General features: G+C 58.1%; 51 protein-coding genes and 3 pseudogenes (1 of these 54 only partly in view). 25 read left to right on the plus strand and 29 right to left on the minus strand.

Translation table 11 applies throughout. The features are described from left to right. Positions 1-491, minus strand: a 491-nt coding sequence (locus ACIPL2_RS00005) for an IS110 family transposase (RefSeq protein ID WP_401351653.1), incomplete at its 3' end; no start/stop codon positions are given. 178 nt (positions 492-669) lie between these two features. Between ACIPL2_RS00005 and ACIPL2_RS00010 the strand changes: the two genes are divergently transcribed. Then, the gene (locus tag ACIPL2_RS00010; protein WP_401351655.1) at positions 670-1,257 is read left to right on the plus strand and encodes a LysE family translocator; all 588 of its coding nucleotides are present in this window, start codon (positions 670-672) and stop codon (positions 1,255-1,257) included. On the opposite strand, the gene ACIPL2_RS00015 is transcribed toward ACIPL2_RS00010, so the two are convergent. Continuing rightward, on the minus strand, positions 1,254-2,087 hold the full coding sequence (locus ACIPL2_RS00015; protein WP_401351657.1) for a helix-turn-helix domain-containing protein: 834 nt from the start codon (positions 2,085-2,087) through the stop codon (positions 1,254-1,256). The genes ACIPL2_RS00010 and ACIPL2_RS00015 overlap by 4 nt on opposite strands. 33 nt (positions 2,088-2,120) lie before the next feature. Beyond that, positions 2,121-2,624, minus strand: coding sequence for a VOC family protein (locus ACIPL2_RS00020; protein WP_401351659.1), 504 nt, complete (start codon positions 2,622-2,624; stop codon positions 2,121-2,123). 255 nt (positions 2,625-2,879) lie between these two features. On the opposite strand from ACIPL2_RS00020, the gene ACIPL2_RS00025 reads away from it, so the two are divergent. Continuing rightward, the gene (locus ACIPL2_RS00025) at positions 2,880-3,128 is read left to right on the plus strand and encodes a transmembrane sensor/regulator PpyR (RefSeq protein ID WP_401351660.1); all 249 of its coding nucleotides are present in this window, start codon (positions 2,880-2,882) and stop codon (positions 3,126-3,128) included. 190 nt (positions 3,129-3,318) lie between these two features. On the opposite strand, the gene ACIPL2_RS00030 is transcribed toward ACIPL2_RS00025, so the two are convergent. Further along, positions 3,319-4,233 carry a LysR family transcriptional regulator gene (locus ACIPL2_RS00030; RefSeq protein WP_401351663.1) on the minus strand — a complete coding sequence of 305 codons (915 nt, stop codon included), beginning with the start codon at positions 4,231-4,233 and terminating at the stop codon, positions 3,319-3,321. A gap of 114 nt (positions 4,234-4,347) precedes the next feature. Between ACIPL2_RS00030 and ACIPL2_RS00035 the strand changes: the two genes are divergently transcribed. The 5 genes from ACIPL2_RS00035 to ACIPL2_RS00055 all read left to right on the plus strand — a co-directional run bounded on the left by ACIPL2_RS00035 (position 4,348) and on the right by ACIPL2_RS00055 (position 9,495). Next, positions 4,348-5,193 (plus strand): oxidoreductase, encoded by an 846-nt coding sequence (locus ACIPL2_RS00035; protein WP_401351666.1) that lies wholly within the window; start codon positions 4,348-4,350, stop codon positions 5,191-5,193. 395 nt (positions 5,194-5,588) lie between these two features. Further along, positions 5,589-6,044: a (2Fe-2S)-binding protein gene (locus tag ACIPL2_RS00040; protein WP_401351669.1), complete on the plus strand. Its 456-nt coding sequence runs from the start codon at positions 5,589-5,591 to the stop codon at positions 6,042-6,044. A gap of 13 nt (positions 6,045-6,057) precedes the next feature. Beyond that, positions 6,058-8,226: a molybdopterin cofactor-binding domain-containing protein gene (locus ACIPL2_RS00045; RefSeq protein WP_401351672.1), complete on the plus strand. Its 2,169-nt coding sequence runs from the start codon at positions 6,058-6,060 to the stop codon at positions 8,224-8,226. Position 8,227: 1 nt separating this feature from the next. Next, positions 8,228-8,806 (plus strand): hypothetical protein, encoded by a 579-nt coding sequence (locus tag ACIPL2_RS00050; protein ID WP_401351673.1) that lies wholly within the window; start codon positions 8,228-8,230, stop codon positions 8,804-8,806. A gap of 74 nt (positions 8,807-8,880) precedes the next feature. Further along, positions 8,881-9,495, plus strand: a complete 615-nt coding sequence (locus tag ACIPL2_RS00055; protein ID WP_401351676.1) for a GGDEF domain-containing protein — start codon at positions 8,881-8,883, stop codon at positions 9,493-9,495. Between the two features lie 18 nt (positions 9,496-9,513). Here the strand turns inward: ACIPL2_RS00055 and ACIPL2_RS00060 are convergent, their stop codons facing one another. Further along, on the minus strand, positions 9,514-9,939 hold the full coding sequence (locus ACIPL2_RS00060; protein WP_401351679.1) for a VOC family protein: 426 nt from the start codon (positions 9,937-9,939) through the stop codon (positions 9,514-9,516). 112 nt (positions 9,940-10,051) lie between these two features. Between ACIPL2_RS00060 and ACIPL2_RS00065 the strand changes: the two genes are divergently transcribed. Continuing rightward, positions 10,052-10,912, plus strand: coding sequence for a LysR family transcriptional regulator (locus ACIPL2_RS00065; RefSeq protein ID WP_401351682.1), 861 nt, complete (start codon positions 10,052-10,054; stop codon positions 10,910-10,912). Between the two features lie 171 nt (positions 10,913-11,083). On the opposite strand, the gene fabI is transcribed toward ACIPL2_RS00065, so the two are convergent. From fabI to gloB, 8 genes are all read right to left on the minus strand, one after another. Then, entirely contained in the window at positions 11,084-11,878 is a 795-nt protein-coding gene (gene fabI, locus ACIPL2_RS00070; protein WP_008152082.1) for an enoyl-ACP reductase FabI, read from the minus strand. Positions 11,879-11,899: 21 nt separating this feature from the next. Further along, positions 11,900-13,510: an ABC transporter ATP-binding protein gene (locus tag ACIPL2_RS00075; protein ID WP_401351685.1), complete on the minus strand. Its 1,611-nt coding sequence runs from the start codon at positions 13,508-13,510 to the stop codon at positions 11,900-11,902. Between the two features lies 1 nt (position 13,511). Beyond that, positions 13,512-14,531 (minus strand): ABC transporter permease, encoded by a 1,020-nt coding sequence (locus ACIPL2_RS00080; protein ID WP_059405043.1) that lies wholly within the window; start codon positions 14,529-14,531, stop codon positions 13,512-13,514. Position 14,532: 1 nt separating this feature from the next. Next, positions 14,533-15,606, minus strand: coding sequence for a microcin C ABC transporter permease YejB (locus ACIPL2_RS00085; RefSeq protein WP_401351688.1), 1,074 nt, complete (start codon positions 15,604-15,606; stop codon positions 14,533-14,535). 4 nt (positions 15,607-15,610) lie between these two features. Then, positions 15,611-17,452 carry an extracellular solute-binding protein gene (locus ACIPL2_RS00090; protein ID WP_401351690.1) on the minus strand — a complete coding sequence of 614 codons (1,842 nt, stop codon included), beginning with the start codon at positions 17,450-17,452 and terminating at the stop codon, positions 15,611-15,613. After that, on the minus strand, positions 17,449-19,263 hold the full coding sequence (locus tag ACIPL2_RS00095; RefSeq protein WP_401353304.1) for an extracellular solute-binding protein: 1,815 nt from the start codon (positions 19,261-19,263) through the stop codon (positions 17,449-17,451). The genes ACIPL2_RS00090 and ACIPL2_RS00095 overlap by 4 nt, the downstream gene beginning before the upstream one ends. Positions 19,264-19,648: 385 nt before the next feature. Further along, positions 19,649-21,091 carry a transglycosylase SLT domain-containing protein gene (locus ACIPL2_RS00100; protein WP_401351692.1) on the minus strand — a complete coding sequence of 481 codons (1,443 nt, stop codon included), beginning with the start codon at positions 21,089-21,091 and terminating at the stop codon, positions 19,649-19,651. A 99-nt stretch (positions 21,092-21,190) separates the two neighbouring features. Further along, positions 21,191-21,958, minus strand: a complete 768-nt coding sequence (gloB, locus tag ACIPL2_RS00105; protein ID WP_401351695.1) for a hydroxyacylglutathione hydrolase — start codon at positions 21,956-21,958, stop codon at positions 21,191-21,193. Positions 21,959-22,023: 65 nt separating this feature from the next. Here gloB and ACIPL2_RS00110 point away from each other — a divergent pair, with 65 nt between their 5' ends. The 4 genes from ACIPL2_RS00110 (at position 22,024) to ACIPL2_RS00125 (ending at position 27,312) form a co-directional block, all read left to right on the plus strand. Next, positions 22,024-22,782, plus strand: coding sequence for a class I SAM-dependent methyltransferase (locus ACIPL2_RS00110; RefSeq protein WP_401351698.1), 759 nt, complete (start codon positions 22,024-22,026; stop codon positions 22,780-22,782). A gap of 92 nt (positions 22,783-22,874) precedes the next feature. After that, positions 22,875-23,327 carry a ribonuclease HI gene (rnhA, locus tag ACIPL2_RS00115; RefSeq protein WP_008028618.1) on the plus strand — a complete coding sequence of 151 codons (453 nt, stop codon included), beginning with the start codon at positions 22,875-22,877 and terminating at the stop codon, positions 23,325-23,327. A 1,677-nt stretch (positions 23,328-25,004) separates the two neighbouring features. After that, positions 25,005-25,433, plus strand: coding sequence for a hypothetical protein (locus ACIPL2_RS00120; protein WP_401351701.1), 429 nt, complete (start codon positions 25,005-25,007; stop codon positions 25,431-25,433). Positions 25,434-25,605: 172 nt separating this feature from the next. Further along, positions 25,606-27,312, plus strand: a complete 1,707-nt coding sequence (locus ACIPL2_RS00125; protein ID WP_401351704.1) for a hypothetical protein — start codon at positions 25,606-25,608, stop codon at positions 27,310-27,312. A gap of 61 nt (positions 27,313-27,373) precedes the next feature. Here ACIPL2_RS00125 and ACIPL2_RS00130 read toward each other — a convergent pair whose 3' ends face one another. From ACIPL2_RS00130 to ACIPL2_RS00140, 3 genes are all read right to left on the minus strand, one after another. Further along, on the minus strand, positions 27,374-29,086 hold the full coding sequence (locus tag ACIPL2_RS00130; RefSeq protein ID WP_401351707.1) for a hypothetical protein: 1,713 nt from the start codon (positions 29,084-29,086) through the stop codon (positions 27,374-27,376). 29 nt (positions 29,087-29,115) lie between these two features. Beyond that, positions 29,116-30,066: a DUF7014 domain-containing protein gene (locus ACIPL2_RS00135; RefSeq protein WP_401351709.1), complete on the minus strand. Its 951-nt coding sequence runs from the start codon at positions 30,064-30,066 to the stop codon at positions 29,116-29,118. A 288-nt stretch (positions 30,067-30,354) separates the two neighbouring features. Next, entirely contained in the window at positions 30,355-31,491 is a 1,137-nt protein-coding gene (locus ACIPL2_RS00140) for an AraC family transcriptional regulator (RefSeq protein WP_401351711.1), read from the minus strand. A 20-nt stretch (positions 31,492-31,511) separates the two neighbouring features. Between ACIPL2_RS00140 and ACIPL2_RS00145 the strand changes: the two genes are divergently transcribed. Further along, complete coding sequence (locus tag ACIPL2_RS00145; protein ID WP_401351713.1) at positions 31,512-31,913, plus strand: carboxymuconolactone decarboxylase family protein; 402 nt, start codon at positions 31,512-31,514, stop codon at positions 31,911-31,913. 61 nt (positions 31,914-31,974) lie between these two features. Here ACIPL2_RS00145 and ACIPL2_RS00150 read toward each other — a convergent pair. The 5 genes and pseudogenes from ACIPL2_RS00150 to ACIPL2_RS00170 form a co-directional block, all read right to left on the minus strand. Next, a pseudogene (locus ACIPL2_RS00150) lies at positions 31,975-32,983 on the minus strand (YeiH family protein). A 236-nt stretch (positions 32,984-33,219) separates the two neighbouring features. Next, positions 33,220-34,917: an AMP-binding protein gene (locus tag ACIPL2_RS00155; RefSeq protein WP_401351715.1), complete on the minus strand. Its 1,698-nt coding sequence runs from the start codon at positions 34,915-34,917 to the stop codon at positions 33,220-33,222. Positions 34,918-34,936: 19 nt separating this feature from the next. Then, positions 34,937-35,263, minus strand: coding sequence for a Rieske (2Fe-2S) protein (locus tag ACIPL2_RS00160; RefSeq protein ID WP_401351717.1), 327 nt, complete (start codon positions 35,261-35,263; stop codon positions 34,937-34,939). Between the two features lie 63 nt (positions 35,264-35,326). Beyond that, positions 35,327-36,595, minus strand: a complete 1,269-nt coding sequence (locus ACIPL2_RS00165; protein ID WP_401353306.1) for an MFS transporter — start codon at positions 36,593-36,595, stop codon at positions 35,327-35,329. A gap of 130 nt (positions 36,596-36,725) precedes the next feature. Then, positions 36,726-37,781 carry a 3-keto-5-aminohexanoate cleavage protein gene (locus ACIPL2_RS00170; protein WP_401351719.1) on the minus strand — a complete coding sequence of 352 codons (1,056 nt, stop codon included), beginning with the start codon at positions 37,779-37,781 and terminating at the stop codon, positions 36,726-36,728. 211 nt (positions 37,782-37,992) lie between these two features. On the opposite strand from ACIPL2_RS00170, the gene ACIPL2_RS00175 reads away from it, so the two are divergent. The 9 genes and pseudogenes from ACIPL2_RS00175 to ACIPL2_RS00215 all read left to right on the plus strand — a co-directional run bounded on the left by ACIPL2_RS00175 (position 37,993) and on the right by ACIPL2_RS00215 (position 49,683). After that, complete coding sequence (locus ACIPL2_RS00175) at positions 37,993-39,015, plus strand: AraC family transcriptional regulator (RefSeq protein WP_401351721.1); 1,023 nt, start codon at positions 37,993-37,995, stop codon at positions 39,013-39,015. Between the two features lie 81 nt (positions 39,016-39,096). Continuing rightward, positions 39,097-39,921: an SDR family NAD(P)-dependent oxidoreductase gene (locus tag ACIPL2_RS00180; RefSeq protein WP_401351723.1), complete on the plus strand. Its 825-nt coding sequence runs from the start codon at positions 39,097-39,099 to the stop codon at positions 39,919-39,921. 197 nt (positions 39,922-40,118) lie between these two features. Next, positions 40,119-42,020: a DUF1302 domain-containing protein gene (locus tag ACIPL2_RS00185; RefSeq protein ID WP_401351725.1), complete on the plus strand. Its 1,902-nt coding sequence runs from the start codon at positions 40,119-40,121 to the stop codon at positions 42,018-42,020. Positions 42,021-42,055: 35 nt separating this feature from the next. Then, positions 42,056-43,414, plus strand: a complete 1,359-nt coding sequence (locus tag ACIPL2_RS00190) for a DUF1329 domain-containing protein (RefSeq protein WP_401351727.1) — start codon at positions 42,056-42,058, stop codon at positions 43,412-43,414. Between the two features lie 95 nt (positions 43,415-43,509). Continuing rightward, the gene (locus tag ACIPL2_RS00195; protein ID WP_401351730.1) at positions 43,510-44,586 is read left to right on the plus strand and encodes a WD40/YVTN/BNR-like repeat-containing protein; all 1,077 of its coding nucleotides are present in this window, start codon (positions 43,510-43,512) and stop codon (positions 44,584-44,586) included. Between the two features lie 28 nt (positions 44,587-44,614). Next, positions 44,615-47,065, plus strand: a complete 2,451-nt coding sequence (locus ACIPL2_RS00200) for an RND family transporter (protein ID WP_401351732.1) — start codon at positions 44,615-44,617, stop codon at positions 47,063-47,065. Continuing rightward, positions 47,052-47,207 (plus strand): annotated as a pseudogene (locus ACIPL2_RS00205) (hypothetical protein); the annotation flags it as partial. The gene ACIPL2_RS00200 and the pseudogene ACIPL2_RS00205, both read left to right, overlap by 14 nt. Before the next feature lie 61 nt (positions 47,208-47,268). After that, positions 47,269-48,006: an NAD(P)H-dependent oxidoreductase gene (locus ACIPL2_RS00210; RefSeq protein ID WP_401351734.1), complete on the plus strand. Its 738-nt coding sequence runs from the start codon at positions 47,269-47,271 to the stop codon at positions 48,004-48,006. A 114-nt stretch (positions 48,007-48,120) separates the two neighbouring features. After that, the gene (locus ACIPL2_RS00215; protein WP_401351736.1) at positions 48,121-49,683 is read left to right on the plus strand and encodes a transglycosylase SLT domain-containing protein; all 1,563 of its coding nucleotides are present in this window, start codon (positions 48,121-48,123) and stop codon (positions 49,681-49,683) included. A 337-nt stretch (positions 49,684-50,020) separates the two neighbouring features. Here ACIPL2_RS00215 and ACIPL2_RS00220 read toward each other — a convergent pair whose 3' ends face one another. Together ACIPL2_RS00220 and ACIPL2_RS00225 are read right to left on the minus strand one after the other, a co-directional pair. After that, positions 50,021-50,629, minus strand: coding sequence for a sensor histidine kinase (locus ACIPL2_RS00220; protein ID WP_401351739.1), 609 nt, complete (start codon positions 50,627-50,629; stop codon positions 50,021-50,023). Then, the gene (locus ACIPL2_RS00225) at positions 50,554-51,315 is read right to left on the minus strand and encodes a GNAT family N-acetyltransferase (RefSeq protein WP_401351742.1); all 762 of its coding nucleotides are present in this window, start codon (positions 51,313-51,315) and stop codon (positions 50,554-50,556) included. The genes ACIPL2_RS00220 and ACIPL2_RS00225 overlap by 76 nt, the downstream gene beginning before the upstream one ends. Before the next feature lie 295 nt (positions 51,316-51,610). Between ACIPL2_RS00225 and ACIPL2_RS00230 the strand changes: the two genes are divergently transcribed. Both ACIPL2_RS00230 and ACIPL2_RS00235 read left to right on the plus strand, forming a co-directional pair. Next, a complete protein-coding gene (locus ACIPL2_RS00230; RefSeq protein ID WP_401351745.1) occupies positions 51,611-52,678 on the plus strand; it encodes an ATP-binding protein in 1,068 nt (355 codons plus the stop codon). Between the two features lie 138 nt (positions 52,679-52,816). Continuing rightward, positions 52,817-53,476 carry a carbonic anhydrase gene (locus ACIPL2_RS00235; protein WP_401351748.1) on the plus strand — a complete coding sequence of 220 codons (660 nt, stop codon included), beginning with the start codon at positions 52,817-52,819 and terminating at the stop codon, positions 53,474-53,476. A 26-nt stretch (positions 53,477-53,502) separates the two neighbouring features. Here the strand turns inward: ACIPL2_RS00235 and ACIPL2_RS00240 are convergent, their stop codons facing one another. The 5 genes and pseudogenes from ACIPL2_RS00240 to ACIPL2_RS00260 all read right to left on the minus strand — a co-directional run bounded on the left by ACIPL2_RS00240 (position 53,503) and on the right by ACIPL2_RS00260 (position 55,318). After that, entirely contained in the window at positions 53,503-53,880 is a 378-nt protein-coding gene (locus ACIPL2_RS00240) for a response regulator transcription factor (protein WP_401351750.1), read from the minus strand. A gap of 4 nt (positions 53,881-53,884) precedes the next feature. Continuing rightward, the gene (locus ACIPL2_RS00245) at positions 53,885-54,106 is read right to left on the minus strand and encodes a hypothetical protein (RefSeq protein WP_401351752.1); all 222 of its coding nucleotides are present in this window, start codon (positions 54,104-54,106) and stop codon (positions 53,885-53,887) included. 140 nt (positions 54,107-54,246) lie between these two features. Then, positions 54,247-54,453, minus strand: a complete 207-nt coding sequence (locus ACIPL2_RS00250) for a hypothetical protein (RefSeq protein WP_401353308.1) — start codon at positions 54,451-54,453, stop codon at positions 54,247-54,249. 218 nt (positions 54,454-54,671) lie between these two features. Further along, positions 54,672-55,006 (minus strand): annotated as a pseudogene (locus ACIPL2_RS00255) (hypothetical protein); the annotation flags it as partial. A gap of 141 nt (positions 55,007-55,147) precedes the next feature. Beyond that, the gene (locus ACIPL2_RS00260) at positions 55,148-55,318 is read right to left on the minus strand and encodes a hypothetical protein (protein WP_401351755.1); all 171 of its coding nucleotides are present in this window, start codon (positions 55,316-55,318) and stop codon (positions 55,148-55,150) included. 376 nt (positions 55,319-55,694) lie between these two features. Here ACIPL2_RS00260 and ACIPL2_RS00265 point away from each other — a divergent pair, with 376 nt between their 5' ends. After that, positions 55,695-56,027: a hypothetical protein gene (locus tag ACIPL2_RS00265; RefSeq protein ID WP_401351758.1), complete on the plus strand. Its 333-nt coding sequence runs from the start codon at positions 55,695-55,697 to the stop codon at positions 56,025-56,027. A 368-nt stretch (positions 56,028-56,395) separates the two neighbouring features. On the opposite strand, the gene ACIPL2_RS00270 is transcribed toward ACIPL2_RS00265, so the two are convergent. After that, positions 56,396-56,634, minus strand: the 3' portion of a protein-coding gene (locus tag ACIPL2_RS00270) for a hypothetical protein (RefSeq protein WP_401351761.1). The gene runs 127 nt beyond the window's last position; only the last 239 of its 366 coding nucleotides appear in the window; the start codon falls outside the window, past its right edge; it ends in the stop codon at positions 56,396-56,398.

Consider the following 56,634-nt stretch of genomic DNA (forward strand, 5'->3'; position numbering starts at 1 on the left):
AACGCTGGAAGCTCTTTGATGGCTTTGAAGCCGGCTGCCAAACTGACACCCACCTCCAGAAGGGCTGCGTGAATCCGATTGACGGTCGCAGTGCGGTCTTTAATGAACGACTCACGTATCGAGTTGGACATGGCCAGCGCCTGCTGGGCTTGGGTTTTGGGCGGAACAAAACGCATCGTGGGCCGGGTCGCCGCCTCGCAGATCGCCTCGGCGTCAGCGAAGTCGTTCTTGTTGCTTTTGACGTATGGACGTACGAGATGAGGTGCGATGAGCTTGGGCGTATGCCCCAGCTTGGCGGCCTCCTGCGCCATGAAGTGGGCGCCTCCGCAGGCCTCCATCACGACGGTGCAGGATTCCAGGTTGGCCAGATACTGAATGAGCGTCACCCGATTGAATTTTTTGCGGCAAAGCTCATGACCGCGATCATCTTGCGCATGCAGGTGAAAAGAATGTTTTCCCAAGTCGATGGCGGCAATAGCTACTTTGTTCATGGCAACAATCTCCGATGAGCCCCCGGTGAAAGCTTAGTGGGCGATCACAGGGGGCGGCGGGGGTAGCCATTTCATTAGGGGTCGTGTCTAAAATCGGGTTGGGCAGTTTTCTTCAATACGTGGGCCAGGGTGCTCTTTACCTTGAGCACTGTTTCCACTGACTTGAAGAAGGTATGCGATGAGTCTGATTATCTCCATGGCGGCGTTTGCCCTGGTGGCCTCGATTACACCGGGGCCGGTGAACATTGTGGCGTTGAGTTCCGGCGCGCAGTTCGGTTTCCGCGCTAGTCAACGGCATGTAGCGGGGGCGACGCTGGGGTTCGTGTTGTTGCTGGTGTTGATGGGCCTGGGCTTGCACGAGGTGTTGCGGCTGTGGCCGGCGCTGACGCAGGGGGTGCAGTGGGCCGGCGTGGCATTTCTGTTGTTCATGGCCTACAAGTTGGCCGCCGACAACGGTCAGCTCGATGCCAAGGAATCCGGCCGTGCACCGTCGATGCTGTACGGCGCGGTCATGCAATGGCTCAACCCGAAAGCCTGGCTGGCCTGCGTCGCCGGCATGGGTGCGTTTGTCGCCGACGGCGAAGCGCGGTTGGTTTGGCAATTTGCCGCGGTGTATCTGGTGATCTGTTACGTGTCTGTCGGCTGCTGGGCCTATGCCGGGACCTTTTTGCGCGGCTATCTGAACAACCCGGCGGGGATGCGCCTGTTCAACCGGATCATGGCGGTGTTGCTGGCCATGAGCGCGGTGTATCTGCTGCTGCCTTAGCCGCGATATTGCCCCGGCGTCGCGGCCAGGTGCTGTTTGAACACACGTTGAAAATGCGCCTGGTCGGCAAACCCCGCTTCCAGTGCGACATCGGCGATCAGCTTGCCGCTGCGCAATTGATCCTGGGCGAACTGGATGCGCCGGTTAAGCAGAAACGCGTGGGGCGTCATGCCGTAATGCTGCTTGAACGCGCGGATCAGGTAGGACGGCGACAGCTGCGCCGCCGCGCAAATGTCTTCGAGCTTGAGCAGGCGCGTGCAGTGATCGCGGATGTAATCAGCGGCACGCTCCAGTTTGAAATTGGGCTCGCGCAACGGCTGATCGACCGGATTCAGCCGTAGCTGCACGTCGGTGAAAAACTCCACCGCCGCGCTGTGTTTAGCCAGCACGTCTTGCTGCTGATCGACCAACACCTCATACAATGCCTTCAGGCCTTCAAACAGGCTGGCGTCGTGAGTGTGGGTGATGGAAAAACGGCGAAACGCCAGTTCCTGGCTGAACCCGAGTTGGTGCTGCAAATCAGTGAGCCACGGCGTATCGACGTACAGCATCAGGTATGACCACGGCTGATCGTCGATCGGGTTGCAGGCGTGGACATCGCCAGGGTTCATCAGCACCACGGTGCCGGCGCTGACTTGAAACTCCGCGTGCTCGTGAACATATGTGCTGCGCCCGGCCGTGATCGCACCGATGGAAAAGTGCTCGTGGGAATGCCGGGTGTAGCAGACCTCGCGACCATCGGCGATGGAACGGGCTTCGATGAAGGGCAGGGCGTCGTCACGCCAGAAGCGCGGGGCCTTGTCAGCGTTTTTGGCAACGGTGTGCTTCATGGGCAGTCCTCGGCAGGTCAGCCTCGGAGTGTATTAGCTCTCACCGTCAAAGGCTCGTTGCAGCTCGGCGATGTCGAGTTTTTTCATCTGCATCATCGCCTCCATGGCGCGCTGGGATTTTGCCGTATCGGGGTCTTTGATCATGTCCATCAGGGCGATTGGCACAATCTGCCACGACAGCCCGAACTTGTCCTTGAGCCAGCCGCATTGCTGGGCCTGGGGAACGCCGCCAGCGGACAGGGTTCCCCAGTAGTGATCGACTTCTTCCTGGGTCTGGCAATTGACCTGGAACGAGACCGCCTCGCTGAACTTGAACAACGGACCGCCGTTCAGGCCGGTGAAACTTTGCCCGTCGAGTTCGAAGCTGACGGTCATCACCGAACCCTCGGGCCGGCCGTGAAATTCGAAACCGGCGTGGCCGTAGTAGGTGGTGGCGGTGATTTTCGAATGGTCGAAGATCGAGCAATAATACTTCGCGGCCTCTTCGGCCTGATCATCGAACCAGAGGCAGGGGGTAAGTTTTTGCACACGTTGCATGGCGCTGCTCCTCTACGGATTTCTCACGCTGACTTTCAGCGTAGTCAGCCTGGGGTTGTCTGGCCGTACCGTAGATCGCCAAATTTTTTTAGTGGAATAGAGTCGTTATGACCCGGTTTGAGTCATAACGACCAAGCAGGTAGAGGGTCGTTTTGACTCGGTAGATTTCAGGCTGTTGATTTGCAACGACTAAATAGATGGCACGAGACTTGATCAGCTGAACGTACAACTGAACCGCTTCAGGAGTACGAGAAAATGTTTGATTTCTTCAACAATCCTCAGAGCCTTTTGCACGGGTCGAGCCGGGTGCTTGCGATTGGCCTGGTAACATTTTTGGCCGGTATTTACGGTGCTTACCTCTACAACGGTCATTTACAGATCGCGGCCCTGGTGTCGATGCATGCCATGACCATCATCGGGCCGACCTTGCTGAAAATCGGCTACGTGATGCGCCTGCTGGCCCAGCATCGTTTGACTACGCATCCGGTGGCGGTGGTGGTCTGAAGGGTTTTGGGATGTACGCAGCCCAAATGCGGGAGCGAGCCTGCTCGCGATGGACTCACAGGCACCGCGTTTATCCTGGTAACACGCGTCATCGTTGACGACTTTCGCGAGCAAGCTCGCTCCTACGGCTCTTCCAAGTGATCCGCCGTAGCGGCGAAACCACCAGCCGCAACAACGGATATACACCTCATCAACCGAGCCCACTTTGGCTCGCCACCCACCCCGTCGCCAAATCAATAAATCCCCGCAGTTTCGGCTGCGACTGCGAACGGCTGGGAAAATACAGATACAACGCCGAACTGAGCGGCACAAAGGCCTGCAGCACTCGCTCCAGACGCCCATCCGCCAATTCCTCGGCAATCTCCAGATCACAGGCATACGCCAAACCCGTTCCACTGCGAGCAGCCGCCACCAACAGGCGCCGATCATTGACGATCACGCCACCCTCGACGCCGACGGTAAAATCCCGGCCCTCGCGGCGAAACTCCCAGCGATGGGCGCTGCCCGACGTCGAGAAGCGAAAGCCGATGCATTCATGCCGAGTCAATTCCTCAGGGCGGGCCGGCCTGCCAGCCTTGGCGAAGTACGCCGGGGAGCCCACCACCGACCATTGCAGATCGGGCGTCAGTCGCACTGCAATCATGTCTTTTTCGATCGACTCGCCCAGACGAATCCCGGCATCGAAGCCGCCAGCCATCAGGTCGACCGTGGCGTCGTCCAGGGAGATGTCCAGGGTGACTTGCGGATACGCCTGTCGGTACAGCGCAATCAGCGGCTCCATCAATAAACTGCCGGACAGCCGCGGTGCCGTGAGCCGCAAGGTGCCCATAGGCTGATCGCGAAAACCGCTGAGCACCGCCAGGGCCTCGTCGATTTCACTGGCCGCCGGGCGCAAACGGGCAAACAGACTGACGCCGGCCTCGGTCAAGGCCACCCGACGCGTGGTGCGCTGAAACAACAGCACGCCGGTGCGACGCTCAAGCAGCTTGATCGCGTGGCTGACCGCCGTGGGTGTCACCGCCAGTTTTGTCGCAGCCAGGGTAAAACTTTTGTGCTCGGCCACCGCCAGAAACTCGGTCAAACCGTCGAAAGGGTCGTGATTCATATCGGCGCCATTATGAAAGAGCGTTTCATAGTGCTTGTAGCACGAGGGCATTTTTCCGGCCAATCATCCTGCGTACCTTGTGCTTACCCCAACTGCACAGAAGGATTCACGCTCATGACCACTTCCCACAGCTTTAAACGTGTCTGGCTCATTACCGGTGCTTCCCGTGGCATCGGCGCAAAGATCGCTGCCGCCGCACTGGCCAACGGTGACGCCGTCGTCGGCACCGCCCGTGACGCCAGCAGCATTACCCAACGTTTTGGCGTTCAACCGGGTTTGCTGGCGGTTAATCTGGATGTGACCAACGAAGCACAAGGCGTAGCGGTCGCCCAGGCAGCCATCGAGCACTTCGGGCGCATCGACGTGCTGGTCAACAACGCCGGTTTCGGTTTGCTCGGCGCGGTGGAAGAGGCCAGTGCCGATGAAGTGCGGCGCGTGTACGAAACCAACGTTTTCGGCTTGCTGAATGTCACTCGCGCCGTCCTGCCGCACATGCGTGCCGCTCGCAGTGGGCATGTGATCAACCTCTCGTCGGTGGGTGGCTACCGGTCGGGGCCGGGCTTCGGCGTCTACTGCTCGACCAAATTCGCTGTCGAAGGCTTGAGCGAGGCGCTGCACGCCGAGCTGGCACCGCTGGGAATCAAAGTGACTGTGGTCGAACCTGGTTACTTCCGCACCGAATTCCTCGAAGGCAATTCGCTGGTCGAGTCGCCGTCCACGATTGCCGACTACGACAGCACGGCCGGCGAAGTCCGCAAGATTGCCAAGGCTGTGACCCTGAATCAGCCTGGCGATCCGGACAAACTCGCCGACGCCATGATCACCCTGGTGGAAGCGGAAAAAGCCCCATTGCGCTTGCCACTGGGCAGTGACTGCGTCGCAGCGATCGAAGCCAAGAACAGCTTCGTCGCCGAAGAGTTGCAGAGCTGGCGCGAAGTATCGGTCTCCACCGATTTTTAAAATCACCACGGACCTGTAGCAGCTGCCGAGCCTGCGAGGCTGCGTTCGGCGGCGCAGCCGTCGTAAACCCTGCACGCGAGGTTTTACTGAAACACCTCGGTGTCTGATTTCACGACGGCTGCGCCGCCGAACGCAGCCTCGCAGGCTCGACAGCTGCTACAGGTCGTACAGGTGAAACCAAAGGCCGCCCATCGAGGCGGCCTTTTCGTGACCGGTGGTCGATGAACCTGTCCGTTGGATCAAATTGCGCTTAGCTGTAGGGATAACCCCAATCCTGTAGGAGCGAGGCTTGCCCGCGAAAGCGTCCATGCTGACACCCCGCGTTACCGTTCTTCGCGAGCAAGCTTCGCTCCTGCAAAAACAATGGCATCACCGTGAGTCTGAGGAAATTCGCAATGCTGACCCTTAACATCAACGGCAAGGATCAGGCGCTGGATGTCCCCGCAGACATGCCGCTGCTCTGGGTGCTGCGTGACGTCGCGCACCTCACCGGCACCAAATTCGGTTGCGGCATGGCCCAGTGCGGCGCCTGCACCGTACACGTCGACGGCGCGCCGCTGCGTTCCTGCATCACACCTGCCACGGCCGTGGCCCACGGGCAGAAAATCCTCACCATCGAAGGCTTGTCTACTGACGGTACGCACCCGGTGCAGCAAGCCTGGGCCGAACTCGATGTTGTGCAATGCGGTTACTGCCAGTCCGGGCAGATCATGTCGGCAGCGGCTTTGCTGGCGAAAATCCCCAAGCCCACCGACAGCGACATCGATCAGGCACTCTCCGGCAATATCTGCCGCTGCGGCACTTATCCAAGGATTCGTGCCGCGGTCAAACGCGCCGCCGAACTCGGTTGATGGGAGGCTCGCCATGAACAGCATCAATCGACTCTCGCGCCGTGGTTTTCTCAAAGGCAGCGCCGTGCTGGGCGGCGGTCTGGTGGTGGCGTTTGTCATCCCCGGTGCGCATCGTTTCGCCGTCGGCGCCGAGAATCAGGGCAATGTGTTCGCGCCCAATGCCTTCCTGCGCATTGGTAACGACAACAGCGTCACCGTGCTGCTCGGCCATTCGGAAATGGGTCAGGGCATCTGGACCGGCCTGACCATGCTGATCGCCGAAGAGCTCGACGCCGACTGGTCAAAAATCCGCGTCGAACATTCACCCGCATCAGCCGCCGATTATGGTCTGGCGGCGTTTGGCGGGATGCAGATAACCGGTGGCTCGACCTCAACCTGGATGGAATTCGATCGTTACCGTCAGGCCGGCGCGGCGGCGCGTTTGATGTTGATCGACGCCGCCGCCAAACGCTTCAACGTCGCGCCCTCGCAGATTCGCACCGACTCCGGCGTGGTGATCGCCGGCGAGCAACGCGTGACGTACGGCGAACTGGCCGATGACGCCGGCCAGTTGCCGCTGCCGGACCCGGCCTCGATCAAGCTCAAGGACGCCAAGGACTGGAAGCTCATTGGCAAACCCACCAAGCGCCTGGACACACCGGAGAAAATCACCGGCCGGGCCAAATTCGGCATGGACGTGCAATTCGAGGGTCTGATGACCGCCATGGTCGCGCGTCCGCCGGTGTTGGGCGGCAGCGTCAAATCCTTTGAAGGCGCCGAGGCGCTGGCGATACCGGGCGTGCACAAAGTGGTGCAGGTGCCCACCGGCGTGGCGGTGATTGCCGATCACTACTGGGCGGCGAAGCTGGGGCGCGATGCGCTGAAGGTCGAGTGGGACCTGGGGCCGAACGCCGGGCTCGACAGTCAGAAGCTGCTGGAAAGCTTCCGCCAACTCGCCACCACCCCCGGCACATCCGCCAGCAAGGCCGGCGATACCGAGGCGACCCTGGCCAAAGCGGCCAAGACCATCGACGTCGAGTACAGCGTGCCGTACCTGGCGCACGCACCGATGGAACCGCTCAACTGCACGGTGAGCATTACAAAAGACAAATGCGAAATCTGGACCGGTACCCAGTTCCAGACCCTCGATCAAATGGTCGCCGGGAAAATCACCGGGCTCAAACCCGAGCAGGTCGAGATTCATACCGAGTTTCTCGGTGGCGGCTTCGGGCGGCGGGCCAACCCGACCTCGGACTTCGTCAGCGAAGCGGTGTACGTCGCCAAGGCCGCTGGCGGGCCGGTGAAAACCGTCTGGTCCCGCGAGGACGATATCCGTGGCGGCTATTACCGTTCGGCGTTCCTGCATCAGGCGCGAGTGGGGCTGGGCGCCGACGGCCTGCCACTGGCCTGGAAGCATGTAATGGTCGGGCAATCGATCATGGCCGGCACCATGCTTGAGGCAGCGATGGTCAAGGATGGCATCGACAAGACCTCGGTCGAAGGCGTCGCCGACAGCCCTTACCTTGAAGGGTTGGCCCATCACCAGGTGGAACTGCATTCACCGAAAACCGGTATCAGCGTGCTGTGGCTGCGTTCGGTCGGGCATACGCACACCGCGTTTGTCATGGAATCGTTGATCGATGAACTGGCTGAAGCGGCCGGCAAGGATCCGGTGGAATACCGACGAACCTTGCTCAAGGCGCATCCACGGCATCTCGGTGTGCTGAACCTGGCAGTGGAGAAAGCCAACTGGAATGCCCCTTTGCCCGAGGGTCATGCGTTGGGCGTGGCGGTACATGAGTCGTTCGGCAGTTACGTGGCCCACGTCGCCGAAGTGTCGCAGGACAACCTGGCGATTCGCGTGCACCGGGTGGTGTGCGCGGTGGACTGCGGGATCGCGGTCAACCCGCAGAGCATCGCGGCGCAGATGGAGTCGTGCATCACCTTCGGCCTCGGATTTACCTTGCACAGCAAACTGACCTTCAAGGACGGGCAAGTGGTGCAGTCCAACTATCACGACTATCAAGTGCTGCGGCTCAGCGAAATGCCGGTGGTCGAAGTGCATATCGTGCCCAGCAGCGAAAAACCCGGCGGTATCGGCGAGGCCGGTGTACCGCCCACGGCGCCGGCAGTGGCCAACGCAGTGTTCGCCCTGACCGGGCAGCGCCTGCGGGAATTGCCGCTGCAACTGTCGGGGGTGTGAGATGAAACGACATCTGCTGCTTGGCGCGGTGGTGTTGATCGGCCTGGTCGGCTACGCCGAGGATTTGTTCGCTGACAACAAGGAAGCGTTGAAGGCGTTCGATACCGTGCAGAAAGTCTTCCAGAGCCCGCGTTGCCAGAATTGCCACATCCCCGGCGACTCGCCATTGCAGTTCGACGCCGGGATTCCCCACGCGATGGACGTGGTGCGAGGAATGGACGGCAAGGGCGCGGCCGGTTTGCCCTGCGCGACTTGCCACGCCGAAAGTAATCCGCCGGCCAGTTATGGACCGCACGCGCCGCCGGGGGCGCCGCACTGGAGCCTGCCGCCGGCGGCGCACAAAATGGCCTGGATCGGCCTGCCGGCCAACCAGTTGTGCGCCATGATCAAGGATCGCTCCAGCAATGGTGATCGCGATTTTGCCGCGCTGATCAAGCACGTCAGCGACGACAAACTGGTGCTATGGGGCTGGAATCCCGGCGGCAATCGGGCGCCGGTGCCGGTGCCACATGACATTTTCGTGACCCAGTTCAAGCTGTGGGCGGACGCGGGCGGGCCGTGTCCGGTGGCAGGGATCTGACCAACGGTAAATTCATCAGGAGTCAAACGGGGTATGGGCGCCTCTAACGTACATACCCTTCACAGGAGTGAGCAATGCAGGTTCCAGACAAACCGGTCAAACCTGGCGCTTGCGCAGACACACTGCGCGGGCTTAACGTTCTCGAGACCGGAGTGCAGGAGCGCGAAATGATGCGCAACCTGGCGCGCAAGTTCGAGCAGCAGCTGACGGCGGTACAGATGGCAAGCATGGATGAGTTGACATTGTTGACCAATCTTCATGGCTTCCTGGCCTTGGCCCAGTTGTGGCTCGATGCCTGCCTGGAGTTGGACAAACCGGTCAGCCTGTTGTTTTTCGATCTCGCTTACTTCAAGCAGATCAACGAAGTGTATGGCCGTGCCGAAGGCGACGATGCCCTGAAAACCTTCGCCGACGTACTGCGCATCGCCTTTCGCGAGAGCGATGTCGTCGGGCGGGTCGGCGGCGATGAATTCGCCGTGTTGTTGACCGGTTCAGCCGCCGTCGACGCTGCCGGCATCAGGACGCGGCTCGAAGAGATGCTCAACGAGCGTAATTCAACGGTACATCGCTGCTACGACATTCGCTTCAGCATCAACCAGATCGAGTTCGATGCCCAGACTCACAAAACCGTTGACGGCCTTATGGCAGCCATAGAACGTGCTCGCCATCAAGGGGCGGTGCGGTTCTGAGGGTGTGCTGCACGTCGATCATTTGGCGAACAGCTGATTGATGTCCTTGAACGCCTTGAATTCCAGCGCGTTGCCGCAGGGGTCGAAGAGAAACATCGTCGCTTGCTCACCGACCAAACCCTCAAAGCGAATCCCCGGCTCGATCACGAATTGAGTGCCGAGTGACTTGAGCCGCTGCGCCAACGCCTGCCATTGCTCCATGCCCAACACCACACCGAAATGCGGCACCGGCACGTCATGGCCGTCAACGGCGTTGGTGTGTGCGGCTTCCTGAGAGGCATTTTTCGGCGCCAGGTGAATCACCAGTTGATGGCCGAAAAAGTTGAAATCGACCCAATGGTCGCTGGAGCGACCTTCTTCCAGGCCGAACACTTCGCGATAAAAATGGCGTGCGGCGCTCAGGTCGTAGACCGGGATGGCCAAGTGAAACGGGGAGAGTGGCATCGTGTGTTCCTTGGTTGTCAGTAGTTGAAGTTGAGTTTAGTCCTGTGCTTTTTGATTAAAAGACGATAATTTTTGCGTCGAGCTCAAATAATTTCGATCAATCGAGAACGCCATGCTGCGGGAACTGAAAACCTTCATTGCCGTGACGCGCTACGGCACCTTCGCGGCGGCCGGCATGCACATTGGCCTGACGCAGTCGGCGGTCAGCGCGCAGATTCGTAATCTGGAACAGGCGCTGGGCATTCGCTTGTTCGATCGCACCGGGCGTCAGGCGCTGCTGAATGCGGCGGGGCAACGCGCGTTGCCGATGGCCAGGGAAATGCTCGAAACCTTCAGCCGTATGGCGGTCAGTGATGATGTCAGCGAATACCGCGGTGAGTTGAAAATTGGCGCGGTGGCCACGGCGCAAACCGGACTGCTGCCCCAGGCGTTGTTGCGCTTGCGCCAACAGGCGCCGCTGCTGGAGCCGAAACTGGTGCCTGGCGTGTCGTTGAATCTGTTGAGCCAGGTAGACACCGGCGAAGTGGACCTGGCGATCCTGATCAAGCCGCCGTTCGACTTGCCCAAGGAACTGTCGGCGCAAGTGATTCGCCGCGAGCCGTTCGTGCTGATTGTGCCGGCCGACCTTGAAGGCGACGACCCGTTGCAACTGCTGGCGGAACATCCGCAGGTGCGCTACGACCGCAACTCGTTCGGTGGGCGACTGGTGACACTCTTTTTGCGCGAACAGCAGATCGACGTGCACGTGGCACTCGAACTGGATGAGCTGGAAGCCATCGTGAAAATGGTCGAATGCGGATTGGGCGTGTCGCTGCTGCCCGAGGCAGGGCTGTGGCTCGAACATGGTGCGAAGGTCAGGATCATCCCGTTGGGAGCGCTGACGTTCTACCGCGAAATTGTCCTGTTGCAGCGCTACAGCCAGCGCACACAGCCGATTCAGCAGTTATTCGCGAAATGCCTGAACACCCAATAACCCTGTGGGAGCGAGCCTGCTCGCGAAAGCGGAGTGTCAGTCGACATCAATGTTGAATGATCAACCGCCTTCGCGAGCAAGCCCGCTCCCACATTAAACTGAGTCGGGCGTGGAATCGCAGGCATTAAAAAACCCGCCTATCGAGGCGGGTTTTTCGTTGCGGCCGGAAGATTACTCTTCCAGGCTGCCCATGGCCGTGGTGTTGAAGCCACCGTCCACGTACATGATTTCGCCGCTGATGCCGGACGCCAGGTCCGAGCACAGGAACGCGCCGGCGTTGCCGACTTCGTCGATGGTGACGTTACGACGCAGCGGAGTTTGCGCTTCGTTGGCGGCCAGCATCTTGCGGAAGTTCTTGATGCCGGAAGCGGCGAGGGTACGGATCGGGCCAGCCGATACGCAGTTGACGCGGGTGCCGTCCGGGCCCAGGGAGCCGGCCAGGTAACGTACGCCGGCTTCCAGCGAAGCCTTGGCCATGCCCATCACGTTGTAGTTCGGCATGGTGCGCTCGGCGCCCAGGTACGACAGGGTCAGCAGGCTGCCATTGCGGCCTTTCATCATTTCGCGACCGGCCTTGGCCAGGGCTACGAAGCTGTAGGCACTGATGTCGTGAGCGATGCGGAAACCTTCACGGGTGGTGGCTTCGGTGAAGTCGCCGTCCAGTTGGTCGCCCGGGGCGAAGCCGACGGAGTGCACGATGCAATCCAGGCCGTCCCACTTTTTGCCCAGCTCAACGAAGACCTTGGCGATTTCTTCATCGCTGGCCACGTCGCACGGGAAGCACAGGTCTGGGTTGGAACCCCAGCTTTGTGCGAACTCTTCGACACGACCCTTGAGTTTGTCGTTCTGATAAGTGAAGGCAAGCTCAGCGCCCTCGCGATGCATGGCGGCAGCGATGCCGGATGCGATGGACAGCTTGCTGGCGACACCGACGATCAGTACGCGCTTACCGGCGAGAAAACCCATGTGTTGCTCCTCTCTTTCAGGTTATTGCGCAGTGGCTGGAGCCAGGAAAGCGGCTTCCAGCAACTGCTGTGTATACGGATGTTGGGGGGCGGCAAAGATACTTTGCGCGTCTCCCTGTTCGACCACTTGGCCCTGCTTGACCACCATCAGCTGGTGGCTCAGCGCTTTGACGACAGCCAGGTCATGGCTGATAAACAGATACGTCAGGTTGTACTTGGTTTGCAGTGAACGCAGCAGCTCCACCACTTGGCGTTGCACTGTCCGGTCGAGGGCCGAGGTCGGCTCGTCCAGCAGAATCAGCGCCGGTTTTAACACTAATGCCCGGGCAATGGCGATTCTCTGCCGTTGCCCACCGGAAAATTCGTGGGGGTAGCGGTTCCGGGTCTCCGGGTCCAGGCCTACCTCCTTCAATGCCGCAATAATCGCTTGTTCCTGCTCCGCCTCGGTGCCCATCTTGTGGATCCGCAGGCCTTCGCCGACGATCTGGCTCACACACATCCGTGGGCTCAGGCTGCCAAACGGGTCCTGAAACACCACCTGCATCTCCCGCCGTAGCGGTCGAACCTGTTGCTGCGTCAGGCAGTCTAGCTGCTTGCCTTCAAAACGGATCGCGCCTTTGCTACCGATCAGCCGCAAAATCGCCAGACCCAGCGTCGACTTGCCCGAACCACTTTCTCCCACAATCCCCAAGGTCTGGCCCTGGGGCAGGCTGAAATTGATGCCGTCCACCGCTTTGATGTGGTCGACGGTCTTTTTCAGAAAGCCTTTCTTGATCGGGAACCAGACTTTCAGGTCCTCGACTTGCAGCAACGGCGGGCCAATCACATTGGTCGCCGGCTTGCCGCTGGGCTCCGCTGCCAGCAGTTCCCGAGTGTACGGATGCTGCGGCGCGCGGAACAACTCTTCGCACGATGCCTGTTCGACGATGCAACCGCGCTGCATGACACATACGCGATGCGCAATTCTTCGCACCAGGTTCAAATCGTGGCTGATCAGTAGCAACGCCATGCCCAATCGGGCCTGTAATTCCTTGAGCAATTCGAGGATTTTAAGCTGAACGGTCACGTCCAGGGCGGTGGTCGGCTCGTCGGCGATCAGCAATTCCGGCTCGTTGGCCAGGGCCATCGCGATCATCACCCGTTGCCGCTGGCCACCGGACAATTCATGGGGCAGGGCCTTGAGGCGTTTCTCGGGCTCTGGAATGCCGACCATCTCCAGCAATTCGAGGGTGCGCTTGGTCGCTACTTTGCCGACCAGGCCTTTGTGGATGCCCAACACTTCGTTGATCTGCTTTTCGATCGAGTGCAGCGGATTGAGCGAGGTCATCGGCTCCTGGAAGATCATCGCAATCCGGTTGCCCCGGATGTGGCGGATGGTTTTCTCTTTCAGGCTCAACAGGTTTTGCCCGGAATACTCGATGGTCCCGGACGGATGCCGGGCGAGCGGGTAGGGCAGCAGCCGCAGGATCGAGTGCGCAGTCACCGATTTGCCGGAGCCGCTTTCACCCACCAACGCCAGGGTTTCGCCACGCTTGATGTCGAAGCTGACGCCCTCGACCACGCGCTGGCAGCGATCGCCGACGACGAATTCGACGGCGAGGTCGCGCACTTCGATCAGATTGTCCTGATTCATTTCACTTCCTCGGGTCGAAGGCATCGCGAGCGGACTCGCCGATGAATACCAGCAAACTCAACATCAACGCCAGCACCGCAAACGCGCTCATGCCCAGCCACGGCGCCTGCAGGTTGGATTTGCCCTGAGCCACCAACTCACCCAGCGACGGCGCGCCCGGCGGCAAACCAAAGCCCAGGAAGTCGAGCGCGGTCAGGGTGCCGATGGCGCCAGTCAGAATGAACGGCATGAACGTCATGGTCGAGACCATCGCGTTGGGCAGGATGTGGCGGAACATGATCGCACCATTCTGCATCCCCAGTGCCCGTGCGGCGCGCACGTATTCCAGGTTGCGCCCGCGCAGGAACTCGGCGCGAACCACGTCCACCAGGCTCATCCACGAGAACAACAGCATAATCCCCAGCAGCCACCAGAAGTTCGGCTGCACGAAGCTGGCGAGGATGATCAGCAAGTACAGCACCGGCAACCCGGACCAGATCTCCAGGAAACGCTGCCCGGCCAGGTCGACCCAGCCGCCATAGAAACCCTGCAACGCCCCGGCAATAACGCCGATGATCGAACTGAGAATGGTCAGCGTCAGGGCAAACAGCACGGAAATCCGGAAGCCGTAAATCACCCGCGCCAGCACATCGCGGCCCTGATCGTCAGTGCCCAGCAGGTTATCGGTCGAGGGCGGCGCCGGGGCCGGGACTTTCAGGTCGTAGTTGATGCTCTGGTAACTGTAGGGAATCGGCGCCCACAGCACCCAGGCATCCTTGGCCTTGAGCAGTTCGCGGATATACGGGCTCTTGTAGTTGGCTTCCAGCGGGAACTCACCGCCGAACACGGTTTCCGGGTAACGCTTGAGCGCCGGGAAGTACCAGCCGTTGTCGTAATGCACCACCAACGGCTTGTCGTTGGCGATCAGCTCGGCACCGAGGCTGGCACCGAACAGGATCAGAAACAGCCACAGCGACCACCAGCCACGCTTGTTGGCCTTGAACAGTTCGAAGCGTCGGCGATTGAGAGGGGACAGGTTCATCTCAATGCTCCCGGCTTTCGAAGTCGATGCGCGGATCGACAAAGGTGTAGGTGAGGTCGCCGATCAGCTTCACCACCAGCCCCAGCAGGGTGAAGATAAACAACGTGCCGAAGACCACCGGGTAATCGCGGTTGATCGCCGCTTCAAAGCTCATCAAACCCAGGCCGTCCAGGGAGAAGATCACTTCCACCAACAGCGAGCCGGTAAAGAAAATTCCGATGAACGCCGACGGGAACCCGGCGATCACCAGCAGCATGGCGTTGCGGAACACATGGCCGTAGAGCACGCGGTGGTGGGTCAGGCCCTTGGCTTTGGCGGTGACCACGTACTGTTTGTTGATTTCATCGAGGAAGCTGTTTTTGGTCAGCAGGGTCATGGTCGCGAAGTTGCCGATCACCAGCGCTGTCACCGGCAAGGCCAGGTGCCAGAAGTAATCGAGAATCTTGCCGCCCATGCTCAGCTCATCGAAGTTGTTCGAGGTCAGGCCGCGCAGCGGGAACCAGTCGAAATAGCTGCCGCCAGCGAACACCACGATCAGCAGGATGGCAAACAGGAACGCCGGGATCGCATAGCCGACGATGATCGCCGAACTGGTCCAGACGTCGAAGTGGCTGCCATGCCGCGTCGCCTTGGCGATCCCCAGCGGGATCGACACCAGGTACATGATCAGCGTGCTCCACAGCCCGAGCGAGATCGACACCGGCATCTTTTCCTTGATCAGGTCGATGACCTTGGCATCGCGAAAGAAGCTGTCGCCGAAATCCAGGGTCGCGTAGTTCTTGATCATGATCCACAAGCGTTCCGGCGCCGACTTGTCGAAGCCGTACATGTGCTCGATTTCTTTTACCAGCGCAGGGTCCAGACCTTGCGCGCCGCGATACGCGGAGCCGGCCACCGAGACTTCGGCACCGCCACCGGCAATGCGGCTGGTGGCGCCTTCGAAGCCTTCGAGCTTGGCGATCATCTGTTCCACCGGCCCACCGGGGGCGGCCTGGATGATCACGAAGTTGATCAGCAAGATGCCGAGCAAGGTCGGGATGATCAGCAGCAGTCGCCGAAAAATATACGCCAGCATCTGATTACTCCGTGCCCGCAGGGTCGGCTTGCAGTTTGGTTTCGACTTCTATCGCCGGTTTTGCATCCGGCTTGACCCACCAGGTGTTGATCCCGATGTCGTACTTGGGCGAGATTTTCGGGTGACCGATGTGGTTCCAATACGCCACGCGCCAGGTTTTGATGTGCCAGTTGGGGATCACGTAATAGCCCCATTGCAGCACGCGGTCCAGTGCGCGGGCGTGGGCCACCAGGCTTTTGCGCGAATCGGCATTGATCAGTTGCTCGACCAGTTGGTCCACCACCGGGTCTTTGAGGCCCATGGAGTTGCGGCTGCCGGGTTTGTCGGCGGCGGCGGACATCCAGAATTCGCGCTGTTCGTTGCCCGGCGAGTTGGACTGCGGGAAGCTGCCGACAATCATGTCGAAGTCCCGCGAGCGCACGCGGTTGATGTACTGCGAAACGTCAACGCGGCGGATCACCAGGTCAATGCCGAGGTCGCTGAGGTTACGCTTGAACGGCAGCAACACCCGCTCGAACTCGGTCTGGGCCAGCAGGAACTCGATGTTCACCGGTTTGCCGTTAGAGTCGACCATCTTGTCGTCGACGATCCTCCAGCCGGCTTCTTGCAGCAGTTGGTAGGCCTTGCGTTGCTGGGCGCGGATCATTCCGCTGGCATCGGTCACCGGGTTCTGGAACGCCTCGCTGAACACCTGCTCGGGAATCTTGCCGCGAAACGGGTCGAGGATCGCCAGTTGATCGGCGTCCGGCAGGCCAGTGGCGGCCATTTCCGAATTCTCGAAGTAGCTGCGAGTGCGCGCGTAGGCACCGTTGAACAACTGCTTGTTGGTCCATTCGAAGTCCATCAGCAGCGTCAGCGCCTGACGCACGCGCACGTCCTGGAACACCGGGCGGCGCAGGTTGAAGACGAAACCCTGCATGCCGGTCGGGTTGCCGTTGGGGATCTGTTCCTTGATCAACCGGCCTTCGGTTACCGCCGGGATGTTGTAGGCATTGGCCCAGTTCTTCGCGGCCATTTCCAGCCAGTAGTCGAACTGCCCGGCCTTGAGCGCTTCCAGCGCCACGGTGTTGTCGCGGTAATAGTCGGTGGTCATCACGTCGAAGTTGTAGAACCCGCGGTTGACCGGCAAGTCCTTGCCCCAGTAATCCTTGACCCGCTCATAACGCACCGAGCGTCCGGCTTTCACTTCGCTGACCTTGTAAGGGCCGCTGCCGAGGGGCTTTTCCAGGTTGCCCTTGTTGAAATCCCGGGTCGCCCACCAATGCTTGGGCAGTACCGGTAACTGGCCGAGGATCAGCGGCAGTTCGCGGTTGTTGCTGTGTTTGAACTTGAACAGCACCGTCAGCGGGTCTTCGGCGACCACTTCGTCGACATCGTTGTAGTAGCCGCGATACATCGGCGCGCCGTCCTTGATCAACGTCTGGAAGCTGAACACCACGTCTTCGGCGCGGATCGGATGACCGTCGTGGAAGCGTGCCTCGGGGCGCAGGTAGAACCGCACCCAGCTATTGTCCGGGGCTTTTTCGATCTTGCCGGCGACCAGGCCGTATTCGGTAAACGGTTCATCCAGGCCCTGTTTGGCCAGGGTGTCGTAGATCATGCTGATGTCGTCGGCCGCAACCCCTTTGCTGATGAACGGGTTGAGGCTGTCGAAGCCACCGAAACCGGCCTGGCGGAAGATTCCACCCTTGGGCGCGTCCGGGTTGACGTAATCGAAGTACTTGAAATCGGCCGGGTATTTCGGCGGCTCGTTGTACAGGGTCAGGGCATGTTGCGGGGCGGCACAGGCCAGCCCGGCGAACAACAGGCCGCTGGCCTGCAGGAGCAGGACGCGTACGGGTTTCATTGATCTTTCTCCGAAGATTTCAGCCACCACGCGCTCAGGCCCAGGGTGTAGGGCGGCGTAGTGACGAAGGCGAACCGGTTGCGGTAAGCCAGGCGGTGATAATTGAGGTACCAATTGGGAATGATGTAGTGCTGCCACAGCAGCACCCGGTCCAGCGCCTTGCCGGCCGACACTTGTTCATCGCGGGTCTGGGCGGCGAGCAATTGTTCAAGCAGATGGTCGACCACTGGGTTGGCAATGCCCGCGTAATTCTTGCTGCCCTTGACCCCGACCTGGCTGGAGTGAAAGTACTGCCATTGCTCCAGGCCCGGGCTGAGAGTCTGGTTGAGGGTCATCAGGATCATGTCGAAATCGAACTGATCGAGGCGTTGCTTGTACTGGGCGCGGTCGACGGTACGCAGGCGCGCGTCGATGCCGATGCTGGTGAGGTTCTCGACGTAAGGCTGAAGAATGCGCTCCAGGTTTGGATTGACCAGCAGGATCTCCAGACGCAACGGTTGCCCGGTCGCGTTCTGCACCCGTTGGCCATTGAGCTTCCAGCCAGCCTCGGCAAGCAGGCTCAGGGCCTTGCGCATGGTTTCCCGTGGAATGCCGCGCCCTTGGGTCTGCGGCAGGCTGAAGGGCTCGGTGAAGAGCTTGGCGGGCAACTGCTCGCGATAGGGCTTGAGCATCAGCCATTCATGGCCGACCGGCAGGCCGGTGGCCGAGAACTCGCTGTTGGGGTAATAACTCATGGCGCGCTTGTAGGCGCCGCTGAACAGCGTGCGGTTGGTCCACTCGAAGTCGAACATCAACCCCAGCGCTTCACGGACCCTGGTATCGGAGAAGGTCGCCCGGCGGCTGTTCATGAACAGCCCTTGGCTTTGGGTCGGGATCTGATGCGGGATCTGCGCCTTGATCACATCGCCGCGCCTTACGGCCGGGAAGTCGTAGCCGTTTTCCCAGTTCTTCGCCTGATGTTCGATGTAGATGTCGAACTCGCCGGCCTTGAAGGCTTCGAAGGCGACGTCGCTGTCGCGGTAGAACTCGACTTCCATGCGGTCGACGTTGTACTTGCCGCGATTGACCGGCAGGTCCTTGCCCCAGTAATCCTTGACCCGTTCAAAGACAATCTGGCGTCCCGGCGTTACCGACGTGATGCGATACGGCCCACTGCCCAGTGGCGGTTCGAAGGTGGTGGCCTTGAAGTCACGACCTTTCCAGTAGTGCTGTGGCAGCACCGGCAACTCACCCAGGCGCAGGATCAGCAAAGGATTGCCGGCACGCTTGAAGACGAAGCGGATGCGATGCGGGTTGAGCACGTCGACCCGCAACACTTCCTGAAGGCTGGTGCGGTACTGCGGATGACCGTCCTTGAGCAGCAGGCGGTAGGAGAACGCTACGTCGTACGCGGTAATCGGCGTGCCGTCGTGGAAACGCGCTTCGGGGCGCAGGTTGAACACCACCCAGCTGCGGTCTTCGCTGTATTCCACCGATTGGGCGATCAGGCCATAACTGGAGGTCGGCTCGTCGCCGGACGGCGCGTATTGGCCGGTGCCGACCATCAACGGTTCATTGAGCTCGTTGATGCCGTATTGCAGGAAGTTGGGGGTGGAAACCGGGCTGGAGCCCTTGAACGTGTAAGGGTTGAGCGTATCGAAGGTGCCAAACGCCATCACCCGCAACGTACCGCCCTTGGGCGCTTGCGGGTTGACCCAGTCGAAGTGGGTAAATCTGGCCGGGTACTTGAGCGTGCCGAACTGCGCATAACCGTGGCTTTCGCTGATCGTCGCGCTAGCGGAGGAGCTCAAGGCCAGGCTGATCAGGAGCAGGAGGAGGGGACGCTTCAAGTCAGAGATCCGATCCAGGCGGCTTGGGCTTTGTGGGCCGTACAGTAACAGCTTGTATCGACAGGAAAAAGACGGGTTGTTAATGCAGCGAGCACTAACCTCTGTAGGAGCGAGCTCGCTCGCGATGGACGTCAACGATAACGCGTGTTTGCTGGAGAAAAGCGTCGCCCTCAGGTCTCTCGCGAGCAAGCTCGCTCCTACAAATATTCTCAACCGATCGGCTGTCTGTAGGAGCGAGCTTGCTCGCGATGGACGTTAACGATAACGCGTGTTTGCTGGAGAAACGCGTCGCCGTCGGGTCTTTCGCGAGCAAGCTCGCTCCTACAGGTCCCGATCACAAAAAAGCCCCTCGTGAGAGGGGCTCTTGTTAGTGCGGATTGGCAACCGTCAGCATCTGTCCCGGCTTCAGCGCCTGGCCAAGTCGAGGATTCCAGCGCTTGAGGTGTTGCATTTCAACGTTGAAACGCTTGGCCACCATGTACAGCGAGTCGCCTTGCTGGACCTTGTATTGGGTCTGCGTCTTCTTGTCACTGCTCTTGCTGTTCGCCGCCACCACGGTGTTGACGCGCCCGGAACTGCGCTTGGTGGTGTCCTGCATCACTAGCACCTGGCCGGCTTTAAGGTTCTTGCCGGTCATTCTGTTCCAGCGCTGCAGGTCTTTGACGTCGACTTTGTTAGCCTTGGCGATGCTGGCAAGGTTATCGCCGCGTTTTACCCGGTAGGCACGCTTGAGACTGGCAACTTCGGTCTTGTCCACGCCTTCGAACACGGGCTTGAACGACTTCTTGCTGATCAGCTCCTCGGGACGCATGGTCTGCAAGCTGGTGGTCAGCAGTTGCGCCTTGGACGTCGGCACCAGCAAATGCTGGGGGCCGTCGATGGTGGTGCGCTGCTTGAAGGCAGGGTTGAGCTGGAACAACTCGTCTTCGTCGATGTTGGCCACCGCAGCCACCTTGGACAGGTCCATGCGCTGGTTGATTTCGACGACCTGGAAATACGGTTCGTTGGCGATCGGGTTCAGGTTCACGCCGTAGGCTTCGGGTGCCAGCACCACTTGCGACAAGGCCAGCAGCTTCGGCACGTAGGCCTGGGTTTCGGCCGGCAGCGGCAGGTTCCAGTAATCGGTCGGCAGGCCAAGCTTTTCGTTACGCTCGATGGCCCGGCTGACCGTGCCTTCACCGGCGTTGTAAGCCGCCAGGGCCAGCAACCAGTCGCCGTTGAACATGTCGTGCAGGCGGCTCAGGTAATCCATGGCCGCGGTGGTCGAGGCGGTGATATCGCGGCGGCCATCATAGAAACGGGTTTGGCGCAGGTTGTAATAACGCCCGGTGGACGGGATGAATTGCCAAAGACCCACCGCGTCGGCCCGGGAATAGGCCATCGGGTTGTAGGCACTTTCAATCACGGGCAACAGCGCCAGTTCCAGCGGCATGTTGCGTTCTTCAAGGCGTTCGATGATGTAGTGAATGTACAGGCTGCCGCGTTCGCCGGCGTTTTCCAGGAAGGAAGGATTGCTGGCGAACCACAGGCGCTGTTGCTCGATGCGCGGGTTGACGCCCAGGCCGTCCTGCAACTGGAAGCCTTGGCGCATGCGCTCCCAGACATCCTGTGGAATTTGTGGTGTTGGTTTTTCGGTGAGCCAGATGGGCTTCTGCTTGGCACGTGCAGCGATGTTCGGGGTATGTGCCGCTTCGGTTTGCGGCACATGGCTGGAACAGCCCGCCAAAGTGGCGGACACAGCCACCGCAATGGCTTGAGCCAAGCGGGTCAATGCGTCTGAATTGATGGCTTTACGAAATGATGACGACATTGGCTGGAAGTAAGTTCCGGGCAAAAATGTCGGGCGATTCTAGAAAGCGCACCCCCTGCGGTCAACCATTCAGAATTTTTGTACCAACGTTCAGCTTACTTAGAACTTATCTTTCCAAGCACGAAGAGCAGCAAAAACCGCACTCGGAGCCCGGTTATGGGGTCCGTTCCGTTCGTCCACTTTTTCTTTAACAGATGTTTCGCCAGTACGCAAAAACGGATTTGTGCGCTTTTCAAGGGCCAGCGTAGAGGGCAGCGTGATAATTCCGGCCTCCCGTTGTTGAGTGACGTTGGCCAGTCGTTCGACGGTATCTCGATTGCCCGGTTCGACGGCGATGGCAAAGCGCAAATTGCTCAGGGTGTATTCATGCGCGCAGAAGACTTGGGTATCTTCGGGCAGAGCCGCCAGGCGTGTCAGCGAGGTGTACATCTGCTCTGGGGTGCCTTCGAACAAGCGCCCGCAACCGGCGGCGAACAGGGTGTCACCGCAAAACAACAGGCCCTGATGATAATAGGCAATATGCCCCAAGGTATGACCGGGGATTTCGATGACGTCAAAGTCGCAACCCAGCACAGTGACGCGGTCGTTGTCCTTGAGCGCGACGTCCCGGCCCGGGATGGTTTCGCTGGCGGGGCCATAGACTTTCGCGTCTGTCGCTTTTTTCAGCTGCTCGACGCCGCCGACATGGTCATGATGGTGATGAGTGATCAGAATATCGCTCAATACCCATTCAGGGTTGGCCGCGAGCCACTCCTGAACTGGCGCGGCATCGCCCGGATCGACGACGGCACAGCGTCGGGTGTCGGGGTCTTGTAACAACCAGATGTAGTTGTCGGTAAAGGCGGGCAGGGCACTGATCTGTATCATCGTCGGATTCGCCAAGCGGAAAACAATGGCGCATCTTAGAACTTCCTGACGCGTTGGAGAATGCAATGACCGATAAAGCGTTCGCTCAGGCTGATCCTGACTGGCTGGCGTTGATCAGCGCAGCCCGTGAATGGCTGTCCGGCCCGATCGGGCAATTTTTGCTGGATGAAGAACGCCGCATGCTCGAAGACGAGCTAGGCCGGTTCTTTGGCGGCTACCTGGTGCATTACGGGCCGTCGGCCCAGACCCCGCCGTCGGCACCGCAAGTGCAGCGCAATGTACGCCTCGGTGCGCCGTTGCCGGGGGTCGAGATTGTTTGTGAAGAGCAGGCCTGGCCGTTGAGCGAGCATGCCGCCGATGTGGTGGTGTTGCAGCACGGGCTGGATTTCTGCCTGTCGCCCCACGGTTTGCTGCGTGAGGCGGCGAGCAGCGTGCGGCCCGGCGGGCATCTGGTGATCATCGGCATCAATCCGTGGAGCACCTGGGGGTTACGCCACGTGTTCGCCCATGACGCCTTGCGCAAGGCCCGTTGCATTTCCCCGTCACGGGTCAGCGACTGGCTGAACCTGCTGGGCTTCGCGCTGGAGAAACGCCGCTTCGGGTGCTATCGTCCGCCGCTTGCGTCACCCGCCTGGCAAGCGCGTCTGGCCGGTTGGGAGCGCAAGGCCGGTGACTGGCAATTGTCGGGCGGCGGCTTCTATTTATTAGTGGCGCGCAAGATCGTGGTGGGCCTGCGTCCGGTCCGTCAGGAGCGACGCGAACCGATGGGCAAGCTGATTCCGCTGCCGATGGCCAAGGTCAACCGTCGCAACATCGAGCCGTAATACACTTTTTATTTTCCCGGCCGGGTTTGCCCCGGCCTCGGGCAGCGTCGATCGCAGATCGGCGAGCCACCGCATTTTCTGGATAGATTGGCATGAGCGATAGCGTAGAACTGTTCACTGACGGCGCCTGTAAAGGCAATCCTGGCCCAGGCGGCTGGGGCGCATTGCTGGTGTGCAAGGGTGTTGAAAAAGAACTCTGGGGCGGCGAAGCCAACACCACCAACAACCGCATGGAACTGATGGGCGCGATCCGTGGCCTGGAAGAACTCAAGCGCTCCTGCGACGTCCTGCTGGTCACCGACTCCCAGTACGTCATGAAAGGCATCAACGAGTGGATGGACAACTGGAAGAAACGCGGCTGGAAAACCGCGGCGAAAGAGCCGGTGAAAAACGCTGATCTGTGGAAGTTGCTCGACGAGCAGGTCAACCGCCACAACGTCACCTGGAAATGGGTGCGCGGGCACATCGGCCACCACGGCAACGAACGCGCGGACCAACTGGCCAACCGTGGCGTGGATGAAGTACGCGGTTACAAACAAGCCTGATTCCGGCGCAGCACCGCGTCATGGCCTTCGCGAGCAAGCCCGCTCCCACATTAGATCTTCAGTGAACATAGAATTTGTGTTCGACAACAATCAAATGTGGGAGCGGGCTTGCTCGCGAAGAACGATAACGCGGTATCCCTGAGCTCCAACATTCTCGGTCATCCGACGAGCGTGTTAATATCGCCGCTTTTGCACGATTGACCCGTTGAGAGCTGAGCACTGATGGCCACCAGATCCGTTTTCGAGTTCTGCCTACTTGTCAACAGTGTAATCGAGCCCCCTACACATCGGTGATCGTTTCAAGGTGCTGATTGTGTGGGGTTTACCGATCCAGCCCCCGTTTCTTTGGCTGAATTCCAAGGCTTCATGATTCTAAAGTGTAAACGATGAGTTGTTTTAGCTACCCATGGTTTACATTCTAAAATATGAGCCTGCGGCGGTCTGATAGCCTCTTTGTCGAATGCAACGTTTGCCGTCTCGGGATAGCAATTCCTACTGCAAGTCGACCGCAATAAACACTGTGACCTGCTGGTGCCGACTCAACGCGCTGGACAACCATTCCCGTTCTCCGAGAAACAGAGATTTGGCGCTTGGGCGTTATATCCATTTTCACGACCCATTGAACCTCTGGAATTTTCCCCTGGTTCGTTGCGGAGCGGTTGTCGATGTGCATTACGTCGAAGCAGATTGCCCATGGGATGCTAGCCTTCCAAACTCAAATAAGCAGTGAGTTTGAAAATGAAAAAAATGACTTCAGAAGGCTTTGTTGTGAGGAGAGTGGGTCTTTGCAAAAAAAACTCATTAGTCTATCCAGAAACATTCTCGTCTTTCCCATGTCTGCGATGCGGGCCTTGGACCCTAAGCGTGCATCGGATCCTGCAAGCCGCAAAACGGATACCTAGCCTTGGAGATAACTAATCTGTGGGCCTTAGGTGTATGGAGTTGGGTTCAGGTCGCACGAGCCAAATGTAACAAAATGCCCCAAAGGCCCCCTCAATGGCGGTTTTCGTGCGCAGAATGTAATGGGTGTAGACGACCGGCAAAAGTCTAGAAGTTATCATCGTGGGGGAATTGGAACTCGACACGACAGGCAGCAATCGGCCAGAAGCAGCCGTTGATGATTGATCACTTTCGACCCAAATCAGACATCGTTTAGGTCAGCCTCAACGGCGATGAGGTGTGACTCATTGTGGGCTTGACAGGTTGTCTTTACTATCGACCTCGCACATTGGTCGCTAGTGCGGCGTTATCACGCGATGGAACAGGCCGACTTATCTGGAGTTGAGACGCAAATGGCGATATCGAATTTGGAGAAGTACCGCAAAGACCTAGATGCCCTTATCACGGAAGGTGCGGTCGTCAGCATTTCGCTACAAGCAGGCGTACGGAGCACAGTACCGAGATATTGTCCTGAAAGGGCACGGGGGCGACGAAGCGAAGACGAAGAAGGAGCTTGATAGCATCAAGCCTTTCGTAGAGGTTTACCATCACTGGTACTCCGAGGCACTGCTCCTCGTTAAGCAACTTCTACCGGATCGCCTGGCAGACTTCGTACGGTTATACGAACGGCCCAAGGCGCGCAAAGAGATAAGCCACGATTCATATTGAATTGAGGATGCATGCCAAGGCTTGGCGGGGACTCTCAGAGGGCAAGTCACGGTCGATGCGAAGACTGCCGTGAACCTATTGGAGCAGCAGCTCGCCATTGTAGAGTCCATCAAGCGCCGCTTTGAAAGCTCACTGTTCGACATAAAACAGCTTGTTCAGGCGGATCTTTTCGACTCGGAGTTAGGTGCAGCCCGCGAACTTCTGAAGAACAAATTCACCCGCGGCGCAGGTGCTGTTGCGGGTGTCGTGCTTGAAGGACACCTCGGCCAGGTCTGCGAGACCCACGGGGTGAAACTGGCAAAGAAAAACCCTACGATCTCGGATTATAACCAAGCATTGAAAGACGCCAATGTGATCGAAACTGCGCAGTGGCGCTTCCACCAACACCTCGGCGATATCCGCAACAAGTGTGACCACAGCAAAACAGATGAGCCTACCGTTGACGAATTGAAAGATCTCATTGACGGCGTAGCCAAGGTCATCAAGACAGTCTTCTGATCCAAAAAAAATGGCACAGATTTATTATTCGGCAATGAACGACTGGAAGTGATTATTCGTGACGGGCAGAAACCGGCCAGAAGCAGTCAATGAACTATGCCGCAAGTGAGTAGCGCTAAGTTGCCAATCATGGTATATCGGCGAACAATGACCACCATTTAAAGGACCTAAAATGGCATTTCACAACCCCGAAACCGCACAGCGACTTCTGGATGCCTGGAAGGCAGCGAGAGAGGGGAGGTTGAAATTTCCTCCATCGCTACAATCCCATGCGGATGAGCTATTAGCTGCCCCTTTGACAGCTGCAGGATTGGTAGATACCAAAGGAATGTCCCGAGAGACTGTTTTGTTGGCGACGAGTTTTGGCGCAGCGCTGTCGATTCAGAGAGATGAGGCGTTAAAGGATAAAGGTTATCAGCCAACAACCGCCATGAATGAAGTTCAAGTTGAACTATTTGCCCTTTTTAGCTCGCTATTTTCTGCATTGACTGGCCGTTCGATCGATCTGGTCAGGGACGCGAACGAGATCAAACAACACATTTTGTGGCGTGTTGGATATCAGCCAGATGTTTTCGCCAACTCAGTAAACCAAGTGACAGAAGAGCTGAGTGAATTTTATAATCGTAATTCCATAAATATTTATCAGCAAGCGAAGAGCTTTGGTGGAATGAGATTGGTTACGGGCGGCCAGCGTCAATTCGGTCCATCCGCACTCAATGCCGTTCGCATAACCGGTCTTTACGCTGATACACAACTAATTCCAGATCCTATATATCCATTCCTAAGCTCAGACCTAAACCTAAATGCCGTGCATTTACAACTTGCTATCCAACTTTTCCATATCCTGCAGCTACGCCCTTTAGTAGATGCTAAGCTTCCCGTGCCAGCCGTTTTTATTTTCCCAAGTTTTGAGGAGGCATTGGAGCGGAACGATGCACATACCAAGTTAGGTCTTGAGCAGTTAGCGATTGGCTTGATCTCACCAATTTGCCGCGGACAGATCCAATCACTAGAAGAACTCTTCGAATATTCAAATAAACAAGAAACTGCATTTCTTGACTCGCTGATGTCATCAGGCTTGTTTGTCCCTCCAGGTGGTGAACCCGGTATTCAACTCAGCGCCGGCGAAGCGGCGAGCCAGTATATCCAACAGCTTGAGGGAGTGCGCTCGCCCCTTGTTCTAGATCAAATGAAACGCATGCCCACGGGCTCGCTGCTTCTCAATGGCGTTCTGGAAAGACTAAGACCTCAGTACCATTTATTTGAAAATTCCAATGAGCTCGGGGCACAGGCACTTCTTTCGCAGCCTGTTCACTGGCACTATTTTAAGAAAATCGCTCAAGCAAATGCAATAGATCTTCGCTCAAAAAATGTGATTTCTGATCAAGCGTTTCAGACGCTCCATGCGATCCAGGATGACAGCTTATCCTGGTTGGCTAATATCCCCGTAACAACTCTCGTCCAGCTAATTTCGAATAACGAACACCGGTGGCTGCGAGAGGAACTTAACAAATATACTAGCCAACTGGCATCCACTGGCCCCATTGATACTAATGAAATGATCAAAGAGGTCAGTCACGGCCTCGCTTCGCTGGTACAACGGCAACGCAAGAGCCTTAAGGATATTGAGTCAAAGTATGCACCGAAGAAAGCAGCAGTCCTTGCAGGAGGCATTATAGGCGCGGGTCTGGTAGCGTCGGCAGTCATGCTTCCCTTACTTTCCCCGCTCCTTGCAGTAAGTGTTCCCGCAGTTGCACTGGCAGGAACAGCTACCGGTGCCCTTATTGGGTTTGGTAAGGAAAAAATAGGCGAAGTCGTTGAGAAGCGTCACGCGGGTCAATCTATGCTTGGCGTGCTCGCTACAACCAGACCTAGTTAATACCGGGGGGCAGTTTGACCCGGCAAAGGCTTCAAACTGCTTCCTTTAGGCGATTCGTTGCTCATTCGTCGATTTCAGTTTCGAGAGCTTTCAAAACTGCGACAAGAGCATGATCACAACCTTCGGCCAAGTGGAAGAAGTGCGTACGGAAATTCCCATGGCTGGTACGGGCTTCCCGAATAGCGACAGCTTTCTTTTCGTTAGTCGCATGTCCCCGGATCTCATTGCGAAGCTCATGGAGTTTTCTGATCGGCGCCAAGATCTGCTTAGCATCCTCTGCGCTGATTGAGCTTCCCACGAGAATTTCATACAACAACTTGAGTGAGCGCCAGGTGGGCTCCAGAACGCGTCCTTTCGCCTCCGCTATCTTCCGCAGTGGCTTGTCGAGAAAGCCTTCTACCAGACATTGATCGAGAGCCATGACTTCATCTCCCCATTCCTTAGGCGAGTCTGTGGCTGGAGCAAGCACGCTATTGATCAGCTCCTCACCGCGAGGGTTCCACCAGGCAGGCTTCCTTTTGTCGAGCGTTCGGATCTTGCGCTTGAGCGCATCCAATGGATGATATTGGGTGAACCAATCGCCTTCGATGTCCGTTCGATGCGCGCGCTCGGAGATGGGAGCCTTGGGCCATTCGTTGAAGGCCTTCCAGTAGAGTTGTTCGTCATAGGGCAGATTCGATAAGTCCCAGATGTACGCATGAACTTGGCCGGCCTCATTAATATCGTAAGATTTAAGGTACCAAGCACCTCTGCACGAAATGCTCCGGTCTTCCAGCGTGTACTTCTCAGGATCGCCCTTGAAGCGATTTAGTACCTCTGCCCTGAAAAAAGCGGGAGATATCTGCCAGGGAAGATCGCTATCTTCAAAATAGCTGACGATGTGCTTGGGGCTGCAAGAAGTCTCTACCTGGCGGTCATTCTTACGGTCAAAGATTTTGAAGACTGCGTACTCACGATCTGGATCACCGTCGAAGTCTTTGCGCCACGCCTCTTCTTGTTCTTCAACGGTGGTGTTAGGCCTAACCACAATTGCTCCATGCGCGAAGCTCGCCTTACTGGTTGATCCACCATGGTAGAACAGATCTAACTCGTCTCGGTTATATCGGCTGGCGCCATCCCAGCCGTTGAAGCTGCCGGCCACATAACGAGTGAAATCAAATTTCATGACCAGCGCCATGTCCGCTAGGGCCATGTAATTGTCCAGATCCTTACGAAGGATCGTGACCATATCCCGCCCTTCTATTTGGTCGGGAATTTGGAGCCTCAGTATTCTGATGACGTCCTCGATATCGCCATTATCATTCAGGCGGCAATATGCCTTTCGCTCATCCACATAGTGAATGTCGAGGCAATGCACGAGTTTTTGGCTAATCTCAATCGGCGTTGACCCGGTATGAACCCCTTCAAGACGTCGCCGAATGACCAGAGGTTCCCCCCCTGCTAAAGCGGACCCGCTGTCCTCTGGAAAGGGTGACTCAATGTAGACACGATGTCCTTCATTGGAACACCAGGATTTCTCGATGCGCCAGGTAGTATCGGTAAACAGTGAGAGGTTTTGAAGCGCTTCACCATCGGGGGGGGTGACATTATCGGTTGGAGCGAGAGCCCCTACGATGAGAAGGAATGGAGCGCTAACGTAAATCACAATCTCGTCTGATTCCGAGTTTGCTTTCATGTACTGAACAGCCTGCTCGGCATCTTTATACCAAGGATCATCCTGGTCCTCTGGTGCTGTCGCAAACGCAATCAAAGGTCTGGTATCGAAACGACGCATTTCCACTCCCACAAGCCTAATTGAAGAATTCAGGGGTTGGCCCGGTAAGCCTGATCGTGCAAAAAGATGATCGCAGAGGCCGTCATATTCAGGGTGTACTTCGCCACATGCTCTAGCACTACTTTCTGCATTTCGCCGGCACCATGCGAGGTGCTCAGTTTGTTGCGTAGCGTGCCCACAGTCATCAGTGGCTGCTCCCAGAAAGTATCCATCTCTGTTTTCTGCATGATGGTCCGAATGAGCTTGGAGGTTGTGTCTCCCTGGGCATACCCAAATCCTTTCTGCCCGCAGATCACCTTCATGACGCTTTCGTAGCTGCTGTTGCACTTGGTGACGCAGTCGCCGAATTTTCCATGCCGAAAGTCTTCCAGAGCTGACATGAACTCGGAGTTCGCATTCAGGAATGCAGGCTGACGCAATAACTTCAGAGCAGGCTCGATAGCCGTCTCGTGGATCGCTTGACTTTCCTTCGGAATGACCTTCGCCTGCTCACGGATTCTGGTGAATTGAGTAAGGGCGCCTCGGTACATTTCCTCCGTGGTTTCCCATACCGGTTTGGTGACAAAGTAGGGAAGATCATCTACGTTTAAGAACTCGTTCAAACGATCAATTACGGGTTCATGTTGACCGCCTATGTAACGCCATCCTTCGTGATGGACTAGGTATTCAATAGCATCAAGGAAGTGTGGGTCGCTGCAGGTATGCAGAAACGCGAAAGCATCATCAGCATAGGAAAGATTTTTATTCCCTGAGAGGTTTTGGTGCCCGAGAAGGTAGGAAAGCCGGTCGTGAAGAAACTCTAGGGATTCGACCATGCCTGGACCAACGTCACGAATGAGCATGAATGTCCTCTGCCGGAATTGCTGAGTGAGCTGCTTTTTCGGCTTAGTCTGGTTTTCCCTACGTCGTGAAAAAACGCTGAAGATATTCCCTATCATTACGACACCTTTAAGCCGTTCAAAGAATGGCATCATATTCATGAAGGTATCGCATGGCCATCACTTGGTCGTCACCGCCAATCGTTAGCTGTGTTCTTTTATCGCAGTAGGCCAAAAGAATGTCCGTCGGTCTTTCGGCGTCGCCTCATCGTCGTTGAGTCATTTCAGCCATCTGGGTGGTGAGCGGGAAGCGTCCGCTTTTGGCCGACTGCTGCCTGTCGCAATTGGCTAGTTTCGAGCAGCGGCCGATTGGTCTTGGGAATTCTGAAGCCATCGCTTTCTGGCGCACGCTAGTTGGTGCTTTATATGGGCTGTCCATTGCGCCAGCCTCTAATTGAATAACCCAAGAGACGACTTTCTTGGGGTGATCGGGGAGGGCTGGGTTCTCCAGGATGATGGACTGCAGTCGAACAGTCGGCTGAACCAGCGGGAGAAGGCGCTCAGTTCGGAAAAACCGAGAACGGCGGCAATTTCACTCAAAGGATGGTGGGGATTTGCCAGATAACGTGATGCAAGTTCCTTGCGGACTTGATCCAGCAGCGAAGAAAACGTCTCACCCTCTCGCGTCAGCTGTCGATGCAACGTCCGTCTGTCGCGTCCCAAGTGCGCGGCGACCTGTTCCACCGAGCAGCGCCCAGTCGGCAGCAGCATCCAGATCATTTGATGCACCTGCTCCAGCAATGCTGTTCGGGAATCTTCGCGAATGCTGTTCAGGTAGTGTTGTACGTAGCGGGCCATTTCCGGATCGGCACTGGGCAGGGCGCGGTCGAGATCGCTGGTGCGGCAGACAATGCCGTCCATCAAGCAGTTGAACTGTACCGTTGTACCGAACAAACGCTGATGCCGGCTATCGTCCAGCGCGTTGCAGTGACGGAAACAGATCGCGGATGGATGCCAATGGTTGCCGAGCAAAGTCTTGAGCATTCGATGGGCCACCGCTACCGCCAGCTCTACTGATTGGCGTACAAACAAGTGGTTGACCGACACCAGTTCCAGCCGTAGCACCGCCACACCGCCGCTTTCCTCGATGTCCAGCACCAGCCCCTGATGGTGCAGATGGAGGAATTGCTGGAGCGCCTTTAAGGCTGAGCGCAGGGTTGGTTCGCGCCATAACAACGCCAGGGGGCCGAGGTTGGAGGCTTTGCGACTTTCCGCCATGCGCAGGCCAAAATCTTCCACGCTCGCCCCTCGCGCCGAGCTGTCGAGCAACTGTGCTACGGCTTCGATGGAAATTTTCAGGTCCGGTTGCAGCAAGCAGCGCGGGTCAAGACCGACAAGACGCAACTGCTGCATGGGATCGACGTTCAACGAGCGGGCAATTTCCGCGTAGTTGGTGAGGCTGGCACTGCGAACAAGACCTTTCATTGAGCGATTACCCATACGTTGCACGTGTCCCGAGATGTCACGCCGCTGCCCCCTGGAGTCAAGCCAGAGGGCACCGGCAGCCTTAGAGTTGAAAGCAACCACTCAACCTTGAGGAACTGCAAATGAATGAAGAACAGACCAACCCTGGCACCCCAACCTGCGATGCCATGCGTGACGCCGGCAGCTGGAATCCCGCCTGGGACCCGCTGGCCGAGCTGGACGCGCAATGGGTGGAAAAATTTTTCGGCATGGCCACGCACCCGATTCGCAAGGGGATTCTGGACCCCAAGACCTTCGAACTGATCGCCATCGCTGTCGATGCTTCCTGCACCCATCTGTATGCCCCCGGTGTGCGTCGCCACATTCGCAAGGCGCTGGAACTGGGCGTCACCATCGAGGAAATCCTGGCGGTGCTGCAGCTCACCTCGATTCTGGGCATCCACAGCATGGCGCTCGGCGCCCCGATCCTCATTGAGGAAGCCAAAAAACTGGCCGACGAGGGGCCGGTCGCAGGCACCTTCTAAATTCATCAAGTCACCTCATGCTCTGATGCGAAGGCCGGGTCGGCCTTCGCAAACCCGCGCTTTACAGCCCCCAGTGCAGCAATAGCAGAACCAAACCCACGAGAAACACGGTTTCGCCGACCATCAACAGGATCGGTTTGATGCCGATTGTGGCGAGTTCCTTCAATTGAGTTTTCATCCCCAGCGCACTGATGGAAATCACCAGGCACCAACGCGACAACTCATTGACGAATCCCTGCACCGCCGGAGCTATCCAACCGGTACTGTTGATGCACGCCAGGACCAGGAAACCGACAGCGAACATGGGCAGTAGTGGAGGGCGCTTTCCCGTTGGGTCCGCACCCTGAGCACGAGTGATCAGCGTTGCGCAAAGAATCACCGGCAGCAGCATCGCCACGCGCATCAGCTTGACCACGGTGGCGGTGTCACCGGTCTCGGTAGACATGCTGTAACCGGCGCCGACGACTTGCGCCACGTCATGGATGGCGCACCGAGGAACACCCCGGCCACCTGCGGCGACAAGGCAAACCACTCGGCGATCATCGGGTAGAGAATCATCGCCAGCGTGGACAGCGCCGATACGCCGATCACGGTAAACAGCGTGGCGCGTTCCTTCTGCGGGTGATTGGGCAGCGCGGCCGCTAGGGCCAATGCCGCCGAGGCGCCGCAGATTGCCGTGGCACCGCCGGTGAGCATGCCGAAGAGGCGATTGAAGCCCAAAAGCTTGGCCGCCAGGACAGAAACGGCATGGTCACCACCACAACAATCACCACCAATGCCACCGGCCTCCAGCCAAGGGTCGCAATCTGTTCCAGGGTGATGCGCATCCCCAACAGGGCTACACCCAGACGCAGGACAGTGCGCGCAGTGAACTCGATACCGGCCTTGCACTTGCCATCGCCGGCCAGAAAATTCAGCGCAATACCCAGCAGCAACGCGAACAACATTACCGGCGCACCATAGTGTTCGGAAAGGAAGGTCGCCGCGGTGGCAACGATCACGCTGACGAAAAATCCCGGTGCCAGTTCGAGGACGCGAGAGTGAATATTGACGAGAGCGATTGAGCTCATGAAGTGAAGTCCTCGCAGGCGGAACCATGGGGATGTGGCATCGGTGTGGCAGTTGGTTCACTCTAGGGCGCTGGCGGTTTGAGCACTTCTCATTTGGTGCCAGCCACCTTTCATTTGGTGCCAAATGCCGTCGCGTATGTGCCTAAGAGAATGGCGTATGAAAACGGGACAAGGCCTTCATTCGCCATTCGGGTCGCAGGTTTGGGAAGGGGGTTAATGCCCTGACGTAACGTCGTTCAACTGACCGCCGTTACTTCAGAGGAACTGCCCGCAATCGCAAGTACACGCAAGTCCTTGCGCAATATCTTGCCCACCGTGGACTTGGGCAGCGCCGACAGGAACCGCACCTGGCGAGGTACTTTGTAGGCCGCCAGATGCGCCCGGCAGTGCTCGATCAGCAGAGCTTCATCAAGCGCTGCATTGGCGGCCTTGACAACGTACAGGCACACGGATTCTCCGCTGCGCTCATCCGGCATGCCGATTACGGCGCATTCGCTGACGCCTGAGCAACTGGCGACAACCACCTCGACCTCGTTGGGGTAAACGTTGAAACCCGAGACAATGATCAAATCCTTTTTGCGATCGACGATCTTGAGCAGGCCATTGGCGGCAAAGATGCCGATGTCGCCGGTGCGGAAGTAACCCTCGGCGGTGAACGCGTGGGCATTGGCCGTGGGCTTTTGCCAGTAGCCGGACATGATCTGCGGCCCCTTGGCGCAAATTTCTCCCGCCTCGCCTAGCGCGGCGGGTTGATCATCGTCCTTGAGCAGCACGATGTCGGTCGAAGGCAGCGGTAGCCCGACGGCCGCCGAGAACTGACTGCGTCCCATAACATTCAGGCACAGGATGGCCGACGTCTCTGAGAGGCCGTAGCCTTCGAGGATTTCCTGACCGGTTATGTTCTTCCACAGCGTCGAGGTGGCCGGCAATACCGCTGCGCCGCCGCCGATGGCCAGGCGCAGACGCGAGAAATCCACTTCGCCGATGCGCGGGTGGCGCACTAGCGCGCCGTACAGGGTATTGACCCCGGTCAGCAGCGTCGGGCGGGCCTTGATCAACGTACCGACCAGGTCATCACTGTTGCGCGCGTCGGGCACCAGCCAGTTCTCGGCCCCGGCCGAAAAGCCGATCAGCAGGTTGATCGTCAGGGCAAACACGTGGAACAGCGGCAGCGCCGTGACCACCACGTTGTCACCGTCGGGATCAAACATGTCGGGAAGAAATGCCCGCGCCTGCATGATGTTGGCGATGAGGTTGCGGTGGGACAGCGCCGCGCCTTTCGAGGGGCCGGTAGTCCCGCCGGTGTATTGCAGAAAGAGCAAGTCATCGCCCGTCAGCTCGACCGGTGTCAGCTGCAACATATCGCCCTCGTGCAGGGCATCGGTGAAACGCGTCATCGGAAATGCCGACGATGACGAGATGACGAAATCGCCGGTTCCGTCATGTCCGTCCAGGGTGTCGCGCGGCTGTACCACGATGACTTTCTTGATGGTCGTGCTGACCAGGATCGCTTCCAGTGCAGGGAGGGCGCTGGCAATGATGACAATGATCTGGGCCCCGGCATCGTTGAGCTGATGCAAGAGTTCCTGCGGTGTGTACGTCGGGTTGACATTGACCTGAGCGGCGCCGGCCCGGAGGACGCCGAACATGGCGACGGGAAACGCCGGGATGTTCGGCAGCATCACCGCAATACGGTCCCCACGTTGCACGCCAAGGTGCTGCAGGTAGGCGGCAAACGCGCCTGATTGCGCGTCGACATCTGCATAACTGAGTGAACGGTCGAAGCAGTGGAATGCCGTGTGGCTGGCGTAACGTAGCATGGCATCTTCGGCCATCGCGACCACCGAAGGCCAGGTGTCGGGGTTGATATCCGCCGGTACGCGGGCGTCGTAACTCTGCTGCCAATGACGGGCGGTGGTGAATGATTGGGTCATGATCAACCTGCTATTGAAGTTATTGGTGGCGGGTGATTGGGGTGGGTAAGGTGATTCGAATGCAGTCCTCGGCGATCTCGACGGGATATGTGCGTACGCTCAACCCGCCACCGCGCATGCAGCCGGTGGCCAGGTCGAAACGCAGGCCATGGGCGGGGCACTGCACCCAGCAGCCATCGAGTTGACCGAACAACAATGAGGCGCCGTTGTGCGGGCAGCTGTCGTCGATGGCGTACATCCGGCCATCGACGTTGAACAACGCGATGTAGCGACCGTTGGCCTGCACGCGCGCGCGTTTGCCGATACCCGGATCGGAAGAGACAGGCAGTTCCAGGGTGTTGTTCATGACGAGGTCTCGCAGAGGGTGAGGATGCTTCGACGTTTGTCGCTACGGGTCATCGCGCCTGCCTCAGGTACAGGGTTGAACACAGACGCGCTGAAGATCCTGCTGGTAGTTGCGCACGCCCACCATCAGGACCAGCGCGGCGGCAACGCCCGCTAATGGCAGCAGTTGCAGCGCTGAGGCCAGGCCGATGCGATCGGCGAGCAAACCGGTGACGAAGGGGCCAGGAGCCATGCCCAGCAGGTTGTTGGCAATGGCCAGCGTGGCCATTGCGGTGCTGTGCAAGGCAGGCGGCGTCAGGTCGGCGACCATGGTGCCGGAGGGGCCGACAATGCCACCGCCAACAAACATGGCCAGGCCGATCATGACCAGTTGTGCCATGCCCACCGGCAGTTGAAAGGCTACGGTCAACAGCGCACTGCAGAGCAAGCAGTAGCCCATGGTCAATCTGATTTTTCGCGTCGGCGAACCGTGGCACAAGCGGTCAGCGATGGCGCCACACAGAGGCATGCCGACCGCCGTGCACAGCATAAAAATGGCCGCGACCGCACCGGCGTTCGTCAGCGGCATGTCGTAGAAGCGATTCAAGTAGCTGGGCAGCCAGGTCAACAGGGCGGCGATGGCGAACAATTGCAGGCCGCTGCCGATGTAGACACTCAGCACTGAAGACGTCGAGAACAGGCTCCTGAGCGGAGGAAGAACCTGACGCTGATCCGAGCCGGTAGCCGGGCGCGGCGATTCAAGACGGCCAGGCCTGACGACCAGCGCATACACCGCCGTCAGGGCGATACCATAAATCGCCATACCAACGAAGGACGCGCGCCAGCCGAAATGTGTCGCCAGGACGCCACCGAGGCCAATGCCAAGCACGGAACCGACCATGCTCCCGGCAAGGAATGCACCGGTGATCGTAGACCTTTGTTGCGGCGGAAAAATGCTCAGCACCACGGCAAGACCGACGCTGCCGTAAGCCGCTTCGCCGACGCCGATGAAGAAGCGCGCCACGAACATTTCTTGATAGTCGGAGGCAAAACCACACATCAGGGTGGCAAAGCTCCAGATCGCCGCCATGAGAATCAGGCTGCGGATGCGACCGAGGCGATCAGCGACGACCGACAGTGGGAAGGCAAGCACGCCGACGGCGATGGCGACGACGCCGGAGAGCGCGCCGAGTTCGGAATCGGAGAGACCCCACTCAGCCTTCAGCTGCGGGAAAACCACCGTCAGTACCTGTCGGGACATGAAGTCTGACAGCAACAGGCCGAAGGTCAGGGCGAAGACCACCCAGGCGTAGGGTCGTGCGACACGTCGCCAGGTGTCACTGCGTACTTCCATTGGAGCATGCAAAGTCACGGAGTCTTTCCTCTTGTTACGGCCGCGTTCATTCGCAGCTCTCGAAATGATGTGTTGCGGGACTCGCGGGACGCACGCAGGTACTGCTAGCGTGTGCCCCGCAAGGTTCGACTTAGCCGAATTGGGTAAAGCCTTTCTGACCGGATTTGCGGTTCGGCGCGAAGCCGTTCTCGGCCAGCGTCTCATCGGCGTCCTTGTAGAACGTGCCGATTTTGTAGATCTCGCGAGCCTCTTTGCCGTTGGCAACTTCGCGACCCATTTCCCGGGAAATGCGCACCAGTTGCTCGATCTGCTCCACTGTGCCCATTTTGCGATCGCGGCTTTGGGTCCAGATGTTGTCCTCGGTGCCGCAACGCACATGTAGGCCCAGGGCAATCGCCATCACGTTCAGTGGCAGCACGTTGAGGACGGAGGATTCCAGTGTCAGCACGGAACCGTCCGGACAGGCACGCACGAAATTCGCCAGGTTGTAGAGGTTAGGGGAGTCGGCACCACCACCAATCGCCACCCAGGTGAGGATCAGCGGAACGTTGCAGACGCCGCGGCGCATCATCCGCTCGACGGTTTCGAATGAAGGGATGTTGCCGAGCTGGAATTGCGTTTGAATGCCGTTAGCCGACAGGCGCTTGATGTGCTCCTCGACCCATTCCGGGCCGGCCGGGATGGTCATCTCGCGATAGGCACGAAAGCCCTCGGGCGTGCCCATGCTGGTGCCGGCAATGTCGGCTTCGAGCATTTGCTCCACGACGTTCATCTGGTTGCTGTTGATCGCAATCGTCACCTGATCGGGCTTGGGCGAGAGTTCGGCAAGCATGTGCCGTGTATCGTCCGAGAGCCATTTGGCGACATCCCCATCATCTTCCGGGGCGAAGGAGATCGAGCCGCCGACCTGGATGATCATGTCCGGCACGGTTTCGCGCACGCCGGCGATCAACTCGTTGAACATGGACAGACGCTTGGAGCCCTTGCCGTCCAGCTCGCGCACATGCAGGTGCAGCACCGTGGCCCCGGCGTTATAGCAGTCGACGGCCATCTGAATGTGTTCTTCCATGGTGACTGGAATTTCTTCCGGGAAGTCCGCTGGAATCCAGGAAGGTGCAAACGGCGCGGCGGTAATAACCAGTTTTTGCTGGTTTTCGGGGTACATGGATCCGTCAAGAAAGTTCATGCATGTCTCCAATCGGTTGTTATTTTTGTGCTTTGAGGGTGTCGTTGTCGGTGGTGCATGGCTTGTACTTTGCGGCAGCCGGCGGATGTAAACCTCTCATCACGTGCCAAAAACCTTTCATTACGTGCCAATACCAGTGTTCAATCGGTGCCCATATAATCGATTGCAGGCTTTATCGAAGAAGGCAGTCGATATCACGGGCGGAGGTGCGATGGACGCGTTTGTACGGGCTGCAACTCTCAAGAACTACACGGAGGTTGCCCAGAGCCTCGGCCTGAATCCGGGCGAGATGCTGCGTGGCGTCGGCCTGACTGCCGTCATGTTGAATGACCCGGAATGCATGCTGCCGCTGGAGGCGGCGCTCAAGCTGCTGGAGTCCTCTGCCGCTCGCTCAACCTGCCCGGCCTTTGGCCTGCGCATGGCAGAGGCTCGACGACTCTCGGATCTCGGCGCGATCAGCTTGCTCTTCAGCCATCAGCGCACACTGCGCGACATGCTGCTCACCAGCATCGAGTATCGACACCTGCTCAACCGGACCCTGGCCATGAACCTGGAAACGGTGGGAAACACGGTGCTGATCCGCGATGAAATCATGGCCGAAGCGGGCGTACCCAAGCGCCAGGCGGCCGAGCTGGCGATCGGCATCCTGCACCGCACGTGCAAATCGCTGATGGGCAGTCAATGGCATCCGCATAGCATTCATTTCAGCCATGAGGCCCCGGCAAGCCAGCAGGAGCACACGCGATTCTTTCGTTGCCGGGTGGTGTTCGACGCCGAGTTCGACGGCATCGTTTGCAACGCCGAGGATATTGATCAACTCAATCCCCAGGCCGACCCGGCGATGGCGGGTTACGCTCGCCAGTTCATGGACTCGATCGCAGACGCCAGCGAGCATTCGGTGATTTTCGATGTGCGTAAGGCAATCTATTTGTTGATGCCGGTCGGGCGCGCCACCATCAATCAGGTTGCCTATGCCAAAGGCGTCAGCGTGCGAACCCTGCAACGAGAACTCGATGAAGCCGGCCGCACATTTTCCGAGCTTCTGAACACTGTGCGTCGCGAACTCGCCTTGCACTACATGGCAAACAAAAATTATTCCCTGCAGCGTGTCGGCATGATGATCGGTTACGCGGTTCCGACTTCGTTTACGCGCTGGTTTTGCGCTGAGTTCGGTTGTTCGCCTCGGGAATGGCGAAACCGCAGCAAGCAGGCTGGCAACGATTCATCGACCTGAAAGGTCGATGTCCCGCCAGGTCAAGGCTCAAGCCCCAAGGGTGGGCGACACTGCGTCTTCCATAAGACGGAGTGTTGCCTCATGAAAATGAAGGGTCGAGTTGCGTTGATCACCGGTGGTGCAGGTGGGTTGGGCCAGGCGATAGCCCTGCGAATGGCCAGCGAAGGGGCCAATGTGGTCATTTGCGACATCAACAAGGCGGCGCTCGAAACCACACGCGGCATGATCGAGGAGTTGGGCGCGCAATGCCTGGCAGTGCGATGTGATGTCTCGTTGAGCGCTGAAGTGGATGCCATGTTCGACCGGATCGATGCGCGATTCGGCACGCTGCACATCCTCGTCAACAATGCTGCGTTGGTGCCGGACAGACCCCATGATGACGAGCGACGCAAGCGCCATTACGCGCTGGTGACCCAACCGCTGCCCCGTCAGTCGCTGGAGATCACTCGCAACATGGACGATGCCGAATGGAAGCGCTTTTGGGCGGTAAACGTCGACGGCGTGTTCTATTGCACCCGCGCCGCCTTGCAGCGCATGGAGCCCCAGGGCTACGGCAAGATCATCAACATCGCCAGCATCGCCGGCATTTCCGCCATGGGGGCGCATAGCCCGCATTACTCGGCAGCCAAAGGTGCCGTTATCGCCTTCACCCGTGCGGTGGCCTACGAGGTTGCCGGTGCCAATGTGCAGGTCAATGCGATCTGTCCGGGTGGCGTCCAGACACCAGCCTTCGAGCGCTACCTGGAACAGCAATCGCCTGAGCAACTGAGTGTGTTCAAGCAGGTCATGCCGCTGGGGCGTTTGGGCAAGGGCGAGGAGTACGCGGCGCTGGTGTCCCACCTGGCGTCGGACGAGTGTTACCTGGTCGGTTCGATCATCAACGCCGGTGGCGGCACCTACATCTGAGTTTTCGGGACGGTCTGTCGGACGTCCCGAAATGTCAAACCGATGCCCCGATAAGTCAATCCCGATCACAGCGCTGCTCTTAAAGTGAGTTCCGGGACTAGCGCTTATCCATCCGAAGCCTGAACCCCCATTTACCCGTCGTTAGCCGCCAGGTCTGACGGCAAGCCACAACAAAAACAATAAAGGTGTATCACCCGATGAAGAGTCGCAATCTCTGCGCGCGGCGCCAACTGCTCGCTACCGCTATCCTGGCCTCGACCCTGCCGGCCGCCCACGCTGTCGAGTTGGATACGGGCAGCGAAGACTGGTCCATTCGTTTCGACAACACTGTCAAGTACAACTATGGCGTGCGTACGGAGAGTGCCGACAAGCGCATTCTGGGGACGCCCAACAGCAACGACGGTGATTACAACTTCCGCAAGGCCGGCACCAACATCACCAACCGTGTCGACCTGTTGACCGAACTGGATGTGATCTACCAGAATAAAACCGGGTTTCGTGTCAGCACCGCCAGTTGGTACGACAAGGCTTATGACAATACCGGTTCGAACTCCAACCCGTTCGTGAACGGCAACGATGAATACTCGTCGATTTCCGGGTTTGGCGGGCGTCCGGCGGCACCGGCCATTTTCGGCAGCCCGCACCTGAGCAAGTATGCCCAGCGCTACTACAGCGGGCCGTCCGGCGAAGTCCTCGATGCCTTCGTGTTCTACAACACCCAGGTGGGCGACGATTCCCAGCTCAGTATCAAGGCCGGCCAGCACAACGTGTTCTGGGGCGAGACGGTACTCAATCCGGTGCACTCGCTGAGCTATGGCCAGGCGTCCCTCGACCTGGCCAAGGCAGCAGCTTCGCCCGGTACCGAAGCCAAGGAACTGTTCGTTCCGCGCAACCAGATTTCCAGTACCTTCACCCTCACTCCCGAACTGACCTTCGGCGCCCAGTATTTCCTGGATTGGGAAGGTGCTCGCCTGCCTGAGGCCGGTACGTTCTACAGCGGTTCCGACGTGGTCGGCTTCGGTGCGCAGTCGTTCCTGCTGGGGCATACCGGCGGCGCGGGGCTGGCGGGGCCGAACGGCACGCTGACCACCGTTCGACGCGGTCATGACTACACGCCGGACAATCGCGGTGACTGGGGCCTAATGCTCAAATGGTCGCCCGAGTGGCTGGACGGGACGCTGAGTGCGTACTACCGCAAGACCTCGGACATTCTCCCGCAAGCCGTCCTCGATACTCGGGGCCTGACCAGCGTGGGCGGTGTAGCGGGGTTGCGTAACTCGATCAGCACCGCCACCTATGAATTCGCCTATGGCGATGACATCGATATCTACGGTCTGAGCCTGTCCAAGGAAGTGGGCGGGGTCAGCGTTGGCAGTGATTTGAACATTCGCCACAACATGCCGCTGGCCAGTATTCCGGCGATCATCAGTGCTCCGGGGCCTGGCGGCTTGCAGGCGGGTCTTGGCTTGCTCCCTGCACGTAGCGCGGGTACCGGCGTAATCACCGATGTGCCACGGGACGGTGACAGCCTGGCCGCCACGGGCGACACGCTGCACTGGACCATCAATGGCCTGGTGGCAATCGCTGACACGCCGCTGTTCGATTCCGCCACGCTGTTGGGCGAGCTGTACTACAGCAACCTGCTGAGCCTCGATAGCAAAAACAAGGCGCTCTACAAGGGCGAGGACACCTATCGCGGCATCGACCAACCCACCCGTGACAACTGGGGCATCGCCGTCAACTTCACACCAACCTGGTATCAGGTGTTTCCCGGTGTGGACCTGAGCGCTCCGATGTCGGTCAACGTCGGTATCGACGGTGTTTCACCTGTGGTAGCGGGCGGCGCGGAAGATGCCGGCAACTACGCCGTCGGGGTGAGCGCTGCGATCTACAACAAGTATTACGTCGACCTCAAGTACGTCGACGCCTTCGGCAAAACCACTGACTGCGACGACGGCGCAAACGATGGTTCGACCCCTAACGCCCTTGACGGTACACAGCGCTACACCTGCTACGCGGGCGGTCTGGCTTCGGCCTCCGGCTCCGGTGCCACCGAGGATCGGGGTGCGCTTTACCTGACCCTGAAAACCACCTTTTGATTCACCCAGCCTCGCGAAAGCAGGAGAACACCAAGATGAAATTCGCCTATACCCTGATGGCCGCTTCCCTGGCCATGGCCCTTGCCGGGCCGACCCACGCTGCTGTCGATGCCTCGGAAGCTGCGAAACTGGGCACTCAATTGACCCTGGTCGGTGCCGAAAAAGCCGGTAATGCCGACGGTTCCATTCCTGCGTATCAGGGGGGCTTGACTACCCCGCCGGCCAGCTTCAAGACGGGCGACAAATCGCGCCCCGATCCGTTCGCTTCTGAAAAGCCAGTGCTGGTGATCGATGGCAAGAACGTGGATCAATACAAGGGTCAGCTGACCGCAGTGACCGCCGATCTGGTCAAGCGTTATCCGAGCTTCCGTGTCGAGGTGTTCCCGACCCACCGCACGGCCGCGTTACCTAAAGGCGTGCTGGACAACACGGTAAAAAATGCCACTGCGGCACGCTCCACCGAAGGCGGCAATTCCATCGAAAATGCACTGCCAGGCATTCCATTTCCGATCCCGAAAACCGGCGCCGAAGCCATCTGGAACCACTTGCTGCGCTACCAGGGCGTCAATCTCCAGGTCAAGTATGACAACTGGAACGTGGACTCCGCGGGTGTCGCCAGTCTGGCCACGACCGGTATCGCGCAGATCAACTACGCCGCCTATGACGACCTGTCCAAACAGTTGGCGGCCGCGGACACTTATTACCAAACCAAATTGACCTTCACCGGCCCGGCCCGTCGTGCCGGTGAAGCTGTGATGCTGCGCGACTCGGTCAACCCGCTGGTGCAACCGCGCCGTGGCTGGCAATACCTGCCGGGGCAACGCCGCGTGAAACTGGCACCGAGCCTGGCCTACGATACACCTAACCCGGGCAGCGCCGGGGCCTCAACGTGGGACGACTCCTTTGTATTCAACGGTGCGCTGGATCGCTTTGACTGGAAACTGGTGGGCAAACAGGAAGTGATCGTTCCTTACAACACTTACCGTGTGACGTACCAGAGCGATTTGAAACCGGTAATGACCCCCAACCATTTGGCCCCCGAGTTCGTTCGTTGGGAAAAACATCGGGTGTGGGTGGTCGAGGCGACGCTCAAACCGGGGGCACGGCACATTTACGCCAAGCGCCGCTTCTATCTGGATGAAGACACTTGGGTCGCTCTGGCATCCGACCAATACGATGCCAACGGCCAGCTGTACCGCGGCGTCTACAGCTTCCTCAGCCAAAGCTACGACCAACAGGTGCCGGATGCCTCGCCTTATCTGATTTACGACCTGGTCGGCGGCACCTACAGCGCCGTCGGCTTCCCAGGCCCATACGGCGGTATCAAGTACAGCGAGGCGCTGAGCAAGACCCAATGGGCACCGGAATCGCTGGCAGGTGCCGGTATCCGTTAACACCTTCGTCGCTACTGCCGATTGTCAATCGAGCAGTTTTTGCGCCGGGTCGTACGCACGTACCTCCCGGCGCCTTTTTGCCAAGAGGGCGCAACATGGGCTCCTGTAACAAGAAGATCGCGCCACTGGTGCTGGGAATGCTGCTGGGGTTGCTGCAGGGCGGCGCGCTGGCATCGACCTACGTTGACGTGCTGGATTTGCCGGCCCAGTCGAGTGCCCTGGCGGCGCGCAGTCCCTTGCTGGGTGTTGCCCAGGCGGGGAAGCGTCTGGTCACCGTGGGGCAGCGCGGGCACATTCTTTATTCCGATGACGCCGGACAGAACTGGCAGCAGGCCGCAGTACCGGTCAGCTCGGATCTCACGGCGGTGAGTTTTCCTTCGGCCACCCAAGGCTGGGCGGTCGGCAACGATGGCGTGGTGTTGCACAGCAGCGATGCCGGCGTCACCTGGACCGGACAACTTGACGGCCGCCAGATCGGCGAGCTGATATTCAAGCATTACACAGCTCTGGCGGTGGCTGAACCTGACAACGAACAGTGGGCCGTGCTGGCCGCTGATGGCCAGCGGTGGATTGAGGAGGGCGCCGACAAACCGTTGCTAGACGTCTGGTTCGCCAACGACAAACTCGGTTATGCGATCGGGGTGTTCAACCTGATCCTGCGCACCGAAGACGGTGGACAGCACTGGGTCCCGTTCCAGGATCGCACCGACAACCCGCAAGGCTTTCACCTCAACGCCATCACCTACACGGGCGATGCGCTCTACATCGTCGGCGAACAAGGTCTGCTGCTCAAATGGGATGACAACGCCCAACGCTTCGCCGCCGTTGCGACACCCTATCAAGGCAGCTTTTTCGGCGTGGTTGGCCAGCCTGGCGAAGTGCTCGTCTATGGCCTGCGCGGGCATGTGTTTCGCAGCACCGATGGCGGGCTGAGCTGGGCCCGGCTCGATAGCGGTCTACAGGTCAGCGTCACCGCTGCCACGCTGGATGCCGATGGCCATTTCCGGCTGTTCACCCAGGCCGGGCATATGCTCATGAGCCGAGGCGGCAATGCCCCGCTGCAATTGATACCGCAGGCCCGGCAGACGCCGGTAGCCGGTGCAGCAATGGCGGCCAATGGTGCGCTGGTGCTGGTGGGTAGCCGCGGTGTGCGTACGCTGTCCGCCGAATAATTATAAGAATCAGAGTGAGTACCCAGACATGGGCAATTTGAAGCAAGACACCATGCCGGTGATCCGCGAACTGCCGGACTTCGACCGGCGCTCCGGCAATCTGCTGGAACGGCTGGTATTCAACCATCGCCCGCTGTTCATGCTGCTCATGGCGCTGGCCACCGTAGTGCTGGGTTGTATGGCGGTGACGCGCCTGGAGCTGCGCCCCAGCTTCGAAAAAATGATTCCGCAGAGCCAGCCGTACATCCAGAACTACCTGGAGAACCGCCAGTCGCTACGAGGTTTGGGCAACACTGTGCGCGTGGTGGTGGAGAACACCCAGGGGGATATTTTCGATCCGGACTACTTGTCGGTTCTCAAGCAAGTCAATGACGAACTGTTCCTCATGCAGGGCGTCGATCGCGCCTGGATGAAGTCGCTGTGGAGTTCAGCGGTGCGCTGGACCGAAGTCACGGAACAAGGCTTTCAGGGCGGCGCGGTGATGCCGGACAGCTATCAGGGCTCGCCATCGGACATCGAACAGTTGCGGCAGAACATTAACCGCGCCGGCATAGTCGGCAGCTTGGTGGCCAGTGATTTTAAATCGAGCATGCTGATCGTGCCACTGCTGGACAAAACCTCGGCCACCGGCCAGAGCATCAACTACCACCAGTTTTCCCGTCTGCTCGAAGAGCGCTTGCGTGACAAGTTCGAGTTCGCCAACGGCGCCGTACACAAGGCCGGGGAGGAGGGCACGGGCCAGTACAAGGTCCGGGTTATCGGTTTCGCCAAGTTGATGGGCGACCTGATCGATGGCCTGATCCAGGTGATGATGTTTTTCGGCCTCGCCGTCATCACCTCGCTGATCATCATTTATGCCTACACCCGTTGCTTGCGCAGCACTCTGTTGGTGGTCGGCTGCTCGTTGATCGCGGTTGTCTGGCAACTGGGCATCGTTGCCTGGCTCGGTTACGCCATCGATCCGTACTCGGTGCTGGTGCCTTTCCTGATCTTCGCCATCGGCGTGTCCCACGCGGCGCAGAAAATGAACGGGATCATGCAGGACATCGCCCGCGGCACCCACAAACTGATCGCCGCGCGCTACACCTTCCGCCGTCTGTTCATCGCGGGCGTCACTGCGTTGCTGGCTGATGCGGTAGGTTTCGCCGTGTTGATGCTGATCGACATTCCGGTGATCCAGGACCTGGCGATCACCGCCAGTATCGGTGTCGCGGTACTGATCTTCACTTCGCTGTTGCTGATGCCGGTGGCGCTGTCCTACATCGGCGTAGGCCGCAAGGCCGCCGAGCGTGCGCTGAAAATCGACACCCGTGCCGAGCACCACAAAGGCTTCGGCAAACTCTGGGACTTGCTCGATCGCTTCACCACCCGCAAGTGGGCCACTGGCGCCGTGTTGGTCGCGGTGCTGATGGGCATCGGCGGTTTCATGGTCAGCCTGCAGTTGAAGATCGGCGACCTTGAAAGCGGGGCGCCGGAGTTGCGCGCCGACTCGCGCTATAACCGCGACAACGCTTACATCACCCGCCACTACGCGCTGTCCAGCGACCTATTCGCCGTGATGATCAAGACCGCGCCGGAAGGCTGCCTGAACTACAAGACCCTGATCCTCGCTGACCGCCTGGCCTGGGAACTGCAGCAGTATCCGGGCGTGCAGGCCACCGCTTCGCTGGTCAACGCGGTACGCCAGATCACCGCCGGCACCTATGAGGGTAACCCCAAGCTCAACAACATCCAGCGCAACCAGGACGTGCTGAACTATGCCGCGCAGCAGGCCTCGGTCAACTCGCCGGAGCTGTTCAACAACAACTGCTCGCTGATGCCGGTGATCGCTTTCCTCAAGGATCACAAGGCGGAAACCCTCGACGCCGTGGTAGCGATTGCCGACAAGTTTGCCAAGGAAAACAGCACCGACGATCGCCAGTTCCTGCTGGCCGCCGGCAGTGCCGGCATCGAAGCGGCGACCAACATCGTGGTGCGCGAGGCCAACCGCACCATGCTGCTGTACGTCTACCTGGCGGTGACGCTGTTCTGCCTGATCACCTTCCGCAGCTGGCGCGCGACGCTGGTGGCACTGTTGCCGCTGGTGCTGACGTCGATCCTTTGCGAAGCCTTGATGGTAGCCATGGGCATCGGCGTGAAGGTGGCGACTTTACCGGTGATTGCCTTGGGTGTCGGGATCGGCGTCGACTACGCCTTGTACTTGCTCAGCGTACAGCTGCAGTACCAACGCCAGGGTTTGTCGCTATCGCAGGCCTACCGCAATGCTGTGGCATTTACCGGGCGGGTAGTTGGGCTCGTCGGTATTACCTTGGCAGCCGGGGTCATCTGCTGGGCGTGGTCGCCGATCAAGTTCCAGGCCGACATGGGCATCCTGCTGACCTTCATGTTCCTGTGGAACATGCTCGGCGCGCTGATCCTGATTCCGGCGCTGTCGTACTTCCTTCTGAACGGTGAACGACGCAGCAGGTGTCGGTGGTGATCCGGCCTACGGCGGCATGCCCAAGGCGCTTTCGGCTCAGGTCGAAGAAATGGTCAACTCCGCCAGCCTAACGTTCGGTCTGTACCCGTTGCTGACCGCTGGCGCTTGCCTTTCGATCAACGCCCACGCCAGCGAGAGACTGTACATACTAAATGCCGATCAGTTTTGATGCGGCAACGCCATTTGAATATCAAGGAATAACCATGAACGTTTTAATCGTGCATGCACATCCCGAGCCAAAATCCTTTACCGCTGCACTGCGCGACCAGGCCATTGAGACTTTGCACGCCCAGGGGCATAAGGTACGGGTATCGGACCTTTACCAGATGGACTGGAACCCGGTGGCCAGTGCCGAAGATTTCTCCATCAGAGAGAATCCCGAGTATCTGGTTTACGCGCTCGAACAACGACGGAACAGCAAAGAACAAACCCTCGCCGCTGATATACAACAGGAGCTTGATAAGTTGTTATGGGCAGACTTGCTGATCCTCAATTTTCCGATTTACTGGTTTTCGACACCGGCCATTCTCAAAGGCTGGATAGATCGGGTATTGGTGTCCGGTATCTGCTATGGCGGTAAACGGTTCTACGACCAGGGAGGCCTGAGCGGCAAAAAAGCTCTGGTATCCGTGACACTGGGCGGGCGGGAACATATGTTCGGAGAGGGCGCGATCCATGGTTCGCTGGAAGACATGTTGCGCCCGCTCTTGCGAGGGACTCTGGCATATGTCGGGCTGGAGGTGCTCAAGCCTTTTATCAGTTGGCATGTGCCATACATCAGTACTAAGGCTCGACAAGATTTTTTGCTCAGCTTTCGCCAGCGTCTGGAGAACATCGATGCGGATGAGTCGATTGAGTACCCGCGCTTGAGTCAATTCGATGATCGGCTTTATCCCCTCAAACCTGTTTGCGTAAAACCGGACACTGACAGGCAAGTCTGAACTAAGCTTTTGCGTGTGCTTGCGGATGCTGGTCTTGGCCATCCTGGCACGGCTGAAGTCCGGGATGGAGCCGCTGGAACAAGTCAGACGAAAACAACGTGTGGAGCACTGACCATGGTGGGATTCCGCGACTGGTTCAGACGCCGTACGGTTCATTCCTCCGCACGCTCAGCGCTCATCTTCAACTCCGTTGCGGCGCTCGCATTCACTCTTTTCACCGGCCCGCTCTATGCCACAATCGAAGCAATGGCTCCACCAGAGTCACCGCAACGTGAGCAATTGACCCTCTCGACCGATAGCGCAATGAAACCGTGGACTGGCGATCTCGACGGGATGATCGATCGACAGGTCATCCGAGTTCTGACGGTTTACAGCAAGACCTTTTATTTTGTCGACAGAGGTGTTCAGCGCGGTACGACATACGACTTTTTCCGCGTGTTTGAGGAGGATCTGAACAAGCAACTGGCCAAGGATAAAAAGCTCAAACATAAGGCTCTGAAAGTGCGGGTGGTGTTTATTCCCGTCGCGCGGGATCAATTGCTGCCGGCGCTGGCTGCCGGCAAAGGCGATATTGCGGCGTCTAACCTCACCGTGACGGAGGAACGCAAGCACCTAGTTGATTTTACGTCACCGGTCTATCGCAACGTCAGCGAGGTGGTGGTCTCCGGTCCCGGCTCACCGGCGGTGTCCAGCGTGGGCGAATTGGCGGGACAGGTAGTCTTCGTTCGCAAATCCTCCAGTTATTACGAGAGCCTGATGGCCCTCAATCAGCGCTTTGCCGGCGAGGGCAAACCGGCGGTCATCCTCAAGGAAGCACCAGAGGCTCTGGAAGACGAGGACCTGATCGAGATGCTGAACGCCGGCATGATTCCTCTCATCGTCGTGGACAAGCACAAAGCGGACTTCTGGAAGAAGGTCTTCCCGGCTATCACGGTGCAGGGCGACGTCGCGTTGCGCACCGGCGGCGAGATTGCCTGGGCGATTCGCAAGGGCAGTCCGCAATTGCAGTCCGCCGCCAACGATTTCATTGCCGGTCACGGTCAAGGGACCACCCTCGGGGACATGATTCTGACGCGTTATTTTAAAAACGAAAAATATGTAAAGGCGGCTGTCTCCGAGTCCGAACGCAAGAAATTTATCGCATTGGTTCAGTACTTCCAGAAGTACGGGGACAAATATGATGTGGACTGGTTGCTGATGGCAGCCCAGGGATACCAGGAATCACAACTGAATCAGGCAGCCAGGAGCAAGGTGGGCGCTATTGGTGTCATGCAGGTCATGCCCGCCACCGGCAAGGAACTTGGTGTCGGCAATATTGCGCAAGTCGAGCCAAACATTAACGCCGGGATCAAGTACATGCGTTGGATGATCGACCAGTATTATGTCAAGGAGCCCATGACCGACCTGGACAAGGCCTTGTTCGCCTTCGCCTCTTACAATGCAGGTGCGGGCAGGATCTCCAAACTTCGCAAAGAAGCCGCCAGCCGTGGGCTGGATCCGAACGTCTGGTTCCACAACGTTGAGTACGTTGCCGCCGAGAAGATCGGGGCGGAGACGGTTACCTACGTCAGCAATATCTACAAGTACTACATAGCCTATCAATTGATCATTCAAGCTAACGCGGCGAAGGCCGAGGCTGCGCAGACATTGAAACACCAGAGCAAAGAGGCGCCTTGATGCTGTGAACCCTGATCGAGTGTGTGCGCCAACCGCACGCTAAGTGCAAATCTATATGTCGGCACTACATTCTGTTCGTTCGTGGTTGAATTTGTTGTCGGGGTATAATTCCCATTCCCGTACGAGCTGGGCTGCCCTCCATCGTTTGCTTGTTTTGCAAATTATCCTCTTCTTTTTGGTCGTGACAGGACGCACCACCAAGACAGATGGTAGCGGCAAGTACAAATATAGGACTCAAGTGCTTGATCATCGGATTCTCCACGCTTGGGAAGATCGAGTAGATTCTCTCCATCGCCCATGGGACGGCCACTTGCCCGCAGAACTGCGTCCATTCCACCTATGTGACTATCGATGGAAGACGGACGGTGAAAGTGGTACCGCTATCAGCTTCAGATTCGACTTCAATGTTACCGTGATGGGCGCTTACGATAGCTGAAGCGATATAGAGCCCTAGCCCCAGCCCCGCTTCAGCGCCGTACTCGACGCCCCCTTGTAGATGTCGACTCAACGGATTGAAGAAACTCGGCTTTGCGCTTTCCTCAATTGGAAGTCCCGCATTGTGGACCGACAACATGGCAAAGCCATCAACGGCTTTTAGCGTCACAGTAATTGGAGCGTCGGCCTCGCCGTGCTGAATCGCGTTCCCAATCAGATTGGCGATCACCTGTCCGATGGTAAAGCCGGAAGCATGCCGAAGGTCCGCGTGTGATTCTGCTGATGTGATACTGTCCGATCGAGGCGCATTTCCATGAGATTTCAAGATCCTTGCTTCAGGGCTCTGGGGGGGTTGTAGATCAGCGGCAATGGTCCGCAGCATTTGCTCTGCATGATTTCTCAAGGCCAGCGCGTCCATTCCCTCAGCGGCCGGTGTCAGCGACTTGGCGAAGTCCTTCCACTGCTGAAGGACTGGTTCCATGTTTTGTTGGATGAAATCAGCCAGGCGCATTTCTGCTCCTTTATGAAAGTGGACTGTCCGAACAACAGGTCCCAGAGAACTTCTTCGCCACCCAAATGCTGCCCAAGCATCAGTGTGCACAAGTTACCCAGCTGTTCATTCAAATCTAGGGTGCTAAAACATATTTCATGGAAAACCTGCGATCCATGTTGATTATCGTCTTTGCTGGTAAATCCCATACTGACTGCCAAGCCGTGCATCGCCTCGTTACCTGACGAATCCATTGACGAGATTTTGCTGAAGCCTTCGCGAGTTGCGGTGTCCATCAAATGTTGTAACAGCGCCTTGGCGACCCCTCGTTGTTGCCAGCGGTCTACCACAGCCACTGCGAATTCGCAATGAGCATCGCCTTGGTACGCACCATAGCGCGCAGTGCCAATTTCAATCAGCTGATTGCCTTCGTATGCCAGAGCAAGGTAGGCCATGCGATTGTGCAGATTGATGTCCATGAGCTGGTCGTGGGGTTCGACCAGATTGCTGAACGAGGCCAGGAAAAGAAAATGCGGTTTGCCTTTGCCTAGTTCGTTGAAAAAGGCCAGATCCCGGTCTCGATCAGTTTCTGCCAATTTACGAATCAGGAGGGGCGTACCGTCCGCCAAGTGTTCCACCCAGTATTCGCCGGACAGCCCATCCGTTTCATCCTTGAAGCGTTTGTTGATGCATGCGTCACAAGACATACGATGAACTCCGGCTCAATTATGGGACTGCTCATTCACCCTAGTCTCATGCGAGGTTAGCGGGAGCAATATCCGCTCACTGACAGGTTTAAGAGACAGCCGGTATTTCCGCCGGCAAACAATTCAAACGCATCACTCGTTCCAAACGAATGTCTTTAATCGTTTCGCGCATCTGATCAATGGTGTTCAGCGCAAGACGAATTGTCGACTGACAGCATTGCGCTAGTCTGACACTATCGGTCCAATTTGTAGGAACTGATACTTTCATCAGAACACTGGGTTAGGTAGAACCGCCATGCGCCTTTCAGCTTTCATCCTCGAGAACCTTGAGCCTATCCTGCAAGCGTGGGAAGACTTTGCCAGGTCTGTTGATACCCCATTGCCCGCCATGGATGCCCAAGCCCTTAGAAATCACGCCGAGTATATTTTGAAAGCTGTGGCTCTGGATCTGCAAAGCAAGCAAACCGAGCAACAACAGATTGACAAGTCCCATGGCCTTGGCCCGGTAGCGGCGGACGAGACAGCCGCTCAAAGTCATGCTCTGACGCGCCTGACAGCTGGTTTTTCTTTGGATCAGATGGTCTCCGAGTATCGCGCCCTCCGGTCGAGCATACTCAGACTCTGGTTGGCCGAAGGGTACGCCCACGACGATGATCATATTGTCGACATGATTCGCTTTAACGAGGCAATCGATCAGGCCCTGGTCGAATCAATTGCGTCGTATGGGCAAGCAGTGGAAACCACCCGGAAAACGGTGTTGGGGGTGTTGGGTCACGACCTTCGCACCCCCTTGGGTGCCGTAACGCTGGGCACCGACTTGCTGAAGCAGACCGAAGAACTGGGCAGCCGTGGGAAAAAAATCATCTCGCAGATCTCGACGAGTGTACAAAGTGCCAACCAGATGGTGAACGACCTGCTCGATCTCGCCCGCTGTAATCTCGGCACAGGCATCCCGGTACGACCGCAAGCCACTGACCTGACTGCGGTTTGCCAATCGGTTGTGGATGAGATCGCCATCGCCCATCCCCAGGCACAAATCTTGTTTACCGACACAGGCACCATTACGGGCCAGTTCGACCCCTCGCGCATGGCTCAGGTTTTCTCCAATCTCATTGGTAATGCGGCGCGACATGGCAACCCCGAGCAACCGATAAACGTCACGTTACACGGGGATGGCACCACCGCGTGCTTTCGCGTGCAAAATCATGGGGAACCTATTCCTTCTAGCGCGTTGCCTTCTCTGTTCGATCCGGAGGGCCGTTATTCCAGATATCCTGAAGGTGCACCCGGTGTCTCATCCGGTCTGGGGCTTGGGTTATTCATAGCCGCTCAGATTGTGGAAGGCCATCGCGGACAGATTTAGGTCGAATCGACGCTGGAGCAAGGCACTATTTTCCGCGTAATTCTGCCCGTTCATCCTTGAATTGAACCCGAACACTCGCACCCGTTCTCAGATTTAGAGCTAGTGCCAGCATCTGCCATTAAATTTTTGGAGAACTCCATGCGGGACATTATCGATGGTTTTCTGCGCTTTCAGCGCGAGATTTATCCGCAACGCGTCGAGCTGTTCAAGCAGCTTGCGACAGCACAAAATCCGAAGGCATTGTTCGTGACCTGCTCGGACAGCCGTGTTGTACCCGAGCTCCTTACGCAGCGCGAACCGGGCGAATTGTTCGTGATTCGCAATGCCGGCAACATTGTACCGTCGTACGGTCCCGAACCCGGCGGCGTCTCGGCCACCGTCGAATATGCGGTCGCCGTGCTCGGCGTACAGGACATTGTGATCTGCGGCCACTCCGACTGCGGGGCGATGGGCGCGATTTCACGCTGCACGTGTCTGGATCATCTTCCAGCGGTCGCCAACTGGTTACGTCATTCGGACGCCGCGAAAGCAATTAACGCCGCGCATGAGTTCGACACGCCCCGCGCGAAGCTCGACGGCCTCGTGCGCGAAAACGTAATTGCACAACTGGCGAACCTGCGTACGCACCCATCGGTGGCTCTCGCACTCGAGCAGGGGCGCTTGAATCTTCACGGCTGGGTCTACGACATAGAGGCGGGATGCATCGATGCGCTCGATGGTGCGACGCGACAGTTCGTTCCACTTGCTGATTCGCCGACCACCGTTGCGATCGCTGCGCGTAACGGCAGACAGATCTAATGGCGGCAGAAAAAAAGGGTGGAGCATTACTCCCGCAAAAATTCCGCCCCGCCTAATGCAGACTCGACAGCGCTCAGCAAATCTTCTCCGCTGAAGGGTTTACGTAAGCATTTGATGGGCGCATAGCGGCTGGATTCGGCCATTGTCGCTTCGTCCCAGTGTGCGGACATGCAAATCACCGGCAATTTTCTATCCTGGGCTGTCAGCGCGTGCATGACGTCTATCCCTGACAGTCCGGTCATTTTCAAATCCAACAGCAGACACGCGATGTCATCGAAGTTTTCGAGGGCCAGGAATTCCTCCCCCGAGGCGAATACCCGAGAGCGGTATCCGGCCGACCGGAGCAGGTTGGCCAGGCTTTTACGAACGGATGCATCGTCGTCCACAATACAGACGATGAACATGGCGCTACCGGATAATCCTTGGCGGTGACAGAATGGTGCCGAACCCGGTCATGAAAATCACCGGCCACGGGTGTCCGCGTTGTCCAAGTACCGATTGCAGTTCCAGGCCTGTCGCCTCGGGCAGGGTGACGTCCAGCAACAGACACGCGGGGCCGATCTTGAAGTCAGCGTTGAGCAATTCTTCAGCCGAGGCGAATATCCGGTGCGCAATGTCTTCGGACCGCAACAGTCAGCTGAGTACTGTGCGCACGGACGCGTCATCATCCACGATGCAGCAGTAATTTTAGGCAGTCACCCAACGGGAATTTCTGGATACTTTTATCAGCGGAGAAATTAAGCAGCGCTCGCCTTGTGACCGGCGCGAAGTCACTCCGGCGCCATCAGCACCGCGAGTGTCGTATTGATAAACTCTTCGTTTTTGCTGATTGTGTCTAGCGCGCCTCGAACGTTCTCGGCGACTTCAGCAGAGCCGCGATGCTCGACCCAAAGTGTTAGCTCCATGACGGCCGCCTCGAGGGCGAGTTGGTTTTGATTGATCTTGAAAAGCAGGGAAGGGAGCCCCAATCGATCCAGGGTTGTGCCATCTCGATCCGGTCGAAGCCGATACCCTGTTTCCCGATCGGGAACTCGCGGATGTTTGGCCGAACCGTTTTGTTGAATTCATCCCAGCACTTGCCGAGATAGCCGTAAGCCTCGCCGGCACGAATGAAGCGCGGGAGGAGGGGCGCGACCGGGGCCGCTCTGCGATTTGACATAGGGTGCTCCAAGCCGCGCGTGGCGGCGCAAGGTGGTTATTGGGCGAACTTGGCGAGTGCGCCGTCTGTGACCTTCATCGCTGCCTGAGCATCGTTTACAAAGGCCGGGTCGAAGCTGCCTCATGGGGGATGGTTGCTTGGCAGGATCTCAGGTTCTCGCGGGTGAGTTTCAATGCTGCGACCAGCTCTTCGCGGGCAGCGGCTTCGCCTCGGGCGATGTCGCAGAAGCCCTGTAGCCAATGGTCAGGTGGCGGAGGGTTTTTCGCACCGATCACAATCGCACCGACAATTGAACCGCACAGGTCGCGCTTGTAGGCGTTGTCGCCGTCGATGCTGTCGCCCATCCGGCGGAGATTGTTCAGCGTTGCGTCGAAACCCTCGTGGGTCATATCTCTAACGTTTTTGCTGAGCGCGGTGATCCCACCTATGGCAGCGCTCAGCCGATTCAGACCGGCCTGCCATCCGCTGCGTAATTATTTGGCGTCATCAGCGTTCTGTTCGGCCAATGTTTTCTATTGCTCAATTGGCGCCCAAGGACTGGTGATGACGATGCATTTCGCCACCGGCAGCTGCTTGTTCTGGGTTGTGGCCATTGTGTCGGCCTCCTCGTTGCTGGCGGCCGCATAGAGCTCATCAGGGCCCTGGGCGTGCACGGCATACAACGTTTCGGCTTTCTCGGACATGAAGATATTCCTCGCTCGCCGTTCACCAGCAGGCTGGTCGGTGGATGATGGAATTCAGACGAGGGGTGTGGGTCAGACTGGGCGGGTGAACTATGGTTTGAGGGTTCGCCTCGCCAGTTGCGGACCTGCTTTCTCCCCTGAAGGTCTGGCGGGGTGAACTGTTAGCTGAACTCCTTGTTCATCGGCGGGCAGTTGGCTGGTGCAAATCAGATGAGGGGTCAGTGGTAGGTGGAGCGACTGAGCTAGAGTTAAATTGTCCGCTTCGCCCGTTGTGTTAGAAAAAGCCTCCTTCGTGCGTGGCCGGTGGGGCGGACTTTTCTCCCTGACTTGATCGCCCTGTCCCCAAGGGGCTTATCACTTCGCAGCGAGGCTTGAAATGCATCCCATAAAACAACGACAGCGGGTGTTCTGGGATTGGGCGGATTGCCAGCTGCATAGCCGTTCACAGGACGGTATTTTCGGCGACAAAATTCAGGTCGATGTCCAAGTTCGGATGTCACGCTCAGGTACCGTACAGCTGTTTCTGGGGGGATACGCTGAAAGCGGTGAAATGATTTTCGAGGAGTATTACAAGGATCGTGTCGGTGAAACGATGACTGCTGCCTTGAATTGGGGATACGCTCGCGCGGAGCGTTTAGCGGTTGAAAAGTCGCAATCGAATTTCCAAGCAGGGTCTTTTGGCAACATTCCTCATCGCGGCTCCTTGTAGCAGTACACGTAGGCGAACCAGGCGAGGGCGATCATGGCGTCACCTGACCGGCCGGCACAGCTCACTGGCAAGTTCAGCGGCAAAAACCACAGGCCACCAGTATCGCGGGCGCTGGTAATCCCAATAAGCTTCCTCACGAATTACCAGACCTTTGCAGCGAAGAGCCTTGAAGACGCTGAGCACTGACGGGGCATTTACCCCTAGCCGGTGCGAAACTTAATAGATCAGCTACCCATGCCGAACACCCCGCATGGTCACCCTTGGTTAACTTTTCGCAATCCATTTCGTGCAGGTTTGATTGGGTGTCACGATAGAGATATGCATTTCTCCGACCGATCTTGAGCAACTCATCTAGGACGGCCTGCTGTTTATCTGTCAGTTTCATGCCCCCATCCGTGCAGCAATGAACCCGTCAATGTACGGCTGTGGCAGCACGGCGGCGAACCTTCCCTCCGACCACGAGAGAGGCTCAGCCTTGAAGACCATTCGTTGAGCAACTCGAAAGTTGCTTCGAGTTGGTCGTCACGGATCTTTCCGTCTTCTGGCAGGTCGTCGCCGAAGACATCCGTTGGATCGAGCTGCCTTTCGTAGTTCGGCTCACAGATGC

Origin of the sequence: Pseudomonas sp. NPDC086251 (assembly GCF_044746405.1) — a bacterium.
Lineage (GTDB): Bacteria > Pseudomonadota > Gammaproteobacteria > Pseudomonadales > Pseudomonadaceae > Aquipseudomonas.

What these genes read in the sequence shown, in the direction of transcription:
- ACIPL2_RS00015 (WP_401351657.1), bottom strand. Translation starts at nt 2,087, where the DNA reads ATGAAGCACACCGTTGCCAAAAACGCTGACAAGGCCCCGCGCTTCTGG.
- ACIPL2_RS00025 (WP_401351660.1), top strand. Translation starts at nt 2,880, where the DNA reads ATGTTTGATTTCTTCAACAATCCTCAGAGCCTTTTGCACGGGTCGAGC.
- ACIPL2_RS00180 (WP_401351723.1), top strand. Translation starts at nt 39,097, where the DNA reads ATGAAAATGAAGGGTCGAGTTGCGTTGATCACCGGTGGTGCAGGTGGG.
- gloB (WP_401351695.1), bottom strand. Translation starts at nt 21,958, where the DNA reads ATGATACAGATCAGTGCCCTGCCCGCCTTTACCGACAACTACATCTGG.
- ACIPL2_RS00125 (WP_401351704.1), top strand. Translation starts at nt 25,606, where the DNA reads ATGGCATTTCACAACCCCGAAACCGCACAGCGACTTCTGGATGCCTGG.
- ACIPL2_RS00200 (WP_401351732.1), top strand. Translation starts at nt 44,615, where the DNA reads ATGGGCAATTTGAAGCAAGACACCATGCCGGTGATCCGCGAACTGCCG.
- ACIPL2_RS00235 (WP_401351748.1), top strand. Translation starts at nt 52,817, where the DNA reads ATGCGGGACATTATCGATGGTTTTCTGCGCTTTCAGCGCGAGATTTAT.
- ACIPL2_RS00020 (WP_401351659.1), bottom strand. Translation starts at nt 2,624, where the DNA reads ATGCAACGTGTGCAAAAACTTACCCCCTGCCTCTGGTTCGATGATCAG.
- ACIPL2_RS00160 (WP_401351717.1), bottom strand. Translation starts at nt 35,263, where the DNA reads ATGAACAACACCCTGGAACTGCCTGTCTCTTCCGATCCGGGTATCGGC.
- ACIPL2_RS00135 (WP_401351709.1), bottom strand. Translation starts at nt 30,066, where the DNA reads ATGAATATGATGCCATTCTTTGAACGGCTTAAAGGTGTCGTAATGATA.
- ACIPL2_RS00175 (WP_401351721.1), top strand. Translation starts at nt 37,993, where the DNA reads ATGGACGCGTTTGTACGGGCTGCAACTCTCAAGAACTACACGGAGGTT.
- ACIPL2_RS00110 (WP_401351698.1), top strand. Translation starts at nt 22,024, where the DNA reads ATGACCGATAAAGCGTTCGCTCAGGCTGATCCTGACTGGCTGGCGTTG.
- ACIPL2_RS00065 (WP_401351682.1), top strand. Translation starts at nt 10,052, where the DNA reads ATGCTGCGGGAACTGAAAACCTTCATTGCCGTGACGCGCTACGGCACC.
- ACIPL2_RS00225 (WP_401351742.1), bottom strand. Translation starts at nt 51,315, where the DNA reads ATGTCTTGTGACGCATGCATCAACAAACGCTTCAAGGATGAAACGGAT.
- ACIPL2_RS00215 (WP_401351736.1), top strand. Translation starts at nt 48,121, where the DNA reads ATGGTGGGATTCCGCGACTGGTTCAGACGCCGTACGGTTCATTCCTCC.
- ACIPL2_RS00260 (WP_401351755.1), bottom strand. Translation starts at nt 55,318, where the DNA reads ATGTCCGAGAAAGCCGAAACGTTGTATGCCGTGCACGCCCAGGGCCCT.
- ACIPL2_RS00195 (WP_401351730.1), top strand. Translation starts at nt 43,510, where the DNA reads ATGGGCTCCTGTAACAAGAAGATCGCGCCACTGGTGCTGGGAATGCTG.
- ACIPL2_RS00185 (WP_401351725.1), top strand. Translation starts at nt 40,119, where the DNA reads ATGAAGAGTCGCAATCTCTGCGCGCGGCGCCAACTGCTCGCTACCGCT.
- rnhA (WP_008028618.1), top strand. Translation starts at nt 22,875, where the DNA reads ATGAGCGATAGCGTAGAACTGTTCACTGACGGCGCCTGTAAAGGCAAT.
- ACIPL2_RS00075 (WP_401351685.1), bottom strand. Translation starts at nt 13,510, where the DNA reads ATGAATCAGGACAATCTGATCGAAGTGCGCGACCTCGCCGTCGAATTC.
- ACIPL2_RS00055 (WP_401351676.1), top strand. Translation starts at nt 8,881, where the DNA reads ATGCAGGTTCCAGACAAACCGGTCAAACCTGGCGCTTGCGCAGACACA.
- ACIPL2_RS00040 (WP_401351669.1), top strand. Translation starts at nt 5,589, where the DNA reads ATGCTGACCCTTAACATCAACGGCAAGGATCAGGCGCTGGATGTCCCC.
- ACIPL2_RS00210 (WP_401351734.1), top strand. Translation starts at nt 47,269, where the DNA reads ATGAACGTTTTAATCGTGCATGCACATCCCGAGCCAAAATCCTTTACC.
- ACIPL2_RS00035 (WP_401351666.1), top strand. Translation starts at nt 4,348, where the DNA reads ATGACCACTTCCCACAGCTTTAAACGTGTCTGGCTCATTACCGGTGCT.
- fabI (WP_008152082.1), bottom strand. Translation starts at nt 11,878, where the DNA reads ATGGGTTTTCTCGCCGGTAAGCGCGTACTGATCGTCGGTGTCGCCAGC.
- ACIPL2_RS00060 (WP_401351679.1), bottom strand. Translation starts at nt 9,939, where the DNA reads ATGCCACTCTCCCCGTTTCACTTGGCCATCCCGGTCTACGACCTGAGC.
- ACIPL2_RS00155 (WP_401351715.1), bottom strand. Translation starts at nt 34,917, where the DNA reads ATGACCCAATCATTCACCACCGCCCGTCATTGGCAGCAGAGTTACGAC.
- ACIPL2_RS00100 (WP_401351692.1), bottom strand. Translation starts at nt 21,091, where the DNA reads ATGTCGTCATCATTTCGTAAAGCCATCAATTCAGACGCATTGACCCGC.
- ACIPL2_RS00230 (WP_401351745.1), top strand. Translation starts at nt 51,611, where the DNA reads ATGCGCCTTTCAGCTTTCATCCTCGAGAACCTTGAGCCTATCCTGCAA.
- ACIPL2_RS00085 (WP_401351688.1), bottom strand. Translation starts at nt 15,606, where the DNA reads ATGCTGGCGTATATTTTTCGGCGACTGCTGCTGATCATCCCGACCTTG.
- ACIPL2_RS00220 (WP_401351739.1), bottom strand. Translation starts at nt 50,629, where the DNA reads ATGCGCCTGGCTGATTTCATCCAACAAAACATGGAACCAGTCCTTCAG.
- ACIPL2_RS00090 (WP_401351690.1), bottom strand. Translation starts at nt 17,452, where the DNA reads ATGAAACCCGTACGCGTCCTGCTCCTGCAGGCCAGCGGCCTGTTGTTC.
- ACIPL2_RS00170 (WP_401351719.1), bottom strand. Translation starts at nt 37,781, where the DNA reads ATGAACTTTCTTGACGGATCCATGTACCCCGAAAACCAGCAAAAACTG.
- ACIPL2_RS00165 (WP_401353306.1), bottom strand. Translation starts at nt 36,595, where the DNA reads ATGGAAGTACGCAGTGACACCTGGCGACGTGTCGCACGACCCTACGCC.
- ACIPL2_RS00240 (WP_401351750.1), bottom strand. Translation starts at nt 53,880, where the DNA reads ATGTTCATCGTCTGTATTGTGGACGACGATGCATCCGTTCGTAAAAGC.
- ACIPL2_RS00045 (WP_401351672.1), top strand. Translation starts at nt 6,058, where the DNA reads ATGAACAGCATCAATCGACTCTCGCGCCGTGGTTTTCTCAAAGGCAGC.
- ACIPL2_RS00145 (WP_401351713.1), top strand. Translation starts at nt 31,512, where the DNA reads ATGAATGAAGAACAGACCAACCCTGGCACCCCAACCTGCGATGCCATG.
- ACIPL2_RS00190 (WP_401351727.1), top strand. Translation starts at nt 42,056, where the DNA reads ATGAAATTCGCCTATACCCTGATGGCCGCTTCCCTGGCCATGGCCCTT.
- ACIPL2_RS00130 (WP_401351707.1), bottom strand. Translation starts at nt 29,086, where the DNA reads ATGCGTCGTTTCGATACCAGACCTTTGATTGCGTTTGCGACAGCACCA.
- ACIPL2_RS00050 (WP_401351673.1), top strand. Translation starts at nt 8,228, where the DNA reads ATGAAACGACATCTGCTGCTTGGCGCGGTGGTGTTGATCGGCCTGGTC.
- ACIPL2_RS00080 (WP_059405043.1), bottom strand. Translation starts at nt 14,531, where the DNA reads ATGAACCTGTCCCCTCTCAATCGCCGACGCTTCGAACTGTTCAAGGCC.
- ACIPL2_RS00030 (WP_401351663.1), bottom strand. Translation starts at nt 4,233, where the DNA reads ATGAATCACGACCCTTTCGACGGTTTGACCGAGTTTCTGGCGGTGGCC.
- ACIPL2_RS00010 (WP_401351655.1), top strand. Translation starts at nt 670, where the DNA reads ATGAGTCTGATTATCTCCATGGCGGCGTTTGCCCTGGTGGCCTCGATT.
- ACIPL2_RS00265 (WP_401351758.1), top strand. Translation starts at nt 55,695, where the DNA reads ATGCATCCCATAAAACAACGACAGCGGGTGTTCTGGGATTGGGCGGAT.